The sequence below is a fragment of the Thalassotalea sediminis genome (assembly GCF_030295915.1).
In the GTDB taxonomy this organism is placed as follows: Bacteria; Pseudomonadota; Gammaproteobacteria; order Enterobacterales; family Alteromonadaceae; genus Thalassotalea_C; species Thalassotalea_C sediminis.
This window is the reverse complement of the sequence record NZ_AP027361.1, coordinates 2,249,192-2,306,862: the sequence shown is the minus strand read 5'-3', so window position 1 is coordinate 2,306,862 and position 57,671 is coordinate 2,249,192. Positions and strand designations below refer to the sequence as shown.

Annotated in this window: 53 protein-coding genes (2 of these 53 running past the window's edge); 29 read left to right on the top strand and 24 right to left on the bottom strand. The window is 38.0% G+C overall.

Going from position 1 to position 57,671, the window contains the following annotated elements; genetic code table 11:
* On the bottom strand, positions 1 to 802 hold the 5' portion of the coding sequence (locus QUE09_RS10595; RefSeq protein WP_286232731.1) for an electron transfer flavoprotein subunit alpha/FixB family protein. The gene continues 125 nt to the left of window position 1, outside the view; the window shows 802 of its 927 coding nt (coding positions 1-802); its start codon is at positions 800 to 802; its stop codon lies off the left edge, out of view.
* On the bottom strand, positions 799 to 1,551 hold the full coding sequence (locus QUE09_RS10590; protein WP_286232730.1) for an electron transfer flavoprotein subunit beta/FixA family protein: 753 nt from the start codon (positions 1,549 to 1,551) through the stop codon (positions 799 to 801). Before QUE09_RS10590 ends, QUE09_RS10595 begins: the two co-directional genes overlap by 4 nt.
* Positions 1,552 to 1,830: 279 nt before the next feature.
* Between QUE09_RS10590 and QUE09_RS10585 the strand changes: the two genes are divergently transcribed.
* Together QUE09_RS10585 and yegD are read left to right on the top strand one after the other, a co-directional pair.
* Positions 1,831 to 3,480, top strand: a complete 1,650-nt coding sequence (locus QUE09_RS10585; RefSeq protein ID WP_286232729.1) for an electron transfer flavoprotein-ubiquinone oxidoreductase — start codon at positions 1,831 to 1,833, stop codon at positions 3,478 to 3,480.
* A 511-nt stretch (positions 3,481 to 3,991) separates the two neighbouring features.
* Positions 3,992 to 5,350: a molecular chaperone gene (gene yegD, locus QUE09_RS10580; RefSeq protein ID WP_286232728.1), complete on the top strand. Its 1,359-nt coding sequence runs from the start codon at positions 3,992 to 3,994 to the stop codon at positions 5,348 to 5,350.
* Positions 5,351 to 5,402: 52 nt separating this feature from the next.
* On the opposite strand, the gene QUE09_RS10575 is transcribed toward yegD, so the two are convergent.
* Complete coding sequence (locus QUE09_RS10575; protein ID WP_286232727.1) at positions 5,403 to 6,416, bottom strand: metalloprotease; 1,014 nt, start codon at positions 6,414 to 6,416, stop codon at positions 5,403 to 5,405.
* Positions 6,417 to 6,818: 402 nt separating this feature from the next.
* Here QUE09_RS10575 and pnp point away from each other — a divergent pair, with 402 nt between their 5' ends.
* From pnp to QUE09_RS10555, 4 genes are all read left to right on the top strand, one after another.
* Complete coding sequence (gene pnp, locus QUE09_RS10570) at positions 6,819 to 8,948, top strand: polyribonucleotide nucleotidyltransferase (protein WP_286232726.1); 2,130 nt, start codon at positions 6,819 to 6,821, stop codon at positions 8,946 to 8,948.
* An 83-nt stretch (positions 8,949 to 9,031) separates the two neighbouring features.
* Positions 9,032 to 9,967, top strand: coding sequence for a lipoprotein NlpI (nlpI, locus tag QUE09_RS10565; protein ID WP_286232725.1), 936 nt, complete (start codon positions 9,032 to 9,034; stop codon positions 9,965 to 9,967).
* An 8-nt stretch (positions 9,968 to 9,975) separates the two neighbouring features.
* Positions 9,976 to 11,343, top strand: coding sequence for a tetratricopeptide repeat protein (locus tag QUE09_RS10560; RefSeq protein WP_286232724.1), 1,368 nt, complete (start codon positions 9,976 to 9,978; stop codon positions 11,341 to 11,343).
* A 368-nt stretch (positions 11,344 to 11,711) separates the two neighbouring features.
* On the top strand, positions 11,712 to 13,361 hold the full coding sequence (locus tag QUE09_RS10555; RefSeq protein WP_286232723.1) for a SufS family cysteine desulfurase: 1,650 nt from the start codon (positions 11,712 to 11,714) through the stop codon (positions 13,359 to 13,361).
* Between the two features lie 3 nt (positions 13,362 to 13,364).
* Here the strand turns inward: QUE09_RS10555 and tcdA are convergent, their stop codons facing one another.
* Both tcdA and QUE09_RS10545 read right to left on the bottom strand, forming a co-directional pair.
* Entirely contained in the window at positions 13,365 to 14,156 is a 792-nt protein-coding gene (tcdA, locus tag QUE09_RS10550) for a tRNA cyclic N6-threonylcarbamoyladenosine(37) synthase TcdA (RefSeq protein WP_286232722.1), read from the bottom strand.
* Between the two features lie 70 nt (positions 14,157 to 14,226).
* A complete protein-coding gene (locus QUE09_RS10545) occupies positions 14,227 to 14,493 on the bottom strand; it encodes a hypothetical protein (RefSeq protein WP_286232721.1) in 267 nt (88 codons plus the stop codon).
* A gap of 116 nt (positions 14,494 to 14,609) precedes the next feature.
* Here QUE09_RS10545 and QUE09_RS10540 point away from each other — a divergent pair, with 116 nt between their 5' ends.
* Positions 14,610 to 15,599: a GlxA family transcriptional regulator gene (locus QUE09_RS10540; protein ID WP_286232720.1), complete on the top strand. Its 990-nt coding sequence runs from the start codon at positions 14,610 to 14,612 to the stop codon at positions 15,597 to 15,599.
* A gap of 121 nt (positions 15,600 to 15,720) precedes the next feature.
* On the opposite strand, the gene QUE09_RS10535 is transcribed toward QUE09_RS10540, so the two are convergent.
* Positions 15,721 to 17,007: a citrate synthase gene (locus QUE09_RS10535; protein WP_286232719.1), complete on the bottom strand. Its 1,287-nt coding sequence runs from the start codon at positions 17,005 to 17,007 to the stop codon at positions 15,721 to 15,723.
* Positions 17,008 to 17,409: 402 nt separating this feature from the next.
* Between QUE09_RS10535 and sdhC the strand changes: the two genes are divergently transcribed.
* From sdhC to odhB, 6 genes are all read left to right on the top strand, one after another.
* The gene (sdhC, locus tag QUE09_RS10530) at positions 17,410 to 17,784 is read left to right on the top strand and encodes a succinate dehydrogenase, cytochrome b556 subunit (RefSeq protein WP_286232718.1); all 375 of its coding nucleotides are present in this window, start codon (positions 17,410 to 17,412) and stop codon (positions 17,782 to 17,784) included.
* Complete coding sequence (sdhD, locus tag QUE09_RS10525) at positions 17,778 to 18,125, top strand: succinate dehydrogenase, hydrophobic membrane anchor protein (protein WP_286232717.1); 348 nt, start codon at positions 17,778 to 17,780, stop codon at positions 18,123 to 18,125. Before sdhC ends, sdhD begins: the two co-directional genes overlap by 7 nt.
* Positions 18,126 to 19,895 (top strand): succinate dehydrogenase flavoprotein subunit, encoded by a 1,770-nt coding sequence (gene sdhA, locus QUE09_RS10520; RefSeq protein WP_286232716.1) that lies wholly within the window; start codon positions 18,126 to 18,128, stop codon positions 19,893 to 19,895.
* Between the two features lie 12 nt (positions 19,896 to 19,907).
* The gene (locus tag QUE09_RS10515) at positions 19,908 to 20,618 is read left to right on the top strand and encodes a succinate dehydrogenase iron-sulfur subunit (protein ID WP_286232715.1); all 711 of its coding nucleotides are present in this window, start codon (positions 19,908 to 19,910) and stop codon (positions 20,616 to 20,618) included.
* 151 nt (positions 20,619 to 20,769) lie between these two features.
* Positions 20,770 to 23,577 carry a 2-oxoglutarate dehydrogenase E1 component gene (locus QUE09_RS10510; RefSeq protein WP_286232714.1) on the top strand — a complete coding sequence of 936 codons (2,808 nt, stop codon included), beginning with the start codon at positions 20,770 to 20,772 and terminating at the stop codon, positions 23,575 to 23,577.
* A 38-nt stretch (positions 23,578 to 23,615) separates the two neighbouring features.
* On the top strand, positions 23,616 to 25,097 hold the full coding sequence (gene odhB, locus QUE09_RS10505) for a 2-oxoglutarate dehydrogenase complex dihydrolipoyllysine-residue succinyltransferase (RefSeq protein WP_286232713.1): 1,482 nt from the start codon (positions 23,616 to 23,618) through the stop codon (positions 25,095 to 25,097).
* A gap of 53 nt (positions 25,098 to 25,150) precedes the next feature.
* Here odhB and QUE09_RS10500 read toward each other — a convergent pair whose 3' ends face one another.
* The gene (locus QUE09_RS10500; protein WP_286232712.1) at positions 25,151 to 26,392 is read right to left on the bottom strand and encodes a helix-turn-helix domain-containing protein; all 1,242 of its coding nucleotides are present in this window, start codon (positions 26,390 to 26,392) and stop codon (positions 25,151 to 25,153) included.
* A 209-nt stretch (positions 26,393 to 26,601) separates the two neighbouring features.
* On the opposite strand from QUE09_RS10500, the gene QUE09_RS10495 reads away from it, so the two are divergent.
* The 3 genes from QUE09_RS10495 (at position 26,602) to sucD (ending at position 29,503) form a co-directional block, all read left to right on the top strand.
* The gene (locus QUE09_RS10495) at positions 26,602 to 27,273 is read left to right on the top strand and encodes a DUF2306 domain-containing protein (RefSeq protein ID WP_286232711.1); all 672 of its coding nucleotides are present in this window, start codon (positions 26,602 to 26,604) and stop codon (positions 27,271 to 27,273) included.
* Positions 27,274 to 27,464: 191 nt separating this feature from the next.
* On the top strand, positions 27,465 to 28,631 hold the full coding sequence (sucC, locus tag QUE09_RS10490; RefSeq protein WP_286232710.1) for an ADP-forming succinate--CoA ligase subunit beta: 1,167 nt from the start codon (positions 27,465 to 27,467) through the stop codon (positions 28,629 to 28,631).
* The gene (sucD, locus tag QUE09_RS10485; protein WP_286232709.1) at positions 28,631 to 29,503 is read left to right on the top strand and encodes a succinate--CoA ligase subunit alpha; all 873 of its coding nucleotides are present in this window, start codon (positions 28,631 to 28,633) and stop codon (positions 29,501 to 29,503) included. The genes sucC and sucD overlap by 1 nt, the downstream gene beginning before the upstream one ends.
* A gap of 39 nt (positions 29,504 to 29,542) precedes the next feature.
* On the opposite strand, the gene QUE09_RS10480 is transcribed toward sucD, so the two are convergent.
* Positions 29,543 to 30,403 carry a hypothetical protein gene (locus tag QUE09_RS10480; protein WP_286232708.1) on the bottom strand — a complete coding sequence of 287 codons (861 nt, stop codon included), beginning with the start codon at positions 30,401 to 30,403 and terminating at the stop codon, positions 29,543 to 29,545.
* A gap of 123 nt (positions 30,404 to 30,526) precedes the next feature.
* Entirely contained in the window at positions 30,527 to 30,733 is a 207-nt protein-coding gene (locus tag QUE09_RS10475; RefSeq protein WP_286232707.1) for a hypothetical protein, read from the bottom strand.
* 194 nt (positions 30,734 to 30,927) lie between these two features.
* On the opposite strand from QUE09_RS10475, the gene QUE09_RS10470 reads away from it, so the two are divergent.
* The 3 genes from QUE09_RS10470 (at position 30,928) to QUE09_RS10460 (ending at position 33,347) form a co-directional block, all read left to right on the top strand.
* Positions 30,928 to 31,695, top strand: coding sequence for a hypothetical protein (locus QUE09_RS10470; protein ID WP_286232706.1), 768 nt, complete (start codon positions 30,928 to 30,930; stop codon positions 31,693 to 31,695).
* Positions 31,696 to 32,388: 693 nt separating this feature from the next.
* Positions 32,389 to 33,066, top strand: a complete 678-nt coding sequence (locus QUE09_RS10465; protein WP_286232705.1) for a DUF4386 domain-containing protein — start codon at positions 32,389 to 32,391, stop codon at positions 33,064 to 33,066.
* Positions 33,067 to 33,155: 89 nt separating this feature from the next.
* The gene (locus tag QUE09_RS10460; RefSeq protein ID WP_286232704.1) at positions 33,156 to 33,347 is read left to right on the top strand and encodes a hypothetical protein; all 192 of its coding nucleotides are present in this window, start codon (positions 33,156 to 33,158) and stop codon (positions 33,345 to 33,347) included.
* 152 nt (positions 33,348 to 33,499) lie between these two features.
* On the opposite strand, the gene QUE09_RS10455 is transcribed toward QUE09_RS10460, so the two are convergent.
* The 5 genes from QUE09_RS10455 to QUE09_RS10435 form a co-directional block, all read right to left on the bottom strand.
* On the bottom strand, positions 33,500 to 33,700 hold the full coding sequence (locus QUE09_RS10455; RefSeq protein ID WP_286232703.1) for a DUF4250 domain-containing protein: 201 nt from the start codon (positions 33,698 to 33,700) through the stop codon (positions 33,500 to 33,502).
* A gap of 243 nt (positions 33,701 to 33,943) precedes the next feature.
* The gene (locus QUE09_RS10450) at positions 33,944 to 34,120 is read right to left on the bottom strand and encodes a YrhK family protein (protein ID WP_286232702.1); all 177 of its coding nucleotides are present in this window, start codon (positions 34,118 to 34,120) and stop codon (positions 33,944 to 33,946) included.
* A gap of 8 nt (positions 34,121 to 34,128) precedes the next feature.
* Positions 34,129 to 34,584: a carboxymuconolactone decarboxylase family protein gene (locus QUE09_RS10445; protein WP_286232701.1), complete on the bottom strand. Its 456-nt coding sequence runs from the start codon at positions 34,582 to 34,584 to the stop codon at positions 34,129 to 34,131.
* Positions 34,585 to 34,631: 47 nt separating this feature from the next.
* Entirely contained in the window at positions 34,632 to 35,444 is an 813-nt protein-coding gene (locus QUE09_RS10440; protein WP_286232700.1) for a helix-turn-helix transcriptional regulator, read from the bottom strand.
* Between the two features lie 152 nt (positions 35,445 to 35,596).
* Positions 35,597 to 36,772 carry an alpha/beta hydrolase-fold protein gene (locus QUE09_RS10435; RefSeq protein ID WP_286232699.1) on the bottom strand — a complete coding sequence of 392 codons (1,176 nt, stop codon included), beginning with the start codon at positions 36,770 to 36,772 and terminating at the stop codon, positions 35,597 to 35,599.
* Between the two features lie 232 nt (positions 36,773 to 37,004).
* Between QUE09_RS10435 and QUE09_RS10430 the strand changes: the two genes are divergently transcribed.
* On the top strand, positions 37,005 to 37,334 hold the full coding sequence (locus tag QUE09_RS10430) for a hypothetical protein (RefSeq protein WP_286232698.1): 330 nt from the start codon (positions 37,005 to 37,007) through the stop codon (positions 37,332 to 37,334).
* 226 nt (positions 37,335 to 37,560) lie between these two features.
* Positions 37,561 to 38,634, top strand: a complete 1,074-nt coding sequence (locus QUE09_RS10425) for a tetratricopeptide repeat protein (RefSeq protein ID WP_286232697.1) — start codon at positions 37,561 to 37,563, stop codon at positions 38,632 to 38,634.
* An 87-nt stretch (positions 38,635 to 38,721) separates the two neighbouring features.
* Here the strand turns inward: QUE09_RS10425 and QUE09_RS10420 are convergent, their stop codons facing one another.
* Positions 38,722 to 39,315: a TetR/AcrR family transcriptional regulator gene (locus QUE09_RS10420; RefSeq protein ID WP_286232696.1), complete on the bottom strand. Its 594-nt coding sequence runs from the start codon at positions 39,313 to 39,315 to the stop codon at positions 38,722 to 38,724.
* Between the two features lie 287 nt (positions 39,316 to 39,602).
* On the opposite strand from QUE09_RS10420, the gene QUE09_RS10415 reads away from it, so the two are divergent.
* On the top strand, positions 39,603 to 40,151 hold the full coding sequence (locus QUE09_RS10415; protein ID WP_286232695.1) for a carboxymuconolactone decarboxylase family protein: 549 nt from the start codon (positions 39,603 to 39,605) through the stop codon (positions 40,149 to 40,151).
* Between the two features lie 97 nt (positions 40,152 to 40,248).
* Here the strand turns inward: QUE09_RS10415 and opgC are convergent, their stop codons facing one another.
* Together opgC and QUE09_RS10405 are read right to left on the bottom strand one after the other, a co-directional pair.
* Complete coding sequence (gene opgC, locus QUE09_RS10410; RefSeq protein WP_286232694.1) at positions 40,249 to 41,343, bottom strand: OpgC domain-containing protein; 1,095 nt, start codon at positions 41,341 to 41,343, stop codon at positions 40,249 to 40,251.
* Positions 41,344 to 41,525: 182 nt separating this feature from the next.
* Positions 41,526 to 42,233 carry a PEP-CTERM sorting domain-containing protein gene (locus QUE09_RS10405; RefSeq protein WP_286232693.1) on the bottom strand — a complete coding sequence of 236 codons (708 nt, stop codon included), beginning with the start codon at positions 42,231 to 42,233 and terminating at the stop codon, positions 41,526 to 41,528.
* A 543-nt stretch (positions 42,234 to 42,776) separates the two neighbouring features.
* Here QUE09_RS10405 and QUE09_RS10400 point away from each other — a divergent pair.
* Both QUE09_RS10400 and QUE09_RS10395 read left to right on the top strand, forming a co-directional pair.
* A complete protein-coding gene (locus tag QUE09_RS10400) occupies positions 42,777 to 43,991 on the top strand; it encodes a DUF418 domain-containing protein (protein WP_286232692.1) in 1,215 nt (404 codons plus the stop codon).
* A gap of 204 nt (positions 43,992 to 44,195) precedes the next feature.
* The gene (locus QUE09_RS10395) at positions 44,196 to 44,993 is read left to right on the top strand and encodes a putative capsular polysaccharide synthesis family protein (protein ID WP_286232691.1); all 798 of its coding nucleotides are present in this window, start codon (positions 44,196 to 44,198) and stop codon (positions 44,991 to 44,993) included.
* Positions 44,994 to 45,074: 81 nt separating this feature from the next.
* Here the strand turns inward: QUE09_RS10395 and QUE09_RS10390 are convergent, their stop codons facing one another.
* The 5 genes from QUE09_RS10390 to QUE09_RS10370 form a co-directional block, all read right to left on the bottom strand.
* Positions 45,075 to 45,383 carry a DUF6172 family protein gene (locus tag QUE09_RS10390; protein ID WP_286232690.1) on the bottom strand — a complete coding sequence of 103 codons (309 nt, stop codon included), beginning with the start codon at positions 45,381 to 45,383 and terminating at the stop codon, positions 45,075 to 45,077.
* Between the two features lie 78 nt (positions 45,384 to 45,461).
* Positions 45,462 to 45,884: a VF530 family protein gene (locus QUE09_RS10385; protein WP_286232689.1), complete on the bottom strand. Its 423-nt coding sequence runs from the start codon at positions 45,882 to 45,884 to the stop codon at positions 45,462 to 45,464.
* Between the two features lie 102 nt (positions 45,885 to 45,986).
* The gene (locus tag QUE09_RS10380; protein ID WP_286232688.1) at positions 45,987 to 46,745 is read right to left on the bottom strand and encodes a DUF4097 family beta strand repeat-containing protein; all 759 of its coding nucleotides are present in this window, start codon (positions 46,743 to 46,745) and stop codon (positions 45,987 to 45,989) included.
* A gap of 90 nt (positions 46,746 to 46,835) precedes the next feature.
* The gene (locus QUE09_RS10375) at positions 46,836 to 48,260 is read right to left on the bottom strand and encodes a methyl-accepting chemotaxis protein (protein WP_286232687.1); all 1,425 of its coding nucleotides are present in this window, start codon (positions 48,258 to 48,260) and stop codon (positions 46,836 to 46,838) included.
* A 289-nt stretch (positions 48,261 to 48,549) separates the two neighbouring features.
* Entirely contained in the window at positions 48,550 to 49,029 is a 480-nt protein-coding gene (locus QUE09_RS10370; RefSeq protein ID WP_286232686.1) for a hypothetical protein, read from the bottom strand.
* 335 nt (positions 49,030 to 49,364) lie between these two features.
* On the opposite strand from QUE09_RS10370, the gene QUE09_RS10365 reads away from it, so the two are divergent.
* Positions 49,365 to 52,115 carry a hypothetical protein gene (locus tag QUE09_RS10365; protein WP_286232685.1) on the top strand — a complete coding sequence of 917 codons (2,751 nt, stop codon included), beginning with the start codon at positions 49,365 to 49,367 and terminating at the stop codon, positions 52,113 to 52,115.
* A gap of 161 nt (positions 52,116 to 52,276) precedes the next feature.
* Positions 52,277 to 54,301, top strand: a complete 2,025-nt coding sequence (locus tag QUE09_RS10360) for a tetratricopeptide repeat-containing sensor histidine kinase (RefSeq protein WP_286232684.1) — start codon at positions 52,277 to 52,279, stop codon at positions 54,299 to 54,301.
* A 112-nt stretch (positions 54,302 to 54,413) separates the two neighbouring features.
* Here QUE09_RS10360 and QUE09_RS10355 read toward each other — a convergent pair whose 3' ends face one another.
* The gene (locus QUE09_RS10355; protein ID WP_286232683.1) at positions 54,414 to 55,286 is read right to left on the bottom strand and encodes a hypothetical protein; all 873 of its coding nucleotides are present in this window, start codon (positions 55,284 to 55,286) and stop codon (positions 54,414 to 54,416) included.
* Positions 55,287 to 55,619: 333 nt separating this feature from the next.
* Between QUE09_RS10355 and QUE09_RS10350 the strand changes: the two genes are divergently transcribed.
* The 3 genes from QUE09_RS10350 to QUE09_RS10340 all read left to right on the top strand — a co-directional run bounded on the left by QUE09_RS10350 (position 55,620) and on the right by QUE09_RS10340 (position 57,355).
* Positions 55,620 to 56,342 (top strand): substrate-binding periplasmic protein, encoded by a 723-nt coding sequence (locus QUE09_RS10350; protein ID WP_286232682.1) that lies wholly within the window; start codon positions 55,620 to 55,622, stop codon positions 56,340 to 56,342.
* A gap of 114 nt (positions 56,343 to 56,456) precedes the next feature.
* Positions 56,457 to 56,738 carry a hypothetical protein gene (locus QUE09_RS10345; protein ID WP_286232681.1) on the top strand — a complete coding sequence of 94 codons (282 nt, stop codon included), beginning with the start codon at positions 56,457 to 56,459 and terminating at the stop codon, positions 56,736 to 56,738.
* Positions 56,739 to 56,779: 41 nt separating this feature from the next.
* The gene (locus tag QUE09_RS10340; RefSeq protein ID WP_286232680.1) at positions 56,780 to 57,355 is read left to right on the top strand and encodes a CBS domain-containing protein; all 576 of its coding nucleotides are present in this window, start codon (positions 56,780 to 56,782) and stop codon (positions 57,353 to 57,355) included.
* A 58-nt stretch (positions 57,356 to 57,413) separates the two neighbouring features.
* Here the strand turns inward: QUE09_RS10340 and QUE09_RS10335 are convergent, their stop codons facing one another.
* Positions 57,414 to 57,671: the end of a flavin reductase family protein gene (locus QUE09_RS10335; RefSeq protein WP_286232679.1), read on the bottom strand. It continues 375 nt past the right edge of the window; the window shows 258 of its 633 coding nt (coding positions 376-633); the start codon falls outside the window, past its right edge — the gene reads right to left on this strand; the stop codon is at positions 57,414 to 57,416.

The following is a 57,671-nucleotide window of genomic DNA, read 5'->3' as shown; positions in this document are numbered from 1 at the left end:
TACCTGCTAAATGCTGAATAGCACCAGAAATACCAACCGCAATGTATAAGTCAGGCGCAACAATTTTACCCGTTTGACCGACTTGCATATCATTAGGTACAAAACCAGCATCAACAGCTGCACGTGATGCACCAATTGCCGCACCAAGCTTATCTGCGATACCTTCTAACAATTTAAAGTTATCGCCATTTTGCATACCACGACCACCAGAAATAACAACATTAGCTGCACCTAAGTCAGGACGCTCTGATTCGGTAAATTCATCACTTACGTGTGAGGACGTACCCGCATCTGTAGCTTGTGAAAGGTTCACAACTTCCGCATTACCATCTGTGGTAGTAGCATCAAATGCTGTTGCGCGAACGGTAATTACTTTTTTGCTGTCTAAACTTTGTACGGTAGCAATTGCATTACCCGCATAAATCGGACGAACAAAGGTATCTGCTGATTCTACGCCAATAATATCTGAAATCTGTGCAACATCTAATAATGCTGCAACGCGTGGCATAAAGTTTTTACCTGTTGTAAGCGCTGTCGCCATGATGACGTCATAATCACCAGAAAGCTCTGTCACTAATAAACTAACATTTTCTGCTAATTGATTTTCGTAAGCTGCATTGTCGGCAACTAGTACTTTTGTTACACCATTCACTTTTGCAGCTTGTTCTGCAACCGCTGAACAATTGTGGCCAGCAACTAATAAGTGAATGTCTCCACCAATGGCTTTTGCTGCAGTAACGGTTTTAAGTGTATCAGCTTTTAATTCGTTATTATCGTGTTCTACATATATTAAAATGCTCATGAGATCACCTTAGCTTCGTTCTTTAATTTATCTACTAACTCGTCAACTGTTTCTACAACAATACCTGCTTGACGTTCTGCAGGTGGTGTTACTTTTAATAGTGTTGTACGAGGTGCTAGATCTAAGCCAAATTCAGAGGCTTCTTTTACATCTAATGGCTTACGCTTAGCTTTCATAATGTTGGGTAATGAAGCATAACGTGGCTCATTTAAACGTAAGTCAGTTGTTACAATAGCAGGTAAGGTTAATGCGACGGTTTGCAGGCCACCGTCAACTTCACGAGTAACGTTAACTTTATCGCCATCTACTTTCACTTCAGAGGCAAACGTACCTTGTGGCAGGCCAGTTAATGCCGCAAGCATTTGTCCTGTTTGGTTGTTGTCTGAGTCAATAGATTGTTTACCTAGAATAACTAATTGCGGTTGTTCTTCTTCAACAACTTTTTGTAAAAGTTTAGCAACATGCAATGAATCAAGTTTTTGATCTGTGTCTATTTGAATAGCACGGTCTGCACCTAATGCGAGCGCAGTTCGTAACTGTTCCTGACAAGATTTATCACCAATTGAAATGGCGATTACCTCGGTGGCCGTGCCTGCTTCTTTTAGTCTTACTGCTTCTTCAACAGCGATTTCACAGAAAGGGTTGATCGCCATTTTTACGTTAGCGAGATCGACATCAGAGCTGTCAGCTTTTACACGTACTTTAACGTTGTAATCGATGACACGTTTTATCGGAACTAGTACTTTCATCGTTGCCTCTAATTGTGCTTGTTGTAATTTAGTGTCTAGTTTTAATAGAAAAGAACTAGACTAGTATTAACTTGTAATTGTTCAAAGGCTACTTTAGGGTTACGTGAACGTCAACGTAAATTTAGTGCAATTGAACGTTTTTTGTTTTATGCCAATAAACAGTCTTTTACAGCATAGTATTTACTGGCGAAAATTCTATAGGTATGATGTTATCAAACAGGTGTTTGAAAATCAAACGAGTGTTTGAATTTCAGTGTGGTTATCATTTCGGGGGGAATTATGGAACGCGAATCAATGGAATTTGATGTAGTAATTGTGGGGGCGGGGCCTTCAGGATTAGCTACAGCATGCAAACTAATGCAGTTAGCGCAAGAAAAAGAACAAGAGCTCATGGTTTGTGTTGTAGAAAAGGGCTCAGAAGTTGGCGCTCATATACTTTCTGGCGCAGTGTTTGAAACAAGAGCGTTAGACGAACTATTTCCTGATTGGCAAGAAAAAGATGCGCCACTAAAAACAAAAGTAACTGGAGATGATATTTATTTACTAAATGGTGAAGAAAGCGCAATAAAGCTACCGGGATTCGGCGTACCTAAAACCATGCATAACGACGGCAATTATATTGCGAGTATGGGTAACATGTGCCGTTGGTTGGCTGAGCAGGCAGAAAGTTTAGGTGTAGAAATATTCCCAGGTTTTCCTGCACAAGAAGTTATCTATAACGACGATGGTAGCGTTGCAGGAATATTAACTGGCGATATGGGGCTTGATACAGAAGGCAACCCTAAAGATTCTTATGTTCCAGGTATGGAACTACGTGCCAAATATACTGTTTTTGCTGAAGGTTGCCGAGGGCATCTTGGCAAAGAACTTATTGCTAAATTTGCACTTGATGCTGGAAAGTCGCCGCAGCATTATGGCATTGGTTTTAAAGAAATTTGGGATATTGAACCGGAAAAGCATCAGGAAGGCTTAGTGGTGCATACTGCAGGTTGGCCATTAGATAAAGATACCGGTGGCGGTGGCTATCTTTACCATGCTGAAAATAATCAAGTGTTTGTTGGTATGATTATCGATCTAAACTATAGCAATCCGCACCTAAGTCCTTTTGATGAATTTCAACGTTATAAGCATCATCCGAAAATTGCACAGTATTTAAAAGGTGGTAAGCGTGTTTCTTATGGTGCAAGAGCACTGGCAAAAGGTGGTTTTAATTCATTACCTAAAATGACAATGCCGGGTGCTTTGTTGGTAGGGTGTGACGCAGGAACGATTAACTTTGCGAAAATTAAAGGTAATCATACTGCGATGAAGTCTGGCATGTTAGCAGCAGATGCGATATTTGAAGCATTAGCGTCTGGCGATGAAGGTGGCAGAGATTTAACGAGTTTTACGACTAAATTTGAACAGTCATGGCTATATGAAGAGTTGTACAACACGCGTAATTTTGGTCCTGCCATGCACAAATTTGGCACCTTTTGGGGCGGAGCATTTAACACGATTGATCAAAATATTTTTGGCGGTAAATTACCTGTTAACTTTAAGGATGAATCTTTCGACCATGCGCAACTAAAACCTGCAGCAGAGTGTGCGGTAATTCAGTACCCTAAGCCAGATAATGTCTTGAGTTTTGATAAATTGTCTTCTGTATTTTTATCAAATACAAATCACGAAGAAGAACAACCTTGCCACTTGAAGTTGGCGGATAACAGTATTCCTATTTCAGTAAATTTACCTAAATTTGCTGAGCCTGCACAGCGATACTGCCCAGCAGGTGTGTATGAAGTGGAAAATACCGAAGAAGGTGATAAGTTTGTAATTAATGCTCAAAACTGTATTCACTGTAAAACCTGTGATATCAAAGATCCAAGCCAAAATATTACGTGGGTGACACCTGAAGGGACAGGTGGACCTAACTACCCTAATATGTAATTGTTGAGTAAAGCCGGCATTTAAGCCGGCTTTTTTATGGTTAATTCAAAACCACTTCCTATGGAGGTGGTGAACGTTCTGCTGGGGCTTCGCCCGTAAAGCTTATTTTTAAAAGTATCAATTGAATGGTTTCCAAGTCGCATATTAATGCAAAATAGCAGTGATAGATCTTTTCGTTATTTAGCGATAGGTATGATGTATGCCGACTCCCTTTGAAGCGATAATAGGGCACTGAGGGAGTTATCAATGGGAAACAATCGATGAAAGCATTTTACGATGAAACTCAGTAAAAGCTGAAAGAAGTAAGCTTTCACAGAGGGAGCTTTGTTAAAGCCTCCTGTTACGCATGTGGATTATTTATCTTCCATTATTATTTCTTGTACTCAGTTAGATAACCACTTCATTTAAAGGTGCTATTTTGATGACATTTGACTTAGTTATTTGGTTTTTACTTGCACTCTTGATTTATCAACCTTAAGCTACGCGGCTTTTTATCACGTAGGGGGAAGCAATGATCGGTTTCGATTATGGTACATCTAATTGTGCGGTTGGTGTAATGGAAAATAATTGTCCTAAAATGGTCAATCTACCCGCACACGGCAATTTAATGCCTTCTACACTTTATGCTCCTGATAGAGACATTATTGTCAGTTGGTTGTTTTCGCAGCTATCATCAGCAGAACAGGAGCTATTCAAAAAACGTCGTATGCAGCCATTACAAAAAGGACAAGCAGTTCTTAGAGAACTCTCTTTAGATGGCATATCCAGTGAGTTGTCTTTTGGAGACAACGCTTTGGCAAATTATTTAGCCGAACCAGATGAAGGCTATTATATTAAATCACCAAAATCATTTTTGGGCGCAAGTGGTTTAAAGCAGCCGCAGGTTGATTTATTCGAAGATATTGTTGCGGCCATGATGGCTCATGTAAAACAGCAAACGGAAGCGTCACTTAAGCAAAACATTCATCAGGCCGTGATAGGTAGACCAATAAACTTTCAAGGTTTAAAGGGTGAAGAAAGTAATCAACAAGCGATAGATATTTTAACGAATGCGGCTAAACGTGTTGGTTTTTCCGATGTTGAATTTCAGTTTGAACCTGTTGCTGCAGGCTTTGAATATGAAGCATCACTACATGCTGAAAAGCGTGTTTTAGTTGTCGATATTGGTGGCGGAACGACTGATTGTTCAATGATTTTAATGGGGCCTCAATATGTAGATAGTGTAGATCGTAGTGCTCAATTATTAGCGCATGCCGGTGAACGTGTTGGCGGTAACGACTTTGATATTCAGTTAGCTTTTCGTGGGTTAATGCCAAACTTAGGGGCTACTAGTCAGTTAAAAACGGGTAAACCTATGCCCACAAACAGTTATTGGCAGGCTGTAGCAATTAATAATATTAATGAGCAAACGGCATTTTATAGTGCGGCTAATGGTCGATTTTTGCAATCTTTACAGCGTGACGCGGAGCAACCTGAGTTAGTTAGTCGCTTATATAAATTATATCGAGAAAGGTTAAGCTATCAGCTAGTTAATAGTGCAGAAAGAGCGAAAATATCATTATCTAATTCAGATAAGCATTCGGTTGATTTAACTTTTCTAGATCAGACATTAATGCAGTCTGTTGATAGAGCGCTTTTTCAACAGGCATGTAACAAAGAATTACAGGTTATTAGCCGATTAATGCGAGATACCATGGTACAAGCGAACTGCAGCCCTGATGTCATATTTGTTACGGGCGGAACGGCTAAATCACCGGTGATCAGTGAATTTATTAAACAACAGTTTACAGATGCTGAGCTAGTGATTGGTGATCACTTCGGCAGTGTAACAGCTGGTTTAACACGCTGGGCAAGTAAGATATTTCGTTAAGACGTACTGTTAAGAGTAAGAAAGCCCGTCAATGACAGGCTTTCTTACTCGCTTAGCTTGAAAGAATCTTCATTGGTAAATTGAGAATAACGTTATCTGCATCTGCAAAGTGCATCATAACCATAACGTGACCTGTAACGACGATTGCATACATAACGGCAGAGAATACTTGTCCGTATCGGTCTAATGGTATTAGATGTGATTGATGTCTGTTTTTCCATTCAAAAATAATTTCTAGACTACCGATAAAAATAAAAAAGACTAACAACATAAGGCCGAAGGCATAACTTACCCAAAGACCTAAAGCTACACCTGCCATACAGGCTAATAAACCGATCCAAGAACGCATAGAAAAGCTTATGCTTTTCAGCACGTGTCCACCGTCTAGCGGTAAAATGGGCAGTAAATTAAAAAGATTCAATAGCGCACTTAATACCGCGACACCAGCAAATATCTCCATATCGGTAAGGTAGTAAAGTACCACACCAAGAAATGTGGTAATAAGGCCAAACGCCGGACCCATTAATGAAATGACAACATCTTGCCAGCGTGTAGTTATTTTATCATCACTTACTGCTAATCCTCCGACAAAAGGGATTAAATATATCCCTTTGGTTTTGATGCCGAAGTATTTCATTGCACGTACATGGCCATATTCATGCACCACTAAACAAGCGATCAACATCATGGCAAATTCAAAGGTAAATAGCCATGCATAACCGGCCACAGAAGCACCAGCAAGCGCTGCTTTTACAACTTTAGCACTTTTAAATACTTTAATCCCCAAAGCTGCTAACCCTAACCAACCTGTTTTCTTTTCTTCAGGCAGTGACGGTATTTCAATGTATTCAAAAGGAGAATCATTAGTAGCAATACCTATTTGTGATGCTTGCAAATGTGCAGTATCGAATTGGATGTGCTGTTCGTTAATTTGGCAGGCTTGAATATCTGTACTTAGCGCGGTTAAACCAAGTGCTTGTTGGTCGCAGTAGACCTGGATAATCTCAGAGTCGTTTACAAAAACGGTAAAGTGTAAGCCGTTAAACTTAAATGCGAGTTTTTTCATGCTACTTTTTTGTGCTATACGCTGGAATCAAAGAAGGGCAAGTATAAAAAGATGACGATGATAATTATAGTTAAATTGTTAAAAAAAGAATAAACCTTAAGTAGTCATAATGAATGAAGCTTTATTTATCATTAGGGTTAAAACACAGATGTTGGGTGGATTATATTATAAAGAGTGCAATATCTACGCAATGTCTTCTTTTTTACACAAGAAATTCGTTAATTGACCTAGCAAAACTTGACTTACTCAGTATAATGTCCCGTGCTGAAATAAGTCAGCAAAGTTAAAGTTCCAAACTGTATAATTATTTGTTTATTCGTGTTTGTGTATATCGCGTAGAAGTGAATAAATAATTGTACAGATTGGATAGTAAGAATATTTTGAATAAAAGGTAAAAAATTAATGTTCAATCCAGTAACTAAATCTTTCCAATTTGGCGAACACACAGTCACATTGGAAACAGGTGCTATTGCACGTCAAGCAACTGCTGCTGTTATGGCTAGCATGGACGATACATCAGTATTAGTCTCTGTTGTTGCTAAAAAAGAAGCGGTAGAAGGTCAAGACTTCTTCCCATTAACAGTTAACTACCAAGAGCGTACATACGCTGCTGGTAAAATCCCAGGTGGTTTTTTCAAACGTGAAGGTCGTCCTTCTGAAGAAGAAACATTAATTGCGCGATTAATTGATCGCCCAATTCGCCCGTTGTTTCCAGAAGGCTTCACTAATGAAGTACAGGTTATTATTACAGTCGTTTCTGCAAACCCAGAAATTTCGCCTGATATTATTTCTTTATTAGGTACATCTGCTGCATTAGCTATTTCAGGTACTCCTTTTAATGGTCCTGTAGGTGCGGCTCGTGTTGGCTATTCTGAAGGTAAATATTTACTTAACCCTTCTCAAACTGAGCTTGAAACGTCTCAACTTGATCTTGTTGTTTCAGGTACTGAATCAGCGGTACTAATGGTTGAATCAGAAGCTGACGTATTATCAGAAGAAGTAATGTTAGGCGCAGTTGTTTATGGTCATGAGCAAATGCAAACGGCTATTACAGCGATTAACGAATTTGCTGCTGAAGTAGGCACACCTTCATGGGATTGGAAAGCTCCAGAGAAAAACGTTGATTTAGCAACAAAGATTGCTGAATTAGCGGCTGAGCAAGTAAACGAAGCTTATCAAATCACTGAGAAAGCAGCACGTTACGAAAAAGTCGCTGAAATCCGTAATGCGGTAATTGCACAGTTAGAAGAAGCTGATGCTGAACTCAATGTTCAAGAAGCAAAAGATTTATTTCACGATTTAGAGAAAAATGTTGTACGTGGTCGTATTACTCAAGGCTCGCCGCGTATTGATGGTCGTGACCCAGAAATGATTCGTGCATTAGATGTAATGACAGGTGTACTACCTAGAACTCATGGTTCAGCGGTATTTACGCGTGGCGAAACGCAAGCATTAGTTACTGCAACATTAGGTACACAACGTGATGCGCAACGTATTGATACGATTATGGGTGAGAAAACAGACAACTTTATGTTGCACTATAACTTTCCTCCATACTGTGTTGGTGAAACGGGCTTTGTTGGTTCACCGAAACGTCGTGAAATTGGCCATGGTCGTTTAGCTAAACGCGGTATTTTAGCGGTTATGCCTTCTGCTGAAGAATTTCCTTATGCAGTACGTGTAGTGTCTGAAATTACGGAATCAAATGGTTCTTCATCTATGGCTTCTGTTTGTGGTACATCATTAGCATTGATGGATGCAGGTGTACCAATCAAAGCATCTGTAGCTGGTATTGCAATGGGTCTTGTAAAAGAAGGTGACGACTTCGTTGTACTTTCTGACATTTTAGGTGATGAAGATCATCTGGGTGATATGGACTTTAAAGTAGCGGGTACAACTGACGGTATTACTGCTTTACAAATGGATATCAAAATCGAAGGTATCACAAAAGAAATCATGCAAATTGCATTGAACCAAGCAAAAGGTGCACGTACACACATTCTTTCTGTTATGGATCAAGCGATTAATGGTGCTCGTGACGATATCTCTGAATTTGCGCCTCGTATCCACACGATGAAAATTAACGCTGATAAGATTCGTGACGTTATCGGTAAAGGTGGCGCTACTATTCGTCAGCTTACTGAAGAAACGGGTACGACAATCGAAATCGAAGATGATGGTACCGTTAAAATTGCAGCAACTGACGGCGAGCAAGCAAAAGATGCTATTTCACGTATAGAAGCTTTAACAGCTGAAATTGAAGTGGGCTCTGTATACACAGGTAAAGTTGTTCGTATCGTAGATTTTGGTGCATTTGTCAATGTGTTACCAGGTAAAGATGGTTTAGTGCATATTTCACAAATCGCGCATGAGCGTGTAAACGCAGTAACTGATGTGCTATCTGAAGGTCAAGAAGTGACTGTGAAAGTGCTTGAAGTTGACCGTCAAGGCCGTGTTCGTTTAAGCATGAAAGAGTGTATCGAAAAACCAGCACAACCTGAAGAATCATCAGACGATTCATCTGCTGAGTAAGTGATACTCATATAAAGAAAAGGAGCCTTAGGCTCCTTTTTTTGTATAAACAGGGCTGATAACTGCTCGCTTTCAGTAATGGCATGAGTATAATCAAAAGACAAATTAAAAAGGCTGAGTTATTCGTGAAAGTATTATTATCTTCGTCGTTGGTATTAGGGCTAGTGTTTGTTCTACAAGGTTGTGTTACAACAACTTCATCATCAAATAATTATATCGATCAATTAGTGATCGCTGAGCCATTACCGATCAATTATAAAAGTGAAGTTGCTATAGCAAGAATGACTGATGTTATTCACCGTGCTGATATTACCGATGAGCAGCGAGCGCAGCTTTTTTATGATCGCGGTGTTATCTATGACAGTGTAGGATTACGCTCATTAGCGAGGTTAGACTTTAACCGCGCTTTACGTTTAAAACCTGATTTGGTCGAGGCATATAATTTTTTGGGTATCCATTACACCCAATTACAAGAGTTTGAACAAGCATATGAATCTTTCGATGCGACACTTGAATTATCACCTGAACATGAATATGCCTATTTAAATAGAGGTATAGCACTTTATTATGGTGATAGAGCGTCGTTAGCCGTTGATGACTTAAATGAGTTCTACCAACAGAGTATCGATGATCCTTATCGACTTTTATGGCTTTTTATTGGTGAATATAAAGTAGACGCAGTCGAAGCGTTAAAGAATTTGAAAGTTAGAGCTAAGAACATTAGTGATGATGTTTGGGCAAAATCAATTGTCAATCTGTATGCAGGGACTATTTCGCAGAGTCAATTTATCGAATTGGTTACTCAAAATATTCACTCGAATAAGCAGTTTAGCGAACGTTTATGTGAAGCTTACTTCTATTTAGGCAAATTAAATTTACTGCAGGGGCATAAAAGAGCTGCGGCAAACTTTTATAAACTTGCATTAAGTACCAATGTCTATGAGTTTGTTGAACATCGTTATGCAAAATTGGAATTGGATTTACTTAGAAATCAACAAGTTAGTTTACCTGGCTCATAAGTTTAACGATGGTTTGGAAAAACCTAGTCATAGCGATTTTTTTATTTTGCACGGTTACGTGCATTATATTTTTTGATGACATTGCTAATATAGCGTTTCAACGTGATATTGCACCTAAATGGGTGCAGATTTATGGCGAAGAGCGTCAATTAGCAAGTTATTACCATTTTGTCCGTAGGCATTCTGAACTAGGCGATATGGATTGGTTAAAAGCTAGCGTTAAACTTTCTCAACAAAACCCAACAATAGCTGCAGAAATTGCAAACTTCTACGATAAGCAAGGCAGAGAAGAACTATACCTATTTTGGCTTAATAATGCCGCGCAAAATGGTAATGAAAAAGCCTTGGTTGAACTCGTAAATTACTATTGGCAATACCAACAATATGATAAAGCGGAACGACTATTATCGATAATACCTGATAATAAAGCCTTGCTTGAGTTAGCCGTGGCATCAGCACTGATTGAAGGAAATAAAAATAACTATCTGCAACGAATAAATCGGTTATCGAGACATTATCCAAACGCTGAGTTATTAAACGTCGTTAGTCATTTTTCAATTTTCGAGCAACAATTAGTAGCAGCTAAGAGTTGCCCGATAAATATACAACCTATTGCCACGCGTCTAGCTGACTTGTCTTTATTGCTTAAACATATTGAAACTTTGGCATCTTCGCAAATAAGTAACTTTGTTTGTTTTGAAAAACCCTTATATCAACCGATAGAGAGTTTGCATTGTTTTCATCAGGAAAGTGAGCGAATTCAATGCAAGATTAATGTTTGGCAAACTCACTCTTTGACAGATGTTAACTATCTTTTAGTCATGTACCCCAAAGGGGGCGCAAACGTTAATCATGGTATTATTTATATTGATCAAAAAGACACTACCGATGTATTAGTGCATGAATTACTGCATACGTTAGGTTTTGTTGACGAATACCCGTTACCCAGTAATCATCAGCGATGTGCTCAGGAACAGAAAGCGCCATTTGCTCATAATATTGCGGTATTAGAAGATAAAGTTTATTTAGGTGAACGAGAAAGCGTACGCGAGCAAATACTACAACAGCTTCCGTGGCGTGAGCGCATTTTAGCATCTACACCAATACTCAAACCTGAAGGTCAAGGATGGCGTCTGGGCACAGATAAAGAAAAGCAAAATAATATTGGCTTATTTCCTGCGAGAACATGCTTAGGTAAGCGACAAGCTAATCAAGAAAATAACAATAAGATTTTAGCATTTAAGCCGCTAAACGTGCGCACCAAGCTTGAATATTTTGAACTCGATACGCCAGCGCTTTATTGGCAGTTGTTACGAAACAATACACACCAATACCTTATGCCAAGTCATCTAGTTAATAAGCAGATGATGCAGTAATACTTGTTAAGTTATTTTGTTAGTTTTTGCTATAAGACTTGGTCGCGCTAATCGATCTCAGGGGTCTGAGTTGCCTTAATCGTTGCGATTTAAGCACTGGCGTGTGAGCTGTTGGCCAGTTACTTGTTTGTTTATTACTAACAACGTGTGTGAGAGCTTTCGTTGAGGAGATGGAAGAATTATCTTTTGCATTAAACCACGAAAATAATGTCATGATGTACACCAAGCAATTTACCTTATTAAGTTATAGTAAATTTTTGTCTTTTTACATAAGACAAAAAAGTAACTAACAGCGAAATATTATTAAAAATAAGCATTAAGGATGCGTTATACTCTTTGCAAATTTATGATGCTATTTTTATGGTTTAATGACGTCTGAACAAACAACGCAAATACGAAATTTATTTCCTCTTTTAAATCAAAAGGTAAATGGTAACGACTGTATTTACTTTGATAATGCGGCAACAACGCAAAAGCCCATCGCTGTAATTGATGCAATAAAAGCTTATTACCAGACGAGTAATGCCAACGTTCATCGCGCTGCACATACGTTAGCAAGTGCAGCAACTACAGAGTTTGAAAATTCACGTAAGGCTGTGCAAACGTTTATTAATGCTAAGCATGCACATGAAATAATTTGGACCAGTGGCACAACAGAGGCAATCAATCTTGTCGCGCAATCGTGGGGTAGTTCGCAATTAGTTGCTGGCGATGAAGTTATTGTTAGTCATGCGGAACATCACGCCAATATTGTGCCATGGCAACAGCTTGAGCAACAATTAGGTATTCAGGTTAAAGTCATTGAGCTATTAGATACAGGAGTGTTAGATCTTTCATCGTTTGAACGTTTAATAACTGACAGAACGCGATTAGTAGCTGTTAGTCATATTTCCAACGTGATTGGAAAATGTAACCCTATCGAGCACATTATTCAGCGTGCTAAACAAGTTGGCGCTAAAGTGCTTATAGATGCTGCGCAATCCATTGCGCATTATCCACTTGATGTCCAACAGTTAGATTGTGACTTCTTGGTTTTTTCTGCTCATAAAATGTATGGTCCAACTGGAGTAGGTTGTTTATTTGGTAAATCTGAGTTGCTTGAGCTTATGCCGCCGTATAAAACTGGTGGCGAGATGATTAAGAAAGTGAGTTTTAATTCAGGCACTACGTTTAATGTACTACCACATAAATTTGAAACAGGGACGCCAAATATCGCAGGTATAATTAGCTTTAGGGCGGCGATATCATTTATTCAAGCGCAAAAAGAAGCAAGTGGTTATGAAGCGTCTTTAACGGCATATGCCTATCAGCAATTGTTAAGTATTCCTTCGCTTAATATGCTAACAAATGGGCAACCAGATATCGCTATTTTCTCATTTAATATTGCTGGAGAACATCAGCAAGACGTAGCTACTTATTTGGATAGTAAAGGAGTTGCGGTAAGAGTAGGGCACCATTGTGCCATGCCATTAATGGAATACTTAGGTGTTCAAGGGTGTATTCGTATATCTCTTGCACTTTACAATACAAAAGCAGAGGTTGATCACGTCGTAGAGCTACTGCGTAATTTTCTAAACCAAGGTGTGAAAAAAGTAGCGAAAGCTAGTGTGAACCATTCTAAAGAAAAAATCATGACACTTTTTGAAAGTGCGAAATCTTGGGACGCAAAACACCGGCAAATTATGCTTTTAGGTAAAACCTTGCCCACAATGGCCGATGAACTAAAAACAGATGAAACCTTAATTAATGGCTGTGAAAGCGCCGCTTGGATACATATTACTATTGATAGAGAAAGTAAGGTAAATATCGTCGCATTTTCACAAGCAAAGATTATTAAAGGGCTACTTGTTATCGTGTTAGCTGCAGTCAATGGAAAGACTGTTGAAAATGTGTCAACATTTGATTTCCACGAGTATTTTAATGATTTAGGATTACTTCAACATTTAAGCCCATCAAGAGGCAATGGGCTACTTGCTATCGTTGAAAAAATTAAACGCGCTGTTAATAAACCGCTGTAATGCTTATTGTTTAGTGTGTGCTTTATTTGCTAATTTTTCTAATGCTCTACCTACGGCAAAAAAAGCAAAACTGGCCGTTACATGGGTTGCGGCACCAAAACCGCCGCTACAGTCTAATCTCATTGCACCCTCTGTTGCTTGTTTCGCTTGGCAAACTTCGCCTGAACCATCAGGGTATTTTAGTTGCTCTGTTGAGAAAACAGCATCTATGCCGAACTTACGTTTAGTATTGCGGCTAAAGTTATACTCCCGGCGCAGTTGATTTCTCACTTTAGCAAGTAATGGATCTTGATAGGTCTGGCTCAGATCTGTTATGGCAATTTTCGTCGGATCAATTTGACCGCCTGCACCACCAATAGTAACAAGGTTGATTTTATTGCGTTTACAATGGGCGATTATGGCGCTTTTTATCTGCACAGAGTCGATTGCGTCAATGACATAATCGTACTCTTGATTGATAAGTTCACGAAGGTTTTCTTGGGTCACAAAATCTTCTATGCAATTGACCTGACAACTCGGATTAATGAGTTTAATTCGTGCCGCCATAACCTCAACTTTACTGTCGCCTACCGTTGTCGTGAGCGCATGGATTTGACGGTTAGTATTTGTGGTACAAATGTCGTCAAGGTCAATGAGCGTAATGTTATTAACACCGGTTCTAGCAAGCGCTTCAGCAACCCAGGAGCCAACACCGCCAATACCGACAACGCAGAAATGAGCATTTTTAATGGCAGTTGTACCTACTTGCCCGTATAAACGTTCGATACCGCTAAATCTTGTTTGATAATCTGACATAACATGACAACTAAATGGAAAGTTGGCGCATTATATAGTCAGTATTTCTAATAGGCAAAAACGAATTTCGCTAACAACAAATACCTTTGATAAAAGGACAAGCCTTAACATGTTTTTTTAATGATAAAGACACTGTATCGATACTACCGAGCAAGGTATTCAGTTTACTATCTATTACGATTGCAAATGCAATGACTAAGAGCATTAGTAACGGTAATATCACAAATGTGCCAAGCGATGTAATTGGATAATAAAATGGAATAACTGCAAATGTGGTTAACACAAGTAATATAAAAATACCGTGTACTGCTTGAATAAAACGTATTGTCTTTTTCATGTCTATTTCTTCCTGAACGCCAACATCGCAAAGTGTAACGCTTGCATAGTAACCCAACAAGTGTCATATTTGCCATATTAGCTGTCAAAAGTGACACTGATTTTTAGGGTATTTCGATGAATATAGGCATAATTGCAATAAATAATTGCATGGTTTCTGGCATTTACGGTGTACTGGATATTTTCGTTGCCGCTAATTTTTGCATAGAAAAAAAATATGGGAAAAATAGCCAACACGTCATTAATTGCCAAATTTATACGACAAATGGTCTACCTGTTCGAGGATTTAACGGTGTCGAAGTAAAACCTACTGCATCAATAGATGATGAGAAACCATTAGATATTATTATTGTTGCTGCTAATGCAGAAATTGTTGTTGAATGTTGTCAAGAAGCCACCGACTTTGAACATAAAGATAAAATAGATCATTGGCTTAATAGACATTATCAGGCCGGAACAATTATAGCGAGTTACTGTACAGGGGCGTTTATGCTAGCAAGTGCAGGGCTACTCACAGGCAAAGTAGCCACAACACATTGGCGTAATGCAGAGTTGTTCAGGCGCCTATATCCGCACATTAAATTAGCCTCAGACGAATTGGTTATCGATAATGGCGACATTATTTGCTCTGGAGGATCTATTTCTTACATTGATCTATCGTTACACCTTATAAATAAATATGTTGGTAGAGACATAAGTTCTGAATGTGCAAAATTATTGGTATTTGACCCCATTAGAGAAAAACAATCTCCTTATGTAAGTTTTGAGAAACATAAAGATCACAACGACCAACCGATATTGAAAGCCCAGGAATATATTGAAATTCATTATAAACAAGAAATATCAATCGATATGTTGGCGCAAAGAGTAGGGTTAGGTGCTAGAACGTTTAAAAGACGTTTTAAGCAGGCTACAACCGAAAACCCATTAAATTACTTACAACGGATACGTGTAGAACAAGCAAAATTAAAATTAGAAAAAACAACAGAGCCGATTAACAATATTATATGGTCAGTAGGTTATGAAGATGTTGGTAATTTTCGACAATTATTTAAAAGATTTACGGGGTTAACACCGAAAGATTATCGCCAAAAATTTGCGACGTAATGATATGGTTAAAATGAATAGTTATTTGAGTAAATATTTCAAATAGGTGTTTGATTAATTAATGGTTTAGCATAAAAAAAGGGAGCTATTCGCTCCCTTTAATAATTTTGTTTTTTGCGAGTTATCTTTCAGCTAATGGCTTAAACTCACGATTAATTTCACCCACGTAGTTTTGACGAGGACGACCGATCTTCTGACCAGGCTGTCCTAACATTTCATCCCAGTGTGAAATCCAACCAACAGTACGTGACATAGCGAAGATAACGGTAAACATATTTGTTGGAATACCGATAGCTTTCAAGATGATACCTGAATAGAAGTCAACATTAGGGTATAACTTCTTCTCAATGAAGTATGGATCTTCAAGAGCCACTTTTTCAAGTGCCATTGCTACGTCTAGTAGTGGATCTTTAATCCCTAACTCGTTTAAAACTTCGTGACAGGTATCACGCATAACTGTTGCGCGAGGGTCGAAGTTTTTATAAACACGGTGACCAAAGCCCATTAAGCGGAAAGAGTCATTTTTATCTTTAGCACGTGCAACAAATTCGTCAACACGGCTCAAGTCGCCAATTTCTTCAAGCATATTTAAGCATGCTTCATTCGCGCCACCATGTGCAGGGCCCCACAATGAAGCTACACCTGCTGCAATACATGCATACGGGTTAGCGCCAGAAGAACCTGCTAAACGTACTGTTGACGTAGAAGCATTTTGTTCGTGATCAGCATGAAGCGTGAAAATTCGGTCCATTGCGCGAGCAAGCGTAGGACTTACTTTATATTCTTCAGCAGGTACCGAAAATAACATATGAAGGAAATTTTCAGCATATGTAAGGTCATTTCTAGGATAAACAAATGGTTGACCAATGCTATATTTATACGCCATTGCTGCAATTGTTGGCATTTTTGCAATCAAACGATGTGCACTGCGCATACGCTGTACGCGATCATTAATATCTAAGTCACTGTGGTAGAACGAAGATAATGCGCCAACAACACCACAAACCATTGCCATTGGGTGCGCGTCAGGTAAGAAACCTTGGAAGAAGTGTGCTAACTTCTCGTGTACCATCGTATGGTTAGTGATTATTTCTTTAAATTCATTATATTGCGCTTCTGTCGGTAGCTCACCGTTTAGCAATGTGTAGCAAACTTCTAAATAATCTGCTTCTTTCGCTAAGTCGTCAATTGCGTATCCACGGTGTTGTAATACACCTTTACCGCCATCGATAAAGGTAATTGCTGATTCACAAGAAGCCGTAGCTAAAAAACCTGGGTCGTAAGTGAAGTAGCCCGCACCGCCTAGTGTGCGAATATCAATAACAGGATTGCCAGCAGTACCTTCAAGCACTGGTAATTCGGCAATTTGTTTGCCATCAATACTAAGAGTGGCTTTTGATTCAGCCATATGTTTTATCCCCTATTTAATTCGTTTTCTGATCACCTTACATATTATAGAATGAAAAGATAATCAGTTTTTATGAATATAAAACTGCGCCGTATTCTACTTCAAAACGCCCCCCAAAAGTCAATCTAATTGTTATAAGATTAGACTAAAGTCATATTATAATTTGTTATCGATTAAAAATTAGTCGCAAGCCCTTAAAAACAAGGTAAATTCTCGGGTAAGAAAATTGTAATTAAAAATTTAGGGCTATATAATCACGTTGATCTGAGTAAAAGTTCTACAGACTGAGGAAAGTTTTAAAATTTTTGACTAAGATCGTTGGGGGGTTGCTCATTTATATCGTAAAAAGTGAGTAGCAAAAAAGAAAGTTGAAGGCTCTAAAAGGGCACTTAGGCAACAATCGTGAAAAAACAACGTCCTGTAAACCTAGATCTAACTACGATAAAAATGCATTCGGCAGCACATGCATCTATTTTACACCGTATATCGGGTGTAATTATGGTCTTTGCTATCGGTATTTTATTGTGGACATTATCCTTATCATTAAATTCTGCAGATAGCTTCGCGCAAGTAAAAGCATTGCTTGATGGTGTTTTCTTTAAATTAATCATAATTGGTATTATTTCAGCGCTTTTATACCACTTGCTTGGTGGCATTCGTCATTTATTGATGGATCTTGGGCACTTTGAAGAAAAAGCGTCAGGAATTGCAAGTGCAAAACTTATCATTGCTCTTTGGTTAGTATTAACTGTCGTATTAGGAGTCCGCTTATGGTAAACAACGCAGCTACTGTAGGCCGCTCTGGCGTACATGATTTTATTCTATTACGTGCAAGTGCCGTTTTATTGGCCGCTTATACGTTATACCTTTTAGGTTTTTTCGTCACGACACCTGAGATTACTTTTGATATATGGCAAGGTTTCTTTGCAAATATCTGCACGAAAGTATTCACTGTTCTTGCACTTTTTGCGTTACTTATTCATGCATGGATTGGTGTATGGCAAGTATTATCTGATTATGTGAAACCTGCTTTTTTACGTGGTGTTTTACAGTTTTTATTTGCCGTGTTGTTATTAGCATATTTAATAACAGGCTTTTTAACAGTGTGGGGTGTGTAAGTGAGCGTATCAGTTCGTGAATTTGACGCCATAGTAATTGGCGCAGGCGGCGCGGGTATGCGCGCTGCATTAGCAATTTCGGAATCAGGCAAAAGTTGTGCACTGATTTCTAAAGTTTTTCCTACTCGTTCTCACACAGTATCTGCTCAAGGTGGTATTACTGTTGCGCTAGGTAATGCGCATGAAGATCATTGGGAACAACATATGTATGATACCGTTAAAGGTTCTGATTATATCGGTGACCAAGACGCGATTGAATACATGTGTAAAACAGGTCCAGAGTCGATTATCGAATTAGAGAATATGGGGTTACCTTTCTCTCGTTTTGAAAATGGCAAAGTTTACCAACGTCCATTTGGTGGACAATCGAAAAACTTCGGTGGTGAACAAGCTGCACGTACAGCGGCAGCAGCCGATCGTACTGGTCATGCATTATTACATTGCCTTTATCAGCAAAACGTTAAAAACAAAACAAATGTGTATTCAGAATGGTATGCATTAGATTTAGTGAAAAATGACGATGGTGCTGTTGTTGGTACAACTGCTATTTGTATTGAAACTGGTGAAGTTGTTTATTTTAAAGCTCGCGCAACAGTTTTAGCAACAGGTGGTGCTGGTCGTATATTTGCTTCAACAACTAACGCTCATATTAATACGGGTGATGGTGTTGGTATGTCGCTTCGTGCTGGCGTACAGATGCAAGATATGGAAATGTGGCAGTTCCACCCAACAGGTATTGCAGGTGCAGGTACACTAGTAACTGAAGGTTGTCGTGGTGAAGGTGGGTATCTGCTTAATAAAGATGGTGAACGTTTCATGGAACGTTATGCACCTAATGCTAAAGATTTAGCGGGGCGTGATGTTGTTGCTCGTTCAATGATGACTGAGATTCGTGAAGGTCGTGGTTGTGACGGCCCTTGGGGACCACACATCAAACTTAAGTTGGATCATTTAGGTCGTGAAACGTTAAATCAACGCTTACCAGGTGTTTGTGATTTATCGAAGACTTTTGCTCACGTTGATCCTGCTGAAGAACCGATTCCAGTTATTCCTACCTGTCACTACCAAATGGGTGGTGTACCTTGTAATGTTAACGGTCAGGCTATCTCATTCAACCCTGAAACGGGTGAAGATACCATTATCGAAGGTTTATTTGCGGTGGGTGAAATTGCCAACGTATCAGTACATGGAGCAAACCGTTTAGGTGGTAATTCATTACTTGATTTAGTTGTATTTGGTCGCGCAGCGGGTAACTTCTTAGGAACTTACCTTAACGAAACTCAATCAGCTAAAGATGCATCAGATTCTGATATTGAAGCGGCTCTTGCTCGTTACAACCGTTGGGAATCATCTGATAAAGGTGAAGATCCAGTTCAAATTCGTAAAGACCTACAGAAATGTATGCAATTTAACTTCTCGGTATTCCGTGAAGGTGATGCTATGGCAGAAGGTATGAAAGAATTGACTGAAATTCGTGAACGCCTTAAACATGCGAAACTTGATGATAAGTCTTCTGAATTTAACACCCAACGAATTGAGTGTTTAGAATTAGACAACCTTATGGAAACTGCTTTTAGTACAGCCAAAGCGGCTAACTTCCGTACTGAGTCTCGTGGCGCACATGCTCGTGAAGATTTCCAAGAGCGTGATGATGAAAACTGGTTATGCCATACCATTTACAGTCCTGACACCGAAGATATGTCTAAGCGCACTGTAAATATGGCGCCAATTCACCGTGAAGCTTTCCCACCGAAAGCACGTACATACTAAGGAGCGTCGCTAATGAAACAGGTATTTTCGATTTATCGTTACAACCCAGATGTTGATAACGCACCTTATATGAAAGATTATGAGTTAGAGATCCCAGAAGGCTCAGACATGATGGTTTTAGATGCCTTGATCTTACTTAAAGAGCAAGACTCTACATTGTCTTTCCGTCGTTCATGTCGTGAAGGTGTTTGTGGTTCTGACGGTCTGAATATGAACGGAAAAAATGGTCTGGCTTGTATAACGCCTTTATCGGCTGTAAAAGCAAACAAGATCGTATTACGTCCATTACCAGGTTTGCCAGTTGTTCGTGATTTGGTTATTGATATGACACAATTTTATAACCAATACGAAAAAATAAAGCCGTATTTGATTAATGATGGCAAGGATCAACCTGCACGTGAACATTTACAGTCTATAGAAGACCGTGAGCAACTAGATGGTTTATATGAGTGTATTCTTTGTGCTTGTTGTTCAACATCTTGTCCTTCATTTTGGTGGAATCCAGATAAATTCATCGGCCCAGCAGGCTTATTACATGCCTATCGATTTTTAATTGATAGTCGTGATACAGCAACTGACGAGCGTTTAGATGATTTACAAGATGCCTACAGCGTTTTCCGTTGTCATGGCATTATGAACTGTGTTGATGTGTGTCCAAAAGGGTTAAACCCAACTAAAGCTATCGGCCATATCAAGTCGATGTTATTATCACGCGCAGTTTAAAAAATAATCAAGGCGAGTTGCAGAAGCAACTTGCCTTGATTTTGTTCAGGGATATTAATGATTTTTAAAGAAATTAGGCTATAGTCTAATGGACTTTACTCTCATTTTTATTTAATTTTTAATTGCTTTAACCCTATTCAAGGAACAGGCAATGCCAGAAGGTGTAATGAAGGCTTGGCTAGAGTCTTCCCATTTAAGCGGTGCAAATACTGCTTATATAGAAGAACTATATGAATCTTATTTAGATAACTCGCAATCTGTTTCAGAGGAATGGCGTGCTGTATTTGACGATTTACCAAAAATCGAAGGTGCAGATGTTGAATATCGTCATTCTGAAATTCGTGAAGAATTTCGTGAGCTTGCTAAACAAACACATAAAACAGTTGTTGTGTCAGGTGGTAGCGATGCTAAGCAAGTCAAAGTACTACAGCTGATTAATGCGTTTCGCTTCAGAGGCCATCAAAATGCCAATATAGACCCATTAGGTTTATGGCAGCGTGATCAGGTTCGCGACTTACAGCTATCTCATCACGAACTATCTGAAAATGATTTCGATCGCGAATTCAATATCGGTTCGTTTGCTAGTGGACAAGAGCAAATGAAACTCGGTGATTTATACAAAGCGCTACGCAAAACTTATTGTGGTTCGATAGGCGCTGAGTATATGCACATGACTTCTACTGAAGAAAAGCGTTGGTTACAACAGCGTTTGGAATCGGTGCAATCTCAAGCACAATTATCAGTAAAAGAAAAAGAAGAAGTCTTAAAAGGATTGATCGCAGCTGACGGCCTTGAAAAATACCTTGGCGCTAAATTTCCTGGTGCAAAAAGATTTTCATTGGAAGGTGGTGATGCACTGATCCCAATGCTTAAAGAACTAATTACCCGTGCCGGTGCTCATGGTACCAAAGAAGTTGTGCTTGGAATGGCACACCGTGGACGGTTAAATGTATTAGTTAATGTGATGGGTAAAAACCCATCAAAACTGTTTGACGAATTTGCCGGAAAACATGATGATTTAGTCGGTTCTGGTGACGTTAAGTATCATATGGGGTACTCATCTGACTTTGTTACACCAGGTGGCAATGTTCATTTGGCATTGGCGTTTAACCCCTCTCATCTTGAAATTGTAAATCCAGTAGTAATGGGCTCTGTTAGAGCACGTTTAGACCGTCGTGACTGTAATGGTGGTGATTTGGTTTTACCTATTACCATCCATGGTGATTCGGCGATAGCCGGTCAAGGTGTTGTACAAGAAACTTTTAATATGTCACAAGCACGTGCCTTTAAGGTGGGTGGTAGTGTACGTATCGTTGTTAATAACCAAGTTGGTTTTACTACATCTAACCCAGCGGATACCCGCAGTGGTGAATACTGTACTGAAATAGCCAAAATGGTTCAGGCACCAATTTTCCATGTAAATGGTGATGATCCGGAAGCGGTTATTTTAGCGACACAGATTGCATTAGATTTTAGAAATAAGTTTAAGCGAGATGTTGTGATAGATCTTGTTTGTTATCGTCGTCATGGACATAACGAAGCAGATGAACCAAGCGCTACTCAACCGTTGGTTTATAAGAAGGTTAAAAAGCATCCTACGCCTAGACAACTCTATGCTAACCAACTTGATCAAGAAGGAAGTATTCGCCTAGACCGTTCAAATGAACTGGCCGAGTACTACAGAAAGTTACTTGATGAAGGTCAATGTACTGTTGAACAGTATCGACCAATGACTGAACATTCCGTTGATTGGACACCGTTTTTAGATCATGACTGGGATGACCCATATGATGGTGATATTCCGCTAGAAGAACTTAAAGCATTAGCTGAAAAAATCTCTTCATATCCGGAAGATCACGCTGTACATTCACGTGTTAAGAAAATTTACGATGATCGTAAGAAAATGGCGAGTGGTGAAAAGTTACTCGACTGGGGGTTTGCAGAAAACCTTGCTTACGGCATGATCGTTAAAGGTGGAGATCGCGTACGTATTACTGGTCAGGACTCTGGTCGTGGTACTTTCTTCCATCGTCATGCAGTATTGTATAATCAAGATGATTCTAATGCTTATGTACCATTAAAAAATGTTAGTGAAGATCAAGGTCCTTTTGATGTGCATGACTCGGTATTATCAGAAGTGTCTGTGTTGGCATTTGAATATGGTTATACCACAGCAGAACCAAATGGCTTAACGATTTGGGAAGCTCAGTTTGGTGATTTTGCCAACTGTGCGCAAGTTGTATTTGATCAGTTCATTTCTTCTGGTGAACAAAAGTGGGGTAGGTTATGTGGTTTAACTATGCTTTTACCGCACGGCTATGAAGGACAAGGCCCAGAGCATTCATCAGCACGTTTAGAGCGATTCTTGCAACTATGTGCCGATCACAATATGCAAGTATGTGTTCCTTCAACCCCTGCTCAAGTGTTCAATATGCTTCGTCGTCAAGTAGTACGTCCTATGCGTCGTCCATTGATTGTTATGTCGCCAAAATCACTTTTACGTCACCCACTTGCAGTATCTTCACTAGAAGACTTAGCAACGGGTTTCTATCATAATATTATTGGTGAAGTTGACGACAATATTAAAGCTGAAAATGTAGATCGTGTTGTGTTCTGTAGCGGTAAAGTATATTACGAATTGATTGAACAACGTCGTAAGAATGAGCAAGAGAACGTAGCGATTATACGTGTTGAACAGTTATACCCATTCCCAGAAAAAGAATTAGCAGCTGAGTTAGAACAATATCAGCATGTAAAAGAATTCGTCTGGTGTCAGGAAGAGCCACAAAATCAAGGTGCTTGGTATTGTTCGCAACACCACTTTAGACAGGCTATCCCTGACGGTACTTATTTGACATATGCTGGCCGAAAAGCTTCTGCTGCACCGGCTGTAGGTTATATGTCTGTCCATGTTAAAGAACAGCAAGCGCTAGTAAATGATGCGCTAAATGCTAAGTAGACCATTGTTGTGGTTAAGAGATTGTAAGGAATAAATGAATGACGACCGAAATTAAGGTTCCAGTATTACCAGAATCAGTTGCTGACGCGACAGTTGCTACTTGGCACGTACAGGTAGGTGATAGCGTTAAACGTGATCAAGTATTAGTAGAAATTGAAACTGATAAAGTAGTGTTAGAAGTACCAGCGACTTCTGACGGTGTAATCAGCGAAATTCGTGAAGGCGAGGGTGCTACTGTGCTAGGCGAACAAGTTATCGCTATTTTGGAAGCTGGTGCAGCGGCTGCTCCGTCAGCCGATAAGGAAGATACGCCTGCTAAAGAATCAGCTCCTGAAGGCCAAGTACAAGATATTTTGGTACCTGTATTACCAGAATCAGTTGCTGATGCAACGATTGCTACATGGCATGTAGCTGAAGGTGATTCGGTATCTCGTGATCAAGTATTAGTCGATATTGAAACGGATAAAGTTGTTTTAGAAGTACCAGCTACATCTGACGGTGTGATGGGGAAAATTATTCATGCAGAAGGTGATACGGTATTAGGTCAGCAAAAAATCGCTGAGTTAATTGCTGGCGCGTCGGCTACATCTGCTCCAACGGCTGCTCCTGCAGAAGAAGCTTCATCTGGTGATGAAGTTGCTAGCCCTTCAGTTCGTCGTTTAATGACTGAAAAAGGCTTATCTGCGAGTGATGTAAAAGGAACTGGCAAAGGCGGCAGAATTACCAAAGAAGATGTTGAAGCAGCGGTACATAAATCAGCGTCTGCTGAGACAAAATCTTCTCCTGCAGCCGTTACACCTGCTAACAGTGCATTAGGTGAGCGCAGTCAAAAACGTGTACCAATGACACGTTTACGTAAAACTATTGCTAACCGCTTGCTAGAAGCTAAAAACTCAACAGCAATGTTAACCACATTCAACGAAGTAAACATGAAACCGATCATGGATCTTCGTAAACAATACAAAGACGTTTTTGAGAAAACACATGATACACGCTTAGGTTTCATGTCGTTCTACGTAAAAGCGGTTACAGAAGCATTGAAACGTTTCCCATCAGTTAACGCTTCAATTGATGGTGATGATATTGTTTATCATAACTTCTTTGATATTTCTATCGCTGTGTCTACACCTCGTGGTTTAGTTACTCCTGTTCTACGCGATTCTGATCAGCTTTCAATGGCAGGTATTGAGCAAGGCATTCGTGATTTAGCGATCAAGGGTCGTGACGGCAAGTTAACAATGGATGACATGCAAGGCGGTAACTTTACCATCACTAACGGTGGGGTATTTGGATCATTGCTTTCAACGCCTATCATTAACTTACCGCAAACTGCGATTTTAGGTATGCATAAAATCCAAGATCGCCCAATGGCGGTAGATGGTAAAGTTGAAATTTTACCAATGATGTATTTAGCATTATCTTATGATCATCGTTTAATCGATGGTAAAGAGTCTGTTGGCTTCTTGGTAACGATTAAAGAGTTGCTTGAAGATCCAACACGCTTATTACTCGATGTTTAATAAGTAATATTTGTGAATAAAAAACCGCTCTTATGAGCGGTTTTTTGTATCTATCAACTTGGTTCTATTTTAACGTTATTGCTTAAGTTCTTTTTAAACTTCCCTGGCGTGACGCCCGTATACTTTTTGAATGCTTTATAAAACGAAGATTTTGCATTAAAGCCAGACGCCATCGCAATATCAAGTAATGACGTGTCTTGTTTCGTAATAAGTGTCTTAGCATGCTCTGTTCGCAATCGATTTACATAATCAAAAAATGATTCTCCAAGATGTTCATTTAATGTTTGAGAGAGGTAGTTTGGCGGCACAAGTAAATATTTTGCAAGTTCAGGTAATGATAAATTGGCGTGTAAGTAATATTGTTGACTTTGCATTGCTTTATGTAATTTATTGGCAATACTTTTAGATTGATCTTTTCCTAAGGCCGAGCGATGGTATTTACTTTGGGGGGATGAAATTCTAGGTTTTTCATTCGGTAATCTTTCGTTAACCGTGCTAATCGTGCTTAAAATATCGATGTTATTTACTGGCTTACCTGCTTCAACGTTATGCGATTCAAATCCAGGTTTTTGTCTTAGTCCCCAAATGCTTAATGTCCAGATCATGGCAAAGTAGCATAATGAGATAAAGTCGCTGCTAACTAACGGTGAGTTATTGTATATGAAGGGGAACATATGCAATAGCACCGCGATCCATGTCAATGCAAAAATAGATACTAACCATATAACCCACAGTAATTCTTTTTGCTCTGTTGAGGAAAATACAGCGTGTAATTGTTGTCTATATCGGATCAGCCTTTTAACTATGACGATTAAGTATGTGGTTGTTTGGATCATAAAAATAACAAACAAAATAAACAACATGAGTACTAATACAATTGCGTGTTTTTCTGTCGGTTGCTGACCTGTAATAACAAGGTCTATAACCATTGAAGAAGGTATCGTTGCAATATAAACAGCTGACAATACACCTAATAAGGCTGGAATAAAGTGTGGCCAATAGTGACGATTTATGCGCCACGCCTTTGTGGTTGTTAGCCCCTTAATATAAAGCCATAGAGAGACAGGCTGGATAAAAATTGTCGGTAGCAATAAATACAGAGAGTAGTACGTAAACTTAGGCCAAATTGTATTGATTGCAGGCAAAGAAAACGTAAGGCCGCTCGAAATAAAAAATAACGTTAAAGGTAAATAAATAGGCGCTTTGTTAAGCCGTGGTATCGCTAAAGATATGGTTAATAAAATTTGACCAAGCGCGATAAGCAATACCGTAACCGACAAAGTGTTTTCGTACATTGAATGTAAAACCTTTTTACTAACATCACGATGCTCAAACACCTGTGACAATGATTCTATTGTTTAATATACACAAATCTTTGCAGAAAAAGCAGTTGAAAAAGTCTTCGCGTATAGGCGCGGACGACAAAGCTAACCGTAAACCTTAATGATTAATACAACAGAATAACCATGTGTTTATTTGAATAGAGTTAATGTTAGGAACTTTTATGAGCATTCGAGAGAAGTTGTCCCCTTGGCGAACCAGTATATTATTATTGTTATTAGGCATGATTTCTATTGCATTAGGTGTTTTACAATTGAATAGTATTGGTAATGGTACGACTAATAGTACGTATACAGAAACGCCGTTGCCTATAGTGATTCATATTGTATTTGGCATTTTTTTCAATTTATTATCACCATTACAATTTGCAGAACCAATTCGTCGAAAAACGCCTGGCTTTCATCGTATCCTTGGTAGATTATTGGCGGTCAGTGCTATTCCTGTTGTTTTGTCAGCGTTGTGGATGAATCAGTTTTTTCCTAGTTACGGCGGCGCATTAAAATATGCGGGGATTGTCGCATATAACCTTCTGCTGATAACGTCGTTGGTTATTGCTATCTATGCGATTGCTCAGAAAAATATTATCCGGCATAAGCTTTGGATGATGAGAGCGATGGCAGCAGCACTTGGGCCGGCGACACAACGACTTATCATTCTTCCTATTTTTATGCTGTTCGGGCAAGAAATATTAACTGACTTAATTATTGGTATTTTAATATGGGCAGGCTTGATTGTTAACTTATTATTTGTGGAATATATACATCGAAAATCAGCAAAAGAAAAAATGCGTAAAAATGTAGGAATATTGTCGAAAAGCCTTGCTAAAACCCACTAACGTTCATTTTAAATGATAAAGATTTCTACACTTAATTAAAACTTAATCGAAAAAGTCTAAGACTAGACTATAGTATAGCTTCTAAGGGGTTTGCTCTTTAGAGCTTTTGTACTATAATCGGTCGACTTTTCGATGGTAATGACAGTTAGAAAGTCGTTACCTCTTCATTTACAGATAAGTGGAAAAACACCATGAATTTGCATGAGTATCAAGCGAAACAATTATTCGCTGAATATGGTTTACCAGTTTCTGAAGGTTTCGCGTGCGATACCCCTCAAGAAGCTGCTGAAGCTGCTGACAAAATTGGCGGCGATATGTGGGTAGTTAAGGCACAGGTTCACGCTGGTGGCCGTGGTAAAGCTGGCGGTGTTAAGCTAGTTAAAACTAAAGACGAAATCAAAGAATTTGCACAACATTGGTTAGGTAAGAACTTAGTAACTTATCAAACAGATGCAAATGGTCAGCCTGTTGCTAAAATTTTAGTAGAAAGCTGTACTGATATCGCGAACGAACTATATTTAGGTGCGGTTGTTGATCGTGGTACGCGTCGCGTTGTTTTCATGGCATCAACTGAAGGTGGTGTAGACATCGAAACAGTTGCTGAGGAAACGCCACACTTAATTCATAAAGCGGCGATTGATCCATTAGTGGGTCCACAAGCATACCAAGCACGTGAATTAGGCTTTAAATTAGGTTTAAACCCAACGCAAATGAAGCAATTCGTTAAGATCTTTATGGGTCTTGGTAACATGTTCAATGATCATGATTTTGCGTTATTAGAAATTAACCCATTAGTGATCACAGACGAAGGTAACCTTCACTGTCTTGACGGTAAAATTGGCGTAGACTCAAATGCGTTATATCGTCAACCAAAAATCCGTGGTTTCCACGATCCATCTCAAGAAGATGAGCGTGAAGCACATGCGGCACAATGGGAATTAAACTACGTAGCATTAGATGGCAACGTAGGTTGTATGGTTAATGGTGCAGGCCTAGCAATGGGTACAATGGATATCGTTAACTTACACGGCGGTAAGCCAGCTAACTTCTTAGATGTAGGTGGCGGTGCAACAAAAGAGCGTGTTGCTGAAGCATTCAAAATCATCCTTTCAGATGACAATGTAAGCGCAGTACTCGTAAACATCTTCGGTGGTATTGTACGTTGTGACATGATCGCTGAAGGTATTATCGCTGCTGTTAAAGAAGTAGGCGTTGAAGTACCAGTTGTTGTGCGTTTAGAAGGTACTAACGCTGAAGCTGGTCGTGAAGTATTAGCAAGCTCAGACGTAAACGTTATTGCTGCTGAATCATTAACTGACGCTGCGACTAAAGTTGTTGCTGCTGCGGAGGGCAAATAATGTCTGTATTAATTAACAAAGATACTAAAGTTATCTGTCAAGGCTTCACTGGTGGTCAAGGTACTTTTCACTCAGAGCAAGCGATTGAATATGGAACGAAAATGGTTGGTGGTGTATCACCAGGTAAAGGCGGTCAAACTCACCTAGGTCTTCCAGTTTTTAACACAGTGCGTGAAGCTGTAGAAGCAACTGGCGCAACAGCAACAGTTATTTATGTTCCTGCACCTTTCTGTAAAGATGCAATCTTAGAAGCTATCGATGCTGGTATCGAATTAATCGTTACTATCACTGAAGGTATTCCAACGCTAGACATGCTTGACGTTAAAGTTAAGCTTGAAGAAACAGGCGTTCGCATGATCGGTCCTAACTGTCCAGGTGTTATCACGCCGGGCGAATGTAAAATCGGTATCATGCCAGGTCACATCCACAAGCCAGGTAAAGTAGGTATTGTATCTCGTTCAGGTACATTAACTTACGAAGCAGTTAAGCAAACAACTGACGCTGGTTTTGGTCAATCAACATGTGTTGGTATTGGTGGTGACCCAATCCCAGGTACTAACTTTATTGACGTATTGGAAATGTTCCAAAACGATCCACAAACTGAAGCGATCGTAATGATCGGTGAGATCGGTGGTACTGCAGAAGAAGAAGCAGCTGAGTACATTAAAGCTAATGTAACTAAGCCTGTAGTTTCTTACATCGCTGGTGTTACTGCTCCTCCAGGTAAGCGTATGGGCCATGCTGGTGCTATTATCGCTGGTGGTAAAGGTACAGCTGATGAGAAATTTGCTGCTTTAGAAGCGGCTGGTGTTAAGACTGTACGTTCATTAGCGGACATCGGTGTTGCACTTAAAGAGAAAGCAGGTTGGTAATCGGCTAACCTTCTTTTTGAAGATTTGAAAAACCCGCCATTAGGCGGGTTTTTTGTTTTTACAACATTTATTAAATGTTTCTCCAGAACCACAAAAACACTTTAAATTATCCTGCGAGTAGATTTGTTCTGGATTATAACTGATTTGTTTTGCGCAGAAGTACTTTAGCCAAAAAACTAGATGGGATATATTTTTTGTTACCTTTGTAATAAATTCTTCAACTGATTCATTATTTGGCATTATAGGCTTTTGAATTAAGTCAAAGTCTTTTTTAGGTATATCAACAAGATCTATAGCCCAATTAAATTGGTTTACTAAGCCACCATGATGCACTGATAGATTTCTAATTTTTATAAGTTCTTCAATCCATAGCTTTTGGTTAAGTGTTATTAGCTTAATTATTTTATTTGCTTGTTTATTCTTTATGGATTTTTGTTTTATAGATTCGATAAATTTATCGTTGAAAGACGTTTTTTCAAGCTGAAAGGTTAGGGATGTTAGTTGAGCTAAGCTGTCTAACAGTGATTTTGTTTTAGTTATAAATGATTCTATTTCAATTTTCGTTTCAGGATAATCAAATACGATTATAAAATCACTTCTTTTAGAGTTTTGAGCCATTTTTATACAATTAGTAATGCCACCACTGCTCTTAACTACCTCTTCATAAGCAATTTGATTGTCAGAAGAACGTCTATGAATTCCTTCAAGAATAACAAACTTATGTAACACACATGATTCTAGTTTTAAGTAAATACCATCTAATATTGCTCTTATTTGTTGATTATCACTAAATTTTAGAGAGTTTATCGGCGAGTAAGCGTAATTCAAATGTTCGCTTTTCGTAAACTTATGATCTCTAAATAATGCGATTTTTGAGGTGTCTTTGATTATATTAATCATAATGATGAGTTATAGATATTTAGGATAAGTATAGTAATAACGAGGAGGGTAGTATATAGAATCTTCATAGTAGAGAATGGATGATTTATTCTTGTTAAATACTTTAAGGTTTAGTTTTATTTTCTACTTATATTGTCGAGGGTGCTCGACGGCACCCAGAAGGGGCTTTGCGCGAAGCCCCTCTGGACTCCCTGCGCGCTGCTTGCAAATGCTGTCTCTAAAATCAAGATCTCGCTTTCGATGTAACGCTAAGAACGCATATTCTATGCTACTTAGCTTTGCTGGCGTCGTGCCAGCAATACATGCAGCGAGCTTTTCGATTTTAGGCATTTGCTCAAAGCAGACTTAATGCTTCGTTCTCGTTTGGAGTTTAATTTCGTTGCTTTCCCTCTGAATCACTTAGCGTTGATTCAGTCTAGCTGAAACCGTTTGACTTGTTATCGATAATCGAAATATATTGTAAGATGAATCTAGGCAATTGATTATGCTCGATTCTGTATTCGCACTAAAAGGGACTTTTCAAAATGAATCAATTTCTAATTTATATTGTAGTTATAAGTAGCTGTTTATATTCAATTAACTCTTCAGCAGCTGATCTACAAACTAAAATAAATGTTGAGTCACTTGCACTTCCAAAATACTTAACTGCCCATGATTCTCATGAGTTAAAACAAGCTTATATTGCTTTAATGAACTCTGACGCTAAATTGGATGGACATGACAGAGAATTGATAAATGCCTTTGAAAGATTACCTAATTTCGAATGGTGTAATACTGCTTTAACAATGGCATTATTTGAAGAGGCTTTGAGCGTGTTAAATAGTCATAATAAAACTCTATTGAAAAAAATTGCAAAAGATAAAATTGAAAGTGACTGTCTGAATATCAAACTTTTGAATGCAATTCACGCTGATGGTGAAGATAAAATTTTTGGAATATATGAATATATAAGCTCAGCAATGTCCAATAAGATTGATTTAGTTGACGCAGTAAAAAACAAAAAATACCTTACAGATGAATATACTTTTTTAGCTACAAAATATTATGACAATATTACCTACAAAGCGCTTCTACAGACTTACCTTGTACTTAACATTCGCAATTACAAAAAAGTTATCTTTGATCGCAATAACTTGACTATTTCTCTCTATTTACTTGCTGACTCTTACTTAAAAAATGACGATGAATACAAATACAGAATGGTTATGTGGAGTATTGTCAGAGAGTTGCAAAATTTAGGGATAATTGGAGAGTATAGTTACAGACAAGATTCTGAAATAAAATTTCATTAAAATAAAAGGGGTCGGTGACGTTTATGGTGAAATAAATAGGGTCAGATACAAATTAAAATACTTTAGAATTTGGTGTTTTAGTTCTGGCTATGTTGTCGCGGTGGCGACGGCACCCAAAGGGAGACTGCCTCCGGCCTCCCTTTGGAATCCCTCGGAGCTGCTTGCAAATGCTTTTTCTAAAATCACAATCTCGCTTTCGATGTAACACTAAGAACGCATATCCTATGCTACTTAACTTTGCTGGCGTCGTGCCAGCAATACATGCAGCGAGCTTTTAGATTTTAGGCATTTGCTAAAAGTAGACTTAATGCTTCGTTCTCGTTTGGTGTTTAATTTCGTTGTTTCTAACTAAGTTAACGATAAAAGTGAGCAGTGCAGTTAACACCAATTCCCATGTCAGCGGTTTGTTAAATGACTAGCAAGGGTAAGCCTCGAGCCGAAACATCGATGTTGAGGGCTGCCGTGCAGAGGGACGAGCATTCGGCAGGTATCGAGGTTTACGCTAGTGATTTAACAAAGTATTCCGCTGTTTGGGCACCGAGGGGGTTGCAAGGGGGAAACTGGTGTTATTTCCCCTTTGCGTGCTGTCGGCACACCGACAATAACAGTACTCCCCTGTAGGATAGGACGCTTTTCATGCTTTAATTTGCAAACCTATGTGTTCATACATTTTGAACATATAGGAGACGTATAGTGCTTACGAATAAATTAGTGAGGTTAGCAGGAGCGAGCTATTTGATATTAATTATCAGTGGTATTTTTGGCATGGTATACGTGCCATCTGTTATGTTTAATTGGCACGACTCATTACAGACAATGGTTAATTTCGAGCAAAATCTGGGTTTATTCCGATGGGGGATAACGGGTTGTTTAGTAAGTTTTATCGCGTTTACTGCTATGTCAGTATTACTTTTTGTCATATTTAATAAAACAAATTATACCTTAGCACTATTATTATTGAGTGTTGGTTTGGTCGGGGCGGCAGCATTTTTAGCTAATACCTTATCTTATGTAGAAATTGTCAGCTTGATAAGTAGTGGTATTGAACATTCGGTAGAAGTTGCTCAACGCATTTTGTTGTTATCATTATCATTTTCTCAAGGCTTTATGCTTATTCAAGTATTGACTGGTGTTTGGCTAATTTTGTTTGGTGTACTAGCGATTCAATCACACTTGCTTCCTTCAATAATCGGTTGGCTGTTGATAGTGTCGGGGATCATTAATTATATAACGGAGTTCGTTTTAAATTTTTTACTTACCAGTGACAGTTTACCCACATACATCTCAATAGTAGGCACAGCCGGAGAATTTATTGCTTGTCTATGGTTGTTAATTCTTGGCAACTTTTGGAAGCAGAAAACACAACAATAGGTGTTTAATTTCATTGTTTCTAATTTAAGTTGACTTTAGAAGCGAGCTGGGCAGTTGATACTGGTTCCCTTCTCTGCATCGAGAGGAAAATGACGAATACGAATTATCGACGCGAGATAGGGTGTCGAGCGCTTGCGTTTAGGCTTGTAGCCGTATCGCAAGGTATCGATAATATCGTCGATATTTTTCGAGAGGTAGTTGCAGAGCGGGGCGGTGAGGGTTTCCAAAGGGAATTCACCGACCAATTCCCTTTGGGTGCTGCGGCCACCGCCGCAATATAATTTAGCTAGTACACCGAGTAGGTAAGTATGTTTTTAGAGAGGTTGCAAAAAGGGAGATGACATTTTTGTTTAATTTATATTCTTTTGTGCATACCTTGTCCTTGGCAAGTATATGAATAACGTAACTTGCCAATTTAAAAACCAACATGCAGCTATTGAATATTGGGCATAAATTGGTTTAAACCTGCTTCATAATGAAAATTAATTTCAGCGAGTCTATTTTCTAGTTGCTGCTCTTTAACATCCATTAGTGCTGCAAGGCTGTGTAGATTTGTGCATTCATGTCGTAACCTATCATTAGCAATACCCAGTAGTATGTTGGCATCCATATCAATGTATTTGCACACTTTCATCACAGACCTTATCAATCAATAAACTACTCAACTAAGTGTAGTGTTGAACAGATAATATCGCCAAAAATAAGGGCTAGTAACACAATAATTGACAATGTGAGGAGTAATGAAATAGATGTGTGCTTATACTCTTGTTATTAGGTTGCGCTGATTAATTTAAGCGGAATTCGTAAAATAATCAGCGAAAACCTATTCCCTTGGCTAGTTATGCTAAGGTGCTAATAATTAACGTTTATGTACCGACTAAGGGCGAATGATGTCGATAAACATTAGCGCTGAACCCAACATAAAAAGCCAAACTCCTGTTGTGGCGTATTCTGCAAAAGTAGGTAAAAATAATGAGCTGCCAAAGAAGAAAGACAAGCTTGCCAATATACCCAGTTTATTTATTGCAATACGATCGCGTATTTTTGTTGTCATCGCTCACCTCATGCTTTAATTTCTGGCTGAAAACCAAAACCCACAGATATTCGGTTCCAACTATTTATTTCAAGGATTACGGTTGTTAGCTCTACGACACCTTGCTCACCAAATGCCTCAGTAACTTGTTGATAAGTTTGATCGGTAATCTCTTCACTTGCTATCAGGGTTAATGCTTCAGTCCATGCAAGTGCTGCGCGTTCTTGCGCAGTAAAACAAGATAGCTCTCGCCAAGCGGACAATACATCCAACCTAGATTGTTGTTCACCATCTGCTCTGGCTTCATCGGCATGCATTTTTTGGCAGAAACCACAGTGGTTTATTTGCGAGGCTCTTAACTTCACTAAATGAAGTAATTGTTTTGATAGCGTTTCATTGTCTGCGAGCTTGCCTAAACCAATAAGGTGAGTTGGCACGCGAGGGCAGTTTTTGTATAGGTTTTCGGGTGAAAGTCTCGGTTGCATATTGTGCTCCTTAAAATAATTAACGTCATTTTAAGGACTGATAGATATTACCGATTGGAAATTTGCGACAATTTTCTTTTTCGATATTGCAAAGGCGTTTCTAAGGTTTTCTCATGAAAAACATTCGTAAAATGCGCTTGATCATAATAGCCACAGTCTAATGCTATTTCACTTAAACTATCACTGGTGGTAATTAACCGTTGTCTTGCGCCACGAATTTGAGCAAAGCCATATAATTGCAGAGGTGAACACCCTGAGTATTTGCGCAACTGCCGTTCTAAAGTACGGCGACTAAAGCCATATTTTTCCGCCAGTTGATTCGGTGCAATCAGACAACTAGAGGCTTGCGTTAAAATAGCTATCCATTTATTAAAACGTTGTTGAACGTGCATTGCACGTTGCAAAAGCCAACATTGTATTTTCTCTAGTTGTTTATCTATCGATAATTTGTCCATAGATTCGGCAAGTCTTTGTAACTCAGCACGAGTTGAAAAATTATTCGTTATCAAATCGATTTCTTCATTCTGATTCGACAAACTATCAATATCTAGCAGAGCTTGAGCCGCTCCAGGCTTGAAACGTACACTAATATAATGAACCGATGTATCCCAACGGTGAGTAATAACCTGCGTATAATGATAATAACGGATATCTACGCTGTTATTGTTAAATATAAACATTAGGCTTGAGCCAGCATCGGGGTATAGTTTTTCTTCGATTAAAGGGGGAGTGGCATTCATAGGGTTGGTCGTCCATAAACATTGTACCCAGTTAGCAAGCAGCTTATTGGGCACTATCATACGAAGACCAAAATCATTAAAGCTAGCAGCAGGTATTATACTTGATTGTTTTAATAACACTCCTAGCTTCTCCTAACATACGTGCCTGATCGAACTTCAACCTATTTTGATGTGATTCATTATCAAGATCAAGAAGGTGAAATACAGAAAATAAAAGGAGGTGGACATTTTTGTCATTTAAAAAAATCACCGACCCCTTATTACTTTATATTTTAATCGTCTGCAGTAATGCTTTCACTTGCTAAACGCTTGGCAACTCTTGCTTTATTCTGTTCAAAAAGCGCAATGTTTCTGTTATTTGGTGCTGCCATTTTCAATGCTTTTGAATAGTTTTTATAAGCCTTATTTAACTGGCCAACGTTTTCTTGTGCTTCAGCTAAGCTATCGTAAACATTTGCTGAGTTTGGATACATTTTCACGTTATAAGCAAATATTTCTAATGCTTCTTCTAATTTTTCATTGCCTAATGCTATGTAGCCCAAATTGTTAATTATTCCTTCGGGTACTTTTACATCAAAGCCAAACTTAGATGAAATATTTTTATAGTGAGCTTGAACAGCACTTAAGCCTTGGGTAAAAGCCTCACGTGGCATTAGCCAGCCATCCCATGCTTGCTTAAGCCCAAAATACTGACTACGCAATACCGTTGAGCCGTGATCTTCATCATCAAACTCTTTGTGAGCAAATATTAAACCGTCAATATTGTTTTCTTTTGCGACGTTAAGGAAATTGTTATAAGGGACGGTCATTCTATCACCTTCATCAGCCATGGTGACAAAGAGGGTGCGTTCAAGTGATCTAGTTTGCGTAAAAAACTTTTTCGCATCATCCACTAAGCGTTGTTCATCCCACCACAAACTAGGGCTTACTGCAATGTAAGCGTTAAATAAATGTGGTTTTGTTAAAAAAGCGTTTATTGCAAATAATCCGCCGAATGAGTGACCACTGAAAATGCGATAAGGTTGAGTGCGATAGTTTTTTTCAATATAGGGGATTAACTCCTGTTCAAAAAAGTTTAAAAAGTTATCGGCACCGCCGCCATTTTGAAATCGCTCATCTTTTGATATTAATATTTTAGGTGTTAAGTCACGAGCTCTGTCTGTGTTGGCAACGCCTACAATGATCATTTGTGGCATACGACCATTTTCAGCGAGAAAGTTCATTGTACCAACCGTATGGTTGAAGTGTTCTGGGCCGTCGGTAAGATAAAGTACTGGAAAGTTATTTTTGCTGGTGAGGTAAGCATCGGGTAAGTGGATTTGAATACGGCGTTGTTCTTTGAGAATTTCAGATTCAATTTTTATTGTATGTCCAATTGAAATATTATTATCTATCGCGACTGCTAAGTTTGGTATTGACAATAAAACCAGTAGGATTAATCGTTTCATCGTTTGTCGTCCTTTTATCATTATATTTTTGGATTTGTTGTTGGTTTTTTATACATGTACGACACCTATCGTAGTTTATTTCTTTTCATTTGCCAAGTTTGAATAAAAAGGGCAGTGACATATTTATTATTTAAAAAGCATGAAAATTCGAAAAATGTTACTAGCCTCTTTTTATCCGTTTTAATAATGAATAAACTATTGGGAAGTTGTACTTAAAAGGATGTATATTTTAATGGAAAAAACAATTGATCAAAAATCATCAAAAGAACTGGTCATTGGCCCTCGTTTTTCTCTACGTATTGCCATATTGCTGACAATTATAGTGTTTTTGAGCATACAGGCTCTTTGTTGGATTTTTGTTGGGGAGTATAGCTTTCCTAATGCACCATCTATGCAAGATGTCGCTGCGACAACATACAGTCGCTGGCTAATGGTTGACCTTGGCGTACCATATAAAATTGCACATGCCTTAGATTTTACCAATCCTGCGCCTCGAGGGATCATTGCCGTTATATTAGCATTTTGTACTTTTAAGCTTGCACGAGCGAAGGCGATAAAATAGCGTATAAGTTAAGAAGTAAATAACAACTAGGGTTGCCTATATAGTTTTAGGTGTCCAAGAATGTAATGTTAGCTTGGTCCATTAATTGAGTGCTCACCAAACCATAGCGCTTTTTCTTCCATATTGTCTTTCTATTTTATATGTACGAAAAACTTAGTATATTTGCTTGTTTGATTTATAAACGGATGCTATAAAAATAAGTGAGGATAATAATAACGGATAAAAGATGGATTACCGAGAATCGATATTATGTTTGGGAACAACTGATAAATTGCAATGTTCTGACTGTGGTGGCCAAACGCATCGCGTTAACTCTATAGTTACTTATGGCTATTATTTTCTTGAATATTTACCAATAATACCAATTAAGCGAAATACTCAGGTTCATTGTTTGCAATGCCATAATATTGTTGATATTCCACGTAATTCAACTGATTTAACGTTAATTTTTTCAAATTTTGCCTTAGCATTGCTTAATAATTTACGACTATTAAGCACTTTTACTGGCAGTTTTTTAATTGTTTTACTTTTAATCTTTTATTTCTCTGAAGAACAACAACAAGTTCGTCAAAGCCAAACGTATATTGATGCACCTAAAGTAAATGACTTTTATTATTTAGACTACCAAAAGTCCGTCGGTGATTTTCGTCCACATCAAAAGTATCGTGTTGCAAAAATTGTCGATATTACTGGTGGAATGGTTTCTCTTGTTTATGGAAATTACTTTTATCCACTAAAATCTACGCTAAGCAATGGTGTTAGCCTAGGGCATACAGTCAGTGATGATTATTTCGAGAAAAAAAGACACCACTTTTCTTACACACAATTAGATCAACTGTTCCAGCAAGGTTTTATTTATCGTGTTGTTAGACCTGAGCTGAATTATATTGGTCGAAATAGAACGGCCTATATGATTGATGGCCATGTTGTAACCGAGCTTGAAATAGCCGAACAAGAATGGCGCTTCATACCCGGAAAGCGGCAAAACACTCAAGCGATGGCTTATTTGAAGACAACGTATATTGAAGATAGGTTTGAAAAAGCCTTTACTTTATTAAAGCATTCGGCAGAGTTAGGCTATGCACCTGGGCAAACTAATTTGGCTGAACTTTATATTACTGGGATTGAAGGACAAAGAGATGTTGAAACTGCGGTTAATTGGCTATTTAAAGCAGCATTGCAAGGCTACCAACCTGCAATTGAAAAATATCGTGTAATTTGTCAATTAGAAGAACAGTGTCAAATAGAGGATTTTTATCAAGCGTTAGAAGACTCTGGCACGTCATTTACGATTTATTAGCCTGTATTTATAGTAAAAGTAATAGAGTTTTGAGTATTTGATAAAAGATATACGCTATTTAACGCAAAGCTTGTAAGGTTATTGTCATCAAGTAGTTGAGAACGGGTAATGAGAGAATATGTCGTTAATCATTGCGTTCAATTTACGCTCATCGTCGTCAATTTTTGCAAAGCTTCGTAAACCTGCAATTTGAATTTGCACATAATCTGCAAGTTCGGTTGAAGTTTTCTGTGTGCTTATTTCACCTAAGCTTTGCGAGTGTTGAATCAATTTACTAAACTCTTGAGCTACTTCACGTAAATGTTTTTTTGTCAGTTCAATAAGATCTTGGTGTTCATTCGTTAATTCGCCAATCGTTTTTGTAAGTAAACAGATGCTATTGGGGGCGGAGTCTTTACTGTCTATCACCTGATATTTCACAAAAGCTTTCAAGGCTTCTAAGGGGGAATCATGCGCCAAGCGGCATTTTTCAACCTGTGCAATCCCCATATCCGTATAGTATCTTAATGCCTCAATAAATAAGCCGTCTTTACTACCAAATGCCGCGTAGATACTACCTGGGCGCATATCTATTTCATCTTGTAAATTTCGCATCGACGTAGCATGAAAGCCTTTCTTCCAATAAAGGTTAGTTGCTTGTTTTATCACTTCTTGACGATCATATTTTGTTGATTTAGCCATCACAATCATTGAATTTACTATTTTGAACACATGTTCAATTATAGGGTTTAGCTAGTAGAAGGTAAAGGTATTGCTCCCTTTTACTCATAGCAAAAGGGAGCAATATCATTATTGAATATTAAAATTCAATATTATTCAATGAGTTAAATTCCAATCAAAATGTTTATGAACGATCGTTCAATAAATTAGTTGAACGATCGTTCAAGTGTGAGTATAGTTTGTTTTGTCAATTCACCTTGATAGTAAGTTTTATCTTTTAATTTTTACTCTTTATACGGAATCAAAAAATGAGCGAATTTATTAAACACACAATCGAATCTGCGCCGAAACAAAGTAAAGCATTTCTAGAAAACTCGAAAAAAGAGATGGGGGCTATACCTGTGTTATATGCTGTTATGGCTGAATCACCAGAAATTTTACAAGCCTATAAACAATTGCATCAGCAGTTTACCTCTACTTCTTTCAATAACGAAGAGTTAACCGTTGTTTGGCAAACAATAAACGTTGAGCATAATTGTCAATATTGTGTTCCTGCACATACTGCAATAGCTAATATGATGGGGGTTGCTTCGGAAATATCAGAAGCGTTAAGAAGTAGAAAAACGTTGCCTAACGAAAAACTGCAAGCTCTGCATGAATTTACGCTGTCGGTTGTTCGCCAGCGTGGTTTTGTAACTGAAGATCAGTTAAGTACATTTTATGCCGCGGGTTATGGTCAAAAACAAGTATTAGAAGTGATTTTAGGCGTGTCACAGAAGGTGATCAGTAATTACGTAAACCATATTGCTAAAACAGAAGTGGATCCTTTATTTGAAGATTATGCTTGGACTAAATAAATAACGCTATTCACGATAAGAGGGAGTGTTAATGCTAAACACCCTTTTATCGTGTTTTTACATAAAAATAACTGGCAGAGTATATACGATCAAATATTTAAATCAGTACAGGTGTTAATTTTGATTTTTTATATTGATGGTATTTATCATCTAGTGAAGCAGGGATCCATAAAGTCGCAACAAATAGTGCACAAGCAGCGAGATCCCAATACCAGTAATGAGTAATATTAGGATGAAATGCAGGCAGTAAAAAATACACAACGATAGTATGAAATGAAAATACTGGAAGTGCATGTTGTCCCAAAAATATAGGATACTTCAAATTAAAGAGCCAAGGAAAATGGCGCATCCACAACATGAATACATAACTTAGCACTAATAAGTTGATTACCAAGCCAATTGGTGCATAACCAGAATTTGCCACAAAAGGTGATAGCCACGTAAATTGATGAGTGTGTTTAGCGATCATAAATACGACAGCAAGGCTAACGAGTGTTACTTTAACGATTGGCGTAAATTCAAAATTTATATTTCGTTCAAACTTCGCGTAAGACAATAGTACACCGATATAGAAATAGAGTTGCCATGCCATAGGGTCAAAGTAACTGATCTGCATTGTTAGTGATGGAAATAACACGTTATACAGGTTGTTAAGGTCAGACAGCTCTATAATCGGCGCTAATAGCCAACAGAAAATACTGACAATAAGCACCAAAAACCAGTGGTTATGTTTTAGCGCAACCATCGTTAAAGGTAGAAAGAACATGGCAAATAGGTACATGATCAAAATATCGTGATAGCCAGGATGCTCTAATAATAAAGCACTCGCTAATGCAAACTCAGAGACTGACAAATAGAAATTACCTGCAAGAAAAAATTCGTTCCACATTGTTTTATAAAATGGAAAAAAGAAGATTAATGTAAAGGTGATTGTGATAGCACAGATATGAAAAAGATAGATTGTTAACGTTCGAAAAAGTATTTTCTTTGCCTGCTTAATTGGCGTTAAATGCAGTTTTCGATAAACAAAATAAGCAACATAGCCTGATAAGAAAACAAATGCTTCGGCTGCAGATACATATCCCAATGGAGCGCGAGTAAAGTCAGAAACAAACTCACCCCACAAGTGGTTACATGCAATGATGATTAATAACCAACCTCTTAAACCATCATATTCAGTAACTCTTGCCATAGGTTATTCGATTCACATTAGCATAAAAAAGAGTTTAACTATAAGTTTTTAAAGAATATTTTTCTAGTACTTATTGAAGAAATGATAAAAATGGATTGAGAGAATAAATAAAATACATCCGTGTATCTTATTCTTTTTGACTAGGTAAAACGTTATTCCAGAGCTACTATACTCATTGTGTCTTATTTTTTAAGCTTGCTAACTCTAGCTAAACCTAAAAGGCTCAGGCCAAATAGTAAAATAGATGAAGGCTCTGGTACTCGTGCAGGGTTAATTTCAGACAAAAGACAGCTTTCATTATTGCCAGAACGTGCGCAAAATTGAAAGTCGCCCATTGAACCTTCCCAAGCCGCATAATCAGACATTAATGCAGCTTGCGCTTCTGCAGGGTCACTCGCATTGTTGAAACCATATGCTCCCCACCATGCCATACCTGATGTGCCAATTACGCCACCATTAAATTCGATCCAGCTAGTTGGCTCAACCCAGGTTTGTGTGCCAGGTGCCGTGTTATTATATATGTCATACCAAGTACCGTCCCAGTCTGCGAGTAAACTGACTTCAAACATACCTGCTACAGAGTCAAGTGTTTGACCAGGTAACCAGTAAAAATACTGCATTCTTTTACCTAAATCATCAAAGCTGTAAACAACACCGTCTTGCATTTCAAAGTTAAGCGTACCTTCATTTGCGGCGTTACTACTACTTCTCATGTTAACAAACGTGCCATTTGCGATGTCGTTGTATGCACTATCTAACCAACTACTCCAATCAGGAGAGCCATACGCGTTAGGACCACTATCAACGTAAATTTCAAAGTCTATCAATTCTGCAGTTGAGTGAAATGATATCGATAACAGTGCGGCTAATAAGAGTGAATATATTTTCATCTTGTATCCTTGTTGTTTATTATTGGTTTATTGTACTCAAGTACAATCATGAAAAAATCGTGCCTGTTTTTTAACTTTATGATAATCAAGGGGATATTAGTGTTGAACGCTAATGTAATTGTACATTTGTAAAATTACCTGACGGTTTTAATGTTGGTTAGGCCAACTCGTTGTCGAATAAAAAAATAGCTTTTAAAGGAAAATAGGGAGTAGTTATTTCCTTACCCAGATTAACGCTTTTCAGTTAAATTCCAATGAGCTAATACCACACCAATATTAAAGAAAGAACAAATGCTGAAGGTTTCTTAAGCGTCGGTCGAAAAGGGATTTGATGCAAAATAACACTTGATGACGTTGATATCATTCATAGAAATTATAAGAGGCTAATACGTAGTTAGACACAATTTCATTCACCTTTTGCAAGCGTATTCGCGCATTTTATTACAATTTTTACAAAAAAATAACGAGAAATATCAAGAATTTTTCTTTGTACTTCATTATGATGTCCGCTGTAAATTTTTTGTAAAAATTCTAGAGGACTACATGGAGTATCAATCCTACTCTCCCACGCAGGCAAGCGAAAGACTCGTTGCTATTGACTTAATTCGAGGTGTTGCACTATTGGGTATTTTAATTATGAATATCCAAGCCTTTTCAATGATATTTTCTGCATATAGTAACCCAACTACATATGGAGATCTCAGCGGTATTAACTATTACGTGTACTACTTTTCTCATATCTTTGCTAATCAAAAATTCATGACGATTTTTTCTTTGTTGTTTGGTTGTAGTATTGTGCTAATGGCCGAAAACATTGCAAAGAAGGGCGGTAATGCGACAAAAATTCATTACAAAAGAATGTTTATTTTAGCCATCGTCGGTATAGCCCATGCTTATTTATTGTGGTTTGGCGACATTCTATTTCCATATGCTATCGCGGGTGTTTTGGCCTATTTAGCGCGCAACTTAACGGTGAAATCGCTCGTTCTTCAAGGCTTTTTTTGGGTTGCGATAAGTGCTTTGCTCATGTGGTTGGTTGGTATGTCATTACCACACTGGGAAGCTTCTGAACTTGAAATGATTAATGCTATTTGGTCACCCAACGCAGAACAGATCGCACAAGATTTAGCCAATAATCGTGCGTCTTGGTTAGGGCAAATGGAAACGCGCCATTTGATGGCGAGTAAAATGCATACCAATATTATTTTTTATATTCCTAGAATACTTGGTTTGATGTTAGTTGGTATGGCGCTTTATAAGATGGATTTCTTTGGTAAGCGGTTTTCAACGAAATCATTAGTAACTTTTGGTGTTATAAGTTTGCTTATTTCCGTTATAGCAATTGTTGTAGAAGTTGAGCAAAACTTTGCTCAACAATGGGCAGTTGAATTAATGTTTTTTGGGGTTCAGTATAATTATTGGGCTAGCATTCTCATGGCACTGAGTTACATGTCTTTATTAATGGCTTTTTCGCGTATGAATGTGTTCACGGGTTTTACTCGTAATGTTGCGAATGTTGGTAAGATGGCATTAACGAACTATTTATTACATACCCTTATTTGCTGTTTTATTTTTTACGGTTGGGGGTTAGGGTTATACGGGTCGCTCGAGCGAATTGAGCAGATTGCTGTCGTTGTTGTTGTCTGGATATTCCAATTAGTGTTTTCAACATACTGGATGAACCGCTTTAAGTTTGGTCCATTTGAATGGATAATGCGTTTGTTAACTTATGGCAGTTTTCAAACGATTCAAAAATAGCATTGAGGGTGGTCTTCTCTATGTTGAGTAGACTACCAGTAAGTATATAGCGCTTAACTGAAGGTTCATCATCTGATTTTTAGTTTATTGCTTTAAGTGTCTGTATTAGTCTATATTTCAATCAAGGTCTGCTAAATATGTTTCGAGAGGTAATAACATCATTTAGTTTAATTAATTGTTTATTAACAACATACGGATATGAGGATGTTGAAGAACGTAATTAATCGAATTAAAGGTAAGAAAGCGTTTATTGATAAGTTTAAAAATGAAGACACTATTTTTGTTTATCAAATGGGAAAGGTTGGCTCTACGGCATTAGAAAGTGCCATCAGTAATTCACTGCATATACATGCGTTTTATAGTAAAAATACTACGTGTTTGCCGCGTTTAAAGGGACAGGCAAAATTTGGCTTTCGTTATTTTTATTTTAGGCTAGAACAAGAGCTTATTAGTTATTTAGTGCGTAGAGTATTCAGAAAACGTAAAAAAACCAAAATTATTACGCTAGTGCGAGCACCTCTGCAACGTAACATCTCAATGTTTTTTCATGATCTTGATGCATATTTATTTGCTGCGCATACCAATTGTTTGGGGACTCGTACAACTGCGCTTCCAACACGAAGCCAGTCTGCTAATTTGTTAACGAACGTTTTTAATCAAGAATTTGACCATCAATATCCGCTGACTTGGTTTGACCGCGAATTTAAAGAAATGACGGGGATTGACATTTACGCGTATAAGTTTGATAAACATGCGGGGGTAAGCCGTATTGAAACTGAACATTTTGATATTTTATGCTTACAGATGGATAAACTGCCAGAGCAAGAACAATTGCTGACTACGTTTGTTGGAAAACCTGTTTCACTTAAACGGGAAAACAAAGCCAATAACAAATGGTATGGAAGCTTATATCGCGATTTTAAGCGTGATTACCAACTATCGGATGAACAAATACAAATAATGCACAACAGTAAGTATTATCAACATTTTTTTGCAAAGTAAGGTGTAAATGTAAGAACTGCTTGTATAGGTGTTGATTAGCAACAAAAAAGTGCTAATCAACCTCGATATTATTGCTAGCGACTACTCTTCTATTTCTTCGTTGTTACTTTTAGTTGTTCTATAGCCTGGTTTGGCGATAATTTCTAAATAAAAGTTATCAAGCTCTTCACTGACTGCGTGATCAATAGATTTATTTAATTGAGAGACATGCACAACTTCTGCATATTCTGCTGCAGAGCCATATTTACAGTCGAAATCCCAATAATCTGCGCCTGTTGGTAGTTGTTTATTTCTTTCTCTTCTCAGGTATTTTTTTACTTCATGTTTAATTGCATCTACGAGGCGAGGTTTTTTAATTTTTTCATGGTGTAGTGAAAATGTTTTTTTCATTCGGTGAGCCTTAAGGTCATTAGCTTTTGGAGTAAACCTCCATTACAGCGCATTTTACCATAGTAAAATATAAACTAGCTAACTAAAATTTCCCCAAGGATTAGCTTTGCCATTATTACGTTTGGCGCCATGATTACGAGATTTTTCAGCACGTTTAAGACGCAATTTCTCCGCGTCTTCGAAACTTAGTTCTTTTGGTGGTCGAGGTGTTAAACCTTGAGGAATTATGCGCTCTCTAGGGGGCTTTTCAAATTCACTGTCACTCGCTTTTGGTAAGCTTTTATATTGATAAAGATAAAATGATTCTACTTTTTCTCTTGCCCATTGTGTTTTTTTCAAAAACTTCATGCTTGCGGCAATACTGGGGTTTTTATTGAAACAGTTAATATTCAAATACGCATAAAGCAGAGGAAAGCCATAATGATCAACAATTTCATTAAGTACCGTTGATAAGCTTGTACCGTGTAAAGGGTTAGTTAAATAAGGGTTTTCATTGTCCATGGTAAAAAGCAGTAAAAAGACATAATTGCGCGAAGTATAGTTGAACCTCGCGTGTATTTATATCTTTACTGCTAATTCTTTTGGGTGAAAGTGAACAAGTGTCTACTTTAAACGATGATTACCGTTCATATTCACATTTCCTTTAACATTGCTGATATTGACGGAGCCAGAGCCGTCATCAAGCAAGGTGAAGCTTTCGGCATTATTAACGGTGATACTGCCTGAACCGTCAGAAATAGTGACGCCTCTATCAACATTAATTATATTGATACTGCCAGAACCATCTTCAATATTGACGGAACCTTGAACTGATTCAACACTAATAGAGCCAGAGCCATCGTCGATGTTTAATAATCCTTGTATGTCTTCAACTGTGATTGAGCCTGAACCATCGACTATGGTTAAATTGCCAGCAACTTTACTAACAGTAAGACTGCCTGAGCCATCTTTAATATCTGCGCTTTTTACATTTTTCAGCGTTATTGAACCAGAACCATCTTCAATATTGACGTTAAAACGACTTGGCAATTGTACTTCTAAGTCAATTCGAGTGTTTTCGTCATTATGTTGATTTTCGGCTTTCAAAACAGCTTTGTCACCACGTTCACTCAGTGACAATAGGTATTCACTATGCGCTTCTTCTTGATAGATATGAGCGATAACATTAATGTCGTTAGTGTTACTTCCGGTCATAAGTAGTGAACCTGAACCCACATCTAAGTGCATTTCACTCAAAGATGCGCCATTTAAGCTTAATGTTTTAGTCTCTTGTAACGTTAAGTCTGAATGCCAATTGGCAAATGATGCGGTAGTTATTAAGCTAGCAGCAATTGCTACCGATAATTTTTTTATTGTTTTCATTGGTATGTCCCTTTTTGAGCTTTCTATAGTTAGTTGTATCAAATACTCAAAAGGTTTAAAAATTTTAATTATTTTTTATGGGAAGGTGAATTAAGCTTTAAAGCCTATTCGAAACCCTCCCCAATGTTGGCCATTTACCATGATGGGGGCTGATACATCATGCATGACTTCTCCAGTATCACGTTTATAGGTTTGCATTAAAAATTTTGACGTATGTTGACCGCAACGAATGCCCGTTGGATCATTAAATATGCGCTTAGTTCTGTTGTGCATAATGTCGTGGTCGTAATTACCGGTTAGAGGTTGTGAAAAACATTTGTTGTGTGTTGGAAAGTAACCATTGATATCAACGGCACCGGCGTAAATAATTTCTGCATGTTGGTTTAATAACGGTTCTTGAATTGCGGGTAATGCAGTATCTGTAAATTGATCAAACGCTGTGTGGTATTTTTGCGGGTTTGTATCCGCTATTTCACGATATGAATAATCAAAAAGTTGCTGTGAACTGATCTTACCCTGCAATATGCTTTGTTCAAAGAGTTCACCGACTTCTTGTGCTGCTGTAACTGCAATTTTCGCTATGTTCTCTATTAATGAATGTGTTTCAAAGGCCGATAACGCCACAAAAATAGCCTCAGTCGTTGAAGATAAATGGTCAGCTTTCTCAGAAATGCTTTGTGTTTGCGTGCTTTTGTCAACCAAAAACGTATGTAAATTGGCAATGGCATTAGACACTTCTGCAGTCGTTGCATCATGTTCTTTTAGTGCAAGGCTAATATGTTCATTCGCGTCTGAGGTATCGGAAATTAGTTTGTTAACCTGTTGTAGAGACAAAGATAAATCTCCCATGCTTGTTACAATGTGGTTGGTTTTGGCAACAATATTTTCCATCGCCTCAGAGGTACTAACAGATTCTGAACTTATTTCTGAAAGCATTGTTCCTATTTTACTTGTTGCTTCTGCAGTTTTTGATGCCAGCGCCCTTACTTCATCTGCAACAACTGCAAACCCTCGACCCTGTTCACCTGCCCGCGCGGCCTCAATGGCGGCATTAAGTGCGAGTAAATTTGTTTGTGCAGAAATACCATCAATTACATTTGTAATATCTTGAATCGCAGATGCTTTATTTGAAAGTGTTTGCATTTTTATCGATGCGTCATTGATACCACTGTTTAAGTCTTCTAGTGTTGACACGTTATTTTGTAATTGCAATGCCCCCTCATGTGTAGCTTGTTGTGCCTCTGTTGCTTGTTCTGAAGCACGGGTGGCGTTTTCATTAATTTGGTTTGTATTTGAAGACAATTGTTCTGCGGCGGTGGCAAGACGGTTTACATCATCACTTGAATGTTCAATTGCGTTTGACAATTGCGCTAAGAAGAAGCTGATTTCCGCAGAGTTGATTGCAAGTTTACTTGATAAGTTGTCAATATCTCTGCCAGCAGCACTGATTTCGGGTGCAACAGTATCGTTATTCGTGTTTGTATTGTCTTTTGTTTGCGTGTCTATCTTGTTCATCAGCAGATATAGCGATATAGAAATCAAGATAAAGAGCGTGATTATGTTGAAATAGGTATTATTGAAAACACTTGTTAAGAAGAAGTAGCATAAACAAACAATGCCACTGTTTAGTATTATTTTTGTTATTTGAGATCCATCTTTAAACATAAGTCACCATAATGTATAAGTTACAAGCAGCTTACGAGAGAGTGGGGGCAGTTTTCCATTCAACTTTAGTATATAGCGTTGAAATTAACGTTAGCTTATTTAAACAAACGCTTAGTGTTCTAAAGTAAAAGGTTAATCTTTATTCTTGTTCAAGCAATTCAAGTTTTTTACCAATTAAGCTAATTAACGTACCGTTTAATGCGGTTAGTTCAGATGACAATAATTTACGTTGTTCTTCTGCCTGTTCTGATTTGTCATTATTTAACGCGTTAATTTCACGTTGCTTTTGCTCTATTTGTTCTTTGATTTTTTCGATAAGTTTATCGATTTTTTCTAATTCACTCTCATCAGAAACAGCTTTATCTTCCGAAGATTCTGACGCAGTAGAAGTTAATTGTTCACCTAATTTTTTACCAAGCGCTTGTTGTTCTTGTGCTAACTTTTCAAGGGCGTTGTCTGAAATTGATACTTTAGCGTTGGGCACTTCAGCTTTCGCTGACACCTGTTCAGTGTTTTTGCTTTTAATATTTCGTACGGTGTCTAGGTTCAAATTGCCTTGTAAATATGTCGACGTCGAAATTTGCATAATGATTGATAGGATTAATTGGCCTGATCTCATTATCGGCCTTTATTATAAATACTTAAGTGAAAAGTTATTAAAAGGTAGTATTTGACTGCTTTTTACTTATTCAAGAAAGTGATATTGAATTTAGTTTGTTAAACGTTATAGACGCTGATTAGTAAAGATGGTTTAACCTCATACCAGCGGGGTATTAGCTAATACTTCATTGACAGTATAGGGTTATCACCTATAGTGAATATATTCGCTGTTAAACACTAGCTTGTTCAGGGTGAGATCAATTAGCGAAATATCAAACTGGAGACTCAATTTGTCGTTGAGTTGATTGCTGGTGTCTATATGCTTTTAATAGCAATGCATAGATAAGGTGTACCATGCAAAAATTTAATAAAGTACTAGGGATATTAATCCTATCTTGGGCTTCATTGAGTATTGTTAACTCGACGCTAGCCGCTAATGAAAAATCATTTGGTAAAAGCAAGCCTTTTGCATTGGATGAGCTGCCACCTGGATTATTAAAACAACAACTAAAACAATTGCCCGAGCCAGCAAAGAAAAGAGCTGTTAACTGGCTACACCAGTTTGATTTTACTTCTCAAGACGTTGCTACATTACGTGCCGATATGCGTGGTGGTATTTTTTATGAGGATCCTATAGCAACAGATCCTGCCGAGTCTTTTAGTTCTCCTGTTCTTGATGAGCTTTCTGAAATTCAAACTTTTACGTTACATTCAAAACCTGGCGCATCTAGAGTTGTTTACCTAGATATGGACGGTAGAGTGGTTACAGGAACTCAATGGAATGCAAATACAGGTGTTGATCCCTTATATATGCGCCCGTACGATTTAGACGGTAATGATGCAAACTTCTCGCAAAACGAATTAAATGCTATTGCAGAAACTTGGCGACGAATTGCTGAAGATTTTGCGCCGTTTGATATTGATGTAACAACTGAAGAACCCAGTTCATTTGGTCCACAAGTTGGTGTTATACTCGTGACCCCAAAAACAGATATCAATGGTAATCAAATTTACAATTGTTCATGTGGTGGTGTTGCTTATGTTGGTGTTTGGGGGGCCTCATATTATGAAAGCTACCAACCAGCTCTTGTGTTCACCGACGGTGTGGGCAAAGGTCCTCATAATATAGCAGAAGCGGCTTCACATGAGCTTGGTCATAACTTAAGTTTGTCGCATGACGGCACGAGTAGCCAAGGTTATTATAGTGGACACGGTTCAGGTAATACATCTTGGGCTCCTATAATGGGAGTAGGGTATTATAAAAATGTCACACAATGGAGTAAAGGCGAGTATCAAGGGGCTTCACAGCTCCAGGATGATTTACAATTAATTGCTGACCGTTTGTCTTACCGGCTTGATGATCATGAAAACAATAACGCGACCTTCGCTACTCCGTTAATTGTGACAAATAGTACAGACGTCATTGCTACAAATCCTGTTAGTGATCCAAGTAATGCTGTAATGGCTAATAAGGGAATTATTGAGCATAGAAATGACGTTGATTTATTTAGTTTTGATGTTGGTGAGGGTGATGTAAATTTAGTCATCAGTCCTGCATGGATAAGTTATTATTATGATCAGTCATTGCGAGGGATGAACCTTGATATAAATGCCGTACTATTTGATGAAAGTGGAAATAATATTGTAGCAAGTAGTACTGTTGTAAATGATACCTATGCACAAATAAGCGCAACTGTATCTGCAGGGCGTTATATTTTATCGATTAAAGGCGTAGGCGATGGTGATGTTTCAACAACAGGCTATAGTGACTATGGTTCTATAGGGCAATACTTTATTAATGGTACCGTACCAGCACCTGTAACGTTAACGGAAAAACCACCAACACCTAGTCAACTTATCGCGACATTGTCAAACGACACTGAGGTATCACTATCTTGGATAGACCCTGTTGCTTCAAATGAAAACAATGAATCAGGTTATCGTGTACTGCGTGCTAAAGATGCTGGCGTTTTTGTTGAAATAGCAACAATTGCTAGTAACAGCGTTAGTTACACTGAAAATATCACGGTGTCTGGGAATTATGTATATAGAGTGGTTGCTTATAATGCGTTAGGAGAAAGTGCATCGAATGACTCAAATGCTATCGTTGTGGATGTTCCTGTTGCTGCTTCGGTTGCTGTAGCAACGAGTGAACAAAATAGTAAAGGTTCTATTATCTCTGGAACTATTACTGACACGCATCAAATGAGCGGTGAACAAGTGATTGGTGAACAACACCAAGGCGGTAAACCTTCACGCAGAATAAGCGAACTTAACCATATGTGGACGGTTAGTGATATAGTAGCAGGTAACTCTGTCATGCTAAATGTCGTAGCACAAGCCACTGAGAATAGCGAAAATGATAATTTTATCTTTGAATATTCAGTAAATAATAGTGCTTATCAACAGCTAGGTATTTTGTATCAGGGTACGGGCATGAATACATTTGTTGCCAATCTACCTGCTGATACTGTCGGCGAGTTGACTTTACGCGTAACAGACACAGATAAAACAACAGGTTATGGTAGTATAGATAGTGTTTCTGTTAAATATATTGCTGTGATCACCAATGGTGATGCGGTTAATACTCCTCCTGATATATCAATAACCTCACCAAGTGATAATGACGTCTTCTATGTAGGAGAGGCAGTTAATTTTATTGCTCAAGCTAATGATGGTAAGGATGGTGATCTTTCTTCAAACATTCAATGGTCCTCTAGTATAGACGGAGCTTTAGGTCAAGGTAGTAACTTGATAGTCGATGATCTGACAGCTGATACACATCAAATTACTGCACGCGTTAGTGATAGTGAAGGCAGTTCAAGCGCCGTCGTTACAACAATTGTTATTGCTGAGAACAGCAATGGTATCGCACTATCAGTAAGCGCCAATAAGCAAAAAGGTCAACATGTTCCTTTACTTAGTTGGAGCAATGCACCATCAACGCTTGTTGATATTTATCGCAATGGTAATTTACTAACCGTGGTTGAAAACAATGGTAGCTTTGAAGATAAAACCGGAAATAAAGGATCTGCGACATACCGTTATCAAGTGTGTGAGCAAGATACAAGCCAATGCTCTTCGGAGGTTACCGTAGTATATTAAGCTATAGGTTTATTAGTAAGGAGGAGCATGCTTTAGTGCTCCTTTTTTATTTGGTGTGATTGAAAGTCGTTTATATTGCACATGTGTACTATATTAAAGGTGATTATGTTAAAATTCGCTAGGTTTGCCTTTTATGATGATTGAATATAAGTGAGACTGTAATGAAATGGACAATCTACATGTGTTTATTTCTGCATATTTCTACTTTTGTCTTTGCTAGCACTTCTGATCCGCTATCCGAAGAAGAGTACAAAGCATTACGTAGTGATATTCTCGATAATTATTCCCAAAGCCCCTTAGAAGCCGTAAAAAGAACTAAATATTATCTCGCGAGATACAGCCAATCGCTTACTTTACGTCAAACATTAAGATTACGTTATACGACGGTTTTTTTTCTCATTGCAGCTTCTGAATTTGAACAAGCATTCACTGAGCTAGCAATCTGTAAGTCACTCGCGGATCAACTAGATGAACCGATGTTGACATCTTATTACTATAGTTATTTAGCGGGTATGTTGGAAAAGCTTGAAAACTTTGATTTGTCACTTGAAACCTATAGTGCAGGGTTAAAAGTTGCATCAAAAGCAGATAACCCTAATATGATTGCTCGTATGAATAACAATATTGGTCATGTGTTAATTAGACTAGGAAAATTTGAAGCAGCTAGACCCTATATTGAACATTTTTTAGCATTCGCACAAGCACATGATAACCAAAGTTATATGTCGACAGCGTATAATAACCTTGGTGAAGTTGAATTAGGGATAGGTAATACCGATAGTGCAGAAGCGTATTTTCGTAAATCCCTTAATATGCGCGAAGATAACGATGAGAGATTAAATGCTGCATGGTCATATTACAATTTAGCCAAGTTAGCGTTGCTGTCTAATCAACTATCTGCAGCGGTAGTGCATTTACAACAGACAATAAAAATTTTTGTAGAATATGATCGTGTTATTGAAGCGTTAGCGCCTAAAATTACACTAGCAGATACACTCTTTAAGCTTGAAAATTCTGAAGAGGCAAAGCAGTTAACATTGTCTACGATAAAAATTGCTGAGCAATTTGATAATTATCAAATCCTATCTAAAGCTTATTTATTGTTAAAGTCACACTACTTTGAAGCTGAGAACTTCAAACAGGCGGCAATAATGGCTGATGCCTACATTAAAAATAAAGAAGCATTTATGCACCGACAATCTAACCAAGCGTTAATGCATTACATTGCTAAAATAGATTTAACGGCGAAAGAGCTTCAAAATGAGCAGCTTAGAAAGCAAAATATCGTTGCCAATCAGCAGGCGAAAGCAACAGCTTATCAATTATATTTAGTAATAACTTTTTCGACGCTCATAATTGTTATTATTTATGTCTTTATGCGTTTTCTTACACGTAAAAATAAAACACTTTCGACAACGGTAGAACAATTAAAAAGAACACAATCGGAGTTGATTGAATCTGGCAAGGTATCGGCCATTACAACATTAGTTTCAGGTATGGCTCATCAGTTAAATACACCGCTTGGTATCATAGTTACCGCCAATTCAGTATTGAAAGAACGCTTAATGTTGCTTGACGATAAGCTCAATGAAAAGTCGTTAAATTTAAATGCTTTAAAAGAGTTTATCAGTAATGCTAAAAATTCTCTTGCGTTATCTGAATCAAGTAGTGATAAAGCAACACAATTAATTCAACAATTTAAACTGATATCGGCCGAGTTAAAGGATGTAAAATCAAGTAGTGTAACACTAAAACCATTTCTAAATGAAAAGACTAAAATAATGGGACAATTTTTTGAATGTCCTATTACTATAGTAGTTGAAGGGGGCGATGTTACTGTACAGACTTATCCCGATGTACTAATTGAAGTGATAGAGCAGTTATTAAAAAATAGCGTAGAACATCAGCAAAAAAATAACCCGACACTTCATTGTTCTTTTAACGTTCATTTATTGCCAGACTCAGTTGAAATTATTTATCAAGATAACGGTGTAGGTATCAGTGACGCAGATCGCAATAAAATTTTTAACCCATTTTTTACAACAAAAAATATGAGTAATTCTTTAGGGCTGGGGCTTAATATTGCCTACAGTTCTGTAACGCAACTGTTACAAGGTAAATTAACCTGTGAACCTTCAGACGACGGCGCCAAGTTTGTGCTAAGGCTGCCATTGTCGATAGCGTAATTATTATTTATTCGTAACATAAGCATATAAATAAAAAGCGCAATAATTGAATTTTCAATTATTGCGCTTTAAAGCAGATGATAAGTTGTTAATCGTTGTAAATGAGATATTGTTAGTTATTCGGCCATTGCGCCCAATTACTGCAATGCGAACCTTTGTCTCTGCCCGTTAAGTCTCGTAACATGCCACCATAGATTGCATTCATTATTGCTCGAGGTTTTGCAAATAAAGCCCCGTTTTTAACGGCAATCATACCGAAATGGGCGGCGCTGATCCCATGGCCGACTTCATGTATTGCAACGGTTGGAAAATCTATAGTGCCAGGCACAGCAGTATCGCTGTCAGACCATGTATATTCATCGTTATAGTAAATCTCTCTAAATGCGACATCTGTTTTACCGTTATTGTCAATATCGGTCGGATTTCCTTCTCCATCTACCCAAGTCAGTGTAAAGGTGACACCAAGAACATTAGGGTTTGCTAAAAAGTAGCTAAAATCAGCAGCAGATCGAAAACCAACTTGTGTAAGATCTGCCCCCCAATCACTGTTAATCACGCCTGTATTGAAATAACGTTCTACGATACCTTTATTGCCATTATGCGATGTTTCGCTAATATTGGCGCCAGAACAATTAAGGTTTGTCCATGTATAAACGGATTCGCTCATCCAATGTGCTTGATTTGTTAAATCTGGATCTACACTAACTGATGTGTAATCGACTGCAAAGTTGACTCCAGCTTCACCACCGTTAAATGAGGCGCGTCTTGGATCATTGAATACAAAATCAGCCGCTAATTGGCCATTACCATTGTCTTTTTGATAAACAGTAATACCACCTGCTTCATCACTATCTGGGTGATTAATAAATTCAGCGTATGAAAGTACGACTCTGTGGTCGCTGTAATCGTCTGCTGCTAATACTGTGGTCATGCTTACAGAGAGTAAACTTGTTGCACATACTATTTTTGTGAGGGCTATTGTCATTGTTCTTACCTTTTTATATTTTTGTTTTACATTGTAGTAATGCTTGAACGTTTATTAGGTTCGTTGGTTAAAAATAGTAGAAAAGTAAAAAAAAGCGAACAAGAAACGCTAACCCATTACTTTGTCACCTAATGTATTTATATCTTTTAGATAGTTTATAGTTAGTTATGTAAATTTGGGGAGCGAATCAAAATTGAAAAATAATATTTTTTTAATCGTTACTGTCGAAATAAGTAAATGCTGTTAGGTTTGTATTTTTACTATTTATGCCTGCACGATTTTCTTCTCGTTTTAGTGTATAATTAAAAGATCGTCAAAAATTGCTTTTTATCTATGAGATTGTTGTTAATTGTGCTGTGGTTAATTAGCACAGAAGCTTTATCTGTAGATCAGGTTGATAAAACTCGTTGTTATAAGTTTGCATCAATAGAGAATCTGATTGAGCAGGAGTTAGGACGACTCATCTTACCCGTTATATATCGAAACTTAGGAATCGATATTATTGTCACCCCTTTACCAGCAGAAAGAGCACAATACCTTGCCAACGCGGGTATTAAAGATGGCGAAATAATGCGGATTTGGTCGTATGGAGAAGAAAACCCTAACGTTATTCGCGTACCTACACCATATTATTATCTCGAAACAATGCCCTTTATTTTAAGAAACAGTAAGGTATCGATTAATCAAGTCGAGGACTTAATTAATTATCGTATTGCAAAGGTAAGAGGTGTTAAGCACACGAACAATATTACCAAAGGTTTACATAAAGTTTCGAATACCAATAGTACGAAAAACATGTTTATGTTGCTGAATAATGGCGTTGTAGATATTGCAATTACCAACACCATTGACGGTGTATTGAACGCAGAAAAAATGGGTTATAAAGATATCATCCCCCTTGATGAGCCGCTTGCTGTAAAACCTCTGTATCACTATATCCATAAACGCCACAAGGGGCTGGTTGAGCTTGTTGATAATGAAATCAAGCGACTACAAGAAAACGGTGAGTTAAAAAGGTTAATTGAACAGGCTGAAAAAAAGCTAGCTCACGAGTAGTGATTTAGCTGTTGTTAAATTTTACCAGGCTGTTATTTTTATTTAATGTTTGCTTGAAAGTTGAGCATATCGTCCTTATAACTTACTTATAGGTATTAATTTAAGAACATATAAATGTATAAAGCATTGCTTGCAATTATCATCTTTATTACTTCAGTGACATTGTTTGCTGAGGAGCGTTATATTGATGAAAATGCTCAATATAATATTGCAGCCTATGTTTTAGATATTGGCAGTGATGAAGTAGATTTAGATGATCAAAAGGCATTAGCAAGTACCTATAACAGTCAAACTTGTACCAAGCAATTTTACTGTGCGCAATCGGCTAAACAAATTAGCCCTTTTAAAACATCCCCAATTTCAATACAACCCAGAGCTCCTCCTGTAGAAATGTAGTTTAACAATACGTTTATACATTTTTTTCAGTAGAGGTTGCTATGAAAGCATTACATTTATTTGATATCGAAGAAGTCGATCATATTATTTCACCAGAAAATTTTTCACACACTACATTAGAGTCTCCTGCATCTAAGATATTTACAGACTTTAAGCGTGCTAAAGCGTTGGTTATTGACGCTGACACAACTGCCGCAATGGCACTTGAAATGATGATGCAAGAACATGTAAGAATGAAAATTGTTGTTTCGGAATTAGGCGACGTATTAGGCGTGATCAGCGCTAATGAACTGACAGAACGTCGCCTTGTGAGTGAAATTGCCAAAGGTGTTACGCGAAACGACGTGCTTGTGAGTGATTTAATGGTACCTTGCCGTGACTTGCGTGCTTTTGATTATCAAGAATTGCGTCAATCCAAAGTTAGTGACGTTATACAAGCGTTGAAAGATAACGGTTTACGCCATTGTTTGGTTATTGATCGCGAACATCACCATATTCGAGGCGTTATTTCTTCCAGCGATATCGCTAGAAAATTACGTTTACCGCTCGAAATAAGCAGTGAAGCTTCGTTTAAACATATTTTTGAAGTTGTGCGTGGTTACAAACAAGCGTGCTAATGAGTCTTAAGGACGAGTTTGTTTATCACGAGGGCGCATCGTGCGCCCTCGTGATGAGTTAAGCAGGTCGATTTTTAGTAAACGGTTTGGTGATCCCAGCATATTCATTTGCACCTAAACGTGCTAAAGGGGATATACTTTCAGCACAAATTTTTATTCGTCCATTGTCTTGGGTTACTTTATTTTTATTGACATATAATGTTTTTACTTCAACAAATATTAACGTTTGCGGTGCATTTCCTATTTCTTTTACTTCATAGAGTTCACAGCCATAAGCGATATCGCATTGAGATAACCTTGGTAAGCAAAAGTGTTC

What these genes read in the sequence shown, in the direction of transcription:
- QUE09_RS10470 (WP_286232706.1), top strand. Translation starts at nt 30,928, where the DNA reads ATGAATCAATTTCTAATTTATATTGTAGTTATAAGTAGCTGTTTATAT.
- QUE09_RS10445 (WP_286232701.1), bottom strand. Translation starts at nt 34,584, where the DNA reads ATGCAACCGAGACTTTCACCCGAAAACCTATACAAAAACTGCCCTCGC.
- QUE09_RS10345 (WP_286232681.1), top strand. Translation starts at nt 56,457, where the DNA reads ATGTATAAAGCATTGCTTGCAATTATCATCTTTATTACTTCAGTGACA.
- QUE09_RS10515 (WP_286232715.1), top strand. Translation starts at nt 19,908, where the DNA reads ATGAAACAGGTATTTTCGATTTATCGTTACAACCCAGATGTTGATAAC.
- QUE09_RS10450 (WP_286232702.1), bottom strand. Translation starts at nt 34,120, where the DNA reads ATGACAACAAAAATACGCGATCGTATTGCAATAAATAAACTGGGTATA.
- nlpI (WP_286232725.1), top strand. Translation starts at nt 9,032, where the DNA reads ATGAGTATAATCAAAAGACAAATTAAAAAGGCTGAGTTATTCGTGAAA.
- sucC (WP_286232710.1), top strand. Translation starts at nt 27,465, where the DNA reads ATGAATTTGCATGAGTATCAAGCGAAACAATTATTCGCTGAATATGGT.
- QUE09_RS10425 (WP_286232697.1), top strand. Translation starts at nt 37,561, where the DNA reads ATGGATTACCGAGAATCGATATTATGTTTGGGAACAACTGATAAATTG.
- odhB (WP_286232713.1), top strand. Translation starts at nt 23,616, where the DNA reads ATGACGACCGAAATTAAGGTTCCAGTATTACCAGAATCAGTTGCTGAC.
- QUE09_RS10375 (WP_286232687.1), bottom strand. Translation starts at nt 48,260, where the DNA reads ATGAACAAGATAGACACGCAAACAAAAGACAATACAAACACGAATAAC.
- QUE09_RS10455 (WP_286232703.1), bottom strand. Translation starts at nt 33,700, where the DNA reads ATGAAAGTGTGCAAATACATTGATATGGATGCCAACATACTACTGGGT.
- QUE09_RS10475 (WP_286232707.1), bottom strand. Translation starts at nt 30,733, where the DNA reads ATGCCTAAAATCGAAAAGCTCGCTGCATGTATTGCTGGCACGACGCCA.
- tcdA (WP_286232722.1), bottom strand. Translation starts at nt 14,156, where the DNA reads ATGTCAGATTATCAAACAAGATTTAGCGGTATCGAACGTTTATACGGG.
- sucD (WP_286232709.1), top strand. Translation starts at nt 28,631, where the DNA reads ATGTCTGTATTAATTAACAAAGATACTAAAGTTATCTGTCAAGGCTTC.
- QUE09_RS10405 (WP_286232693.1), bottom strand. Translation starts at nt 42,233, where the DNA reads ATGAAAATATATTCACTCTTATTAGCCGCACTGTTATCGATATCATTT.
- QUE09_RS10590 (WP_286232730.1), bottom strand. Translation starts at nt 1,551, where the DNA reads ATGAAAGTACTAGTTCCGATAAAACGTGTCATCGATTACAACGTTAAA.
- QUE09_RS10365 (WP_286232685.1), top strand. Translation starts at nt 49,365, where the DNA reads ATGCAAAAATTTAATAAAGTACTAGGGATATTAATCCTATCTTGGGCT.
- QUE09_RS10500 (WP_286232712.1), bottom strand. Translation starts at nt 26,392, where the DNA reads ATGTACGAAAACACTTTGTCGGTTACGGTATTGCTTATCGCGCTTGGT.
- QUE09_RS10585 (WP_286232729.1), top strand. Translation starts at nt 1,831, where the DNA reads ATGGAACGCGAATCAATGGAATTTGATGTAGTAATTGTGGGGGCGGGG.
- sdhD (WP_286232717.1), top strand. Translation starts at nt 17,778, where the DNA reads ATGGTAAACAACGCAGCTACTGTAGGCCGCTCTGGCGTACATGATTTT.
- QUE09_RS10385 (WP_286232689.1), bottom strand. Translation starts at nt 45,884, where the DNA reads ATGGACAATGAAAACCCTTATTTAACTAACCCTTTACACGGTACAAGC.
- QUE09_RS10535 (WP_286232719.1), bottom strand. Translation starts at nt 17,007, where the DNA reads ATGGCTGAATCAAAAGCCACTCTTAGTATTGATGGCAAACAAATTGCC.
- QUE09_RS10395 (WP_286232691.1), top strand. Translation starts at nt 44,196, where the DNA reads ATGTTGAAGAACGTAATTAATCGAATTAAAGGTAAGAAAGCGTTTATT.
- QUE09_RS10495 (WP_286232711.1), top strand. Translation starts at nt 26,602, where the DNA reads ATGAGCATTCGAGAGAAGTTGTCCCCTTGGCGAACCAGTATATTATTA.
- QUE09_RS10370 (WP_286232686.1), bottom strand. Translation starts at nt 49,029, where the DNA reads ATGAGATCAGGCCAATTAATCCTATCAATCATTATGCAAATTTCGACG.
- QUE09_RS10560 (WP_286232724.1), top strand. Translation starts at nt 9,976, where the DNA reads ATGGTTTGGAAAAACCTAGTCATAGCGATTTTTTTATTTTGCACGGTT.
- QUE09_RS10355 (WP_286232683.1), bottom strand. Translation starts at nt 55,286, where the DNA reads ATGACAATAGCCCTCACAAAAATAGTATGTGCAACAAGTTTACTCTCT.
- QUE09_RS10435 (WP_286232699.1), bottom strand. Translation starts at nt 36,772, where the DNA reads ATGAAACGATTAATCCTACTGGTTTTATTGTCAATACCAAACTTAGCA.
- QUE09_RS10460 (WP_286232704.1), top strand. Translation starts at nt 33,156, where the DNA reads ATGACGAATACGAATTATCGACGCGAGATAGGGTGTCGAGCGCTTGCG.
- QUE09_RS10360 (WP_286232684.1), top strand. Translation starts at nt 52,277, where the DNA reads ATGAAATGGACAATCTACATGTGTTTATTTCTGCATATTTCTACTTTT.
- QUE09_RS10545 (WP_286232721.1), bottom strand. Translation starts at nt 14,493, where the DNA reads ATGAAAAAGACAATACGTTTTATTCAAGCAGTACACGGTATTTTTATA.
- QUE09_RS10540 (WP_286232720.1), top strand. Translation starts at nt 14,610, where the DNA reads ATGAATATAGGCATAATTGCAATAAATAATTGCATGGTTTCTGGCATT.
- QUE09_RS10555 (WP_286232723.1), top strand. Translation starts at nt 11,712, where the DNA reads ATGACGTCTGAACAAACAACGCAAATACGAAATTTATTTCCTCTTTTA.
- QUE09_RS10420 (WP_286232696.1), bottom strand. Translation starts at nt 39,315, where the DNA reads ATGGCTAAATCAACAAAATATGATCGTCAAGAAGTGATAAAACAAGCA.
- QUE09_RS10510 (WP_286232714.1), top strand. Translation starts at nt 20,770, where the DNA reads ATGCCAGAAGGTGTAATGAAGGCTTGGCTAGAGTCTTCCCATTTAAGC.
- QUE09_RS10380 (WP_286232688.1), bottom strand. Translation starts at nt 46,745, where the DNA reads ATGAAAACAATAAAAAAATTATCGGTAGCAATTGCTGCTAGCTTAATA.
- opgC (WP_286232694.1), bottom strand. Translation starts at nt 41,343, where the DNA reads ATGGCAAGAGTTACTGAATATGATGGTTTAAGAGGTTGGTTATTAATC.
- QUE09_RS10480 (WP_286232708.1), bottom strand. Translation starts at nt 30,403, where the DNA reads ATGATTAATATAATCAAAGACACCTCAAAAATCGCATTATTTAGAGAT.
- QUE09_RS10430 (WP_286232698.1), top strand. Translation starts at nt 37,005, where the DNA reads ATGGAAAAAACAATTGATCAAAAATCATCAAAAGAACTGGTCATTGGC.
- QUE09_RS10575 (WP_286232727.1), bottom strand. Translation starts at nt 6,416, where the DNA reads ATGAAAAAACTCGCATTTAAGTTTAACGGCTTACACTTTACCGTTTTT.
- QUE09_RS10390 (WP_286232690.1), bottom strand. Translation starts at nt 45,383, where the DNA reads ATGAAAAAAACATTTTCACTACACCATGAAAAAATTAAAAAACCTCGC.
- QUE09_RS10400 (WP_286232692.1), top strand. Translation starts at nt 42,777, where the DNA reads ATGGAGTATCAATCCTACTCTCCCACGCAGGCAAGCGAAAGACTCGTT.
- pnp (WP_286232726.1), top strand. Translation starts at nt 6,819, where the DNA reads ATGTTCAATCCAGTAACTAAATCTTTCCAATTTGGCGAACACACAGTC.
- yegD (WP_286232728.1), top strand. Translation starts at nt 3,992, where the DNA reads ATGATCGGTTTCGATTATGGTACATCTAATTGTGCGGTTGGTGTAATG.
- QUE09_RS10340 (WP_286232680.1), top strand. Translation starts at nt 56,780, where the DNA reads ATGAAAGCATTACATTTATTTGATATCGAAGAAGTCGATCATATTATT.
- QUE09_RS10415 (WP_286232695.1), top strand. Translation starts at nt 39,603, where the DNA reads ATGAGCGAATTTATTAAACACACAATCGAATCTGCGCCGAAACAAAGT.
- QUE09_RS10350 (WP_286232682.1), top strand. Translation starts at nt 55,620, where the DNA reads ATGAGATTGTTGTTAATTGTGCTGTGGTTAATTAGCACAGAAGCTTTA.